General features: G+C 49.0%; 47 protein-coding genes and 3 pseudogenes (2 of these 50 cut by a window edge). 26 read left to right on the plus strand and 24 right to left on the minus strand.

Features of this window, described 5'->3' with window-relative positions:
* Both AC566Q_RS08960 and AC566Q_RS08965 read right to left on the minus strand, forming a co-directional pair.
* A protein-coding gene (locus AC566Q_RS08960; RefSeq protein ID WP_499615932.1) for an EAL domain-containing protein crosses the window boundary here: on the minus strand, window positions 1-2,048 show its 5' portion. It extends 2,422 nt beyond the left edge of the window; only the first 2,048 of its 4,470 coding nucleotides appear in the window; the start codon lies at window positions 2,046-2,048; its stop codon lies off the left edge, out of view.
* Between the two features lie 227 nt (window positions 2,049-2,275).
* On the minus strand, window positions 2,276-5,023 hold the full coding sequence (locus tag AC566Q_RS08965; protein ID WP_499615934.1) for an insulinase family protein: 2,748 nt from the start codon (window positions 5,021-5,023) through the stop codon (window positions 2,276-2,278).
* 156 nt (window positions 5,024-5,179) lie between these two features.
* On the opposite strand from AC566Q_RS08965, the gene sixA reads away from it, so the two are divergent.
* Both sixA and AC566Q_RS08975 read left to right on the plus strand, forming a co-directional pair.
* Window positions 5,180-5,692 (plus strand): phosphohistidine phosphatase SixA, encoded by a 513-nt coding sequence (sixA, locus tag AC566Q_RS08970; protein WP_105936099.1) that lies wholly within the window; start codon window positions 5,180-5,182, stop codon window positions 5,690-5,692.
* A gap of 137 nt (window positions 5,693-5,829) precedes the next feature.
* A complete protein-coding gene (locus AC566Q_RS08975) occupies window positions 5,830-6,006 on the plus strand; it encodes a hypothetical protein (protein ID WP_164464666.1) in 177 nt (58 codons plus the stop codon).
* Here AC566Q_RS08975 and AC566Q_RS08980 read toward each other — a convergent pair.
* Entirely contained in the window at window positions 5,996-7,288 is a 1,293-nt protein-coding gene (locus AC566Q_RS08980) for an HlyC/CorC family transporter (protein WP_105936098.1), read from the minus strand. The two genes, AC566Q_RS08975 and AC566Q_RS08980, sit on opposite strands and share 11 nt — an antisense overlap.
* 82 nt (window positions 7,289-7,370) lie before the next feature.
* Entirely contained in the window at window positions 7,371-8,165 is a 795-nt protein-coding gene (locus AC566Q_RS08985) for a cytochrome C assembly family protein (protein WP_105936097.1), read from the minus strand.
* Between the two features lie 170 nt (window positions 8,166-8,335).
* Here AC566Q_RS08985 and ffh point away from each other — a divergent pair, with 170 nt between their 5' ends.
* The 9 genes from ffh to AC566Q_RS09030 all read left to right on the plus strand — a co-directional run bounded on the left by ffh (window position 8,336) and on the right by AC566Q_RS09030 (window position 19,673).
* Entirely contained in the window at window positions 8,336-9,727 is a 1,392-nt protein-coding gene (ffh, locus tag AC566Q_RS08990; RefSeq protein WP_499615939.1) for a signal recognition particle protein, read from the plus strand.
* Between the two features lie 152 nt (window positions 9,728-9,879).
* Window positions 9,880-10,749, plus strand: a complete 870-nt coding sequence (locus tag AC566Q_RS08995) for a hypothetical protein (RefSeq protein ID WP_499615942.1) — start codon at window positions 9,880-9,882, stop codon at window positions 10,747-10,749.
* 222 nt (window positions 10,750-10,971) lie between these two features.
* Complete coding sequence (locus tag AC566Q_RS09000; RefSeq protein WP_499615944.1) at window positions 10,972-14,658, plus strand: ATP-binding protein; 3,687 nt, start codon at window positions 10,972-10,974, stop codon at window positions 14,656-14,658.
* Window positions 14,655-15,290: a condensin complex protein MksE gene (locus tag AC566Q_RS09005; RefSeq protein ID WP_105936093.1), complete on the plus strand. Its 636-nt coding sequence runs from the start codon at window positions 14,655-14,657 to the stop codon at window positions 15,288-15,290. Before AC566Q_RS09000 ends, AC566Q_RS09005 begins: the two co-directional genes overlap by 4 nt.
* Window positions 15,287-16,507 carry a phosphoenolpyruvate carboxylase gene (locus tag AC566Q_RS09010; RefSeq protein WP_499615947.1) on the plus strand — a complete coding sequence of 407 codons (1,221 nt, stop codon included), beginning with the start codon at window positions 15,287-15,289 and terminating at the stop codon, window positions 16,505-16,507. The genes AC566Q_RS09005 and AC566Q_RS09010 overlap by 4 nt, the downstream gene beginning before the upstream one ends.
* A 208-nt stretch (window positions 16,508-16,715) precedes the next feature.
* Window positions 16,716-17,117, plus strand: a complete 402-nt coding sequence (locus AC566Q_RS09015; protein WP_499615950.1) for a TerB family tellurite resistance protein — start codon at window positions 16,716-16,718, stop codon at window positions 17,115-17,117.
* 187 nt (window positions 17,118-17,304) lie between these two features.
* Window positions 17,305-18,411 carry an alpha/beta hydrolase gene (locus AC566Q_RS09020; protein WP_499615952.1) on the plus strand — a complete coding sequence of 369 codons (1,107 nt, stop codon included), beginning with the start codon at window positions 17,305-17,307 and terminating at the stop codon, window positions 18,409-18,411.
* Window positions 18,412-18,887: 476 nt separating this feature from the next.
* Entirely contained in the window at window positions 18,888-19,145 is a 258-nt protein-coding gene (locus AC566Q_RS09025; RefSeq protein WP_105936089.1) for a hypothetical protein, read from the plus strand.
* Window positions 19,146-19,148: 3 nt separating this feature from the next.
* Window positions 19,149-19,673: a DNA-binding protein gene (locus AC566Q_RS09030; protein WP_105936088.1), complete on the plus strand. Its 525-nt coding sequence runs from the start codon at window positions 19,149-19,151 to the stop codon at window positions 19,671-19,673.
* A 278-nt stretch (window positions 19,674-19,951) separates the two neighbouring features.
* On the opposite strand, the gene AC566Q_RS09035 is transcribed toward AC566Q_RS09030, so the two are convergent.
* From AC566Q_RS09035 to AC566Q_RS09050, 4 genes are all read right to left on the minus strand, one after another.
* Entirely contained in the window at window positions 19,952-20,560 is a 609-nt protein-coding gene (locus AC566Q_RS09035) for a LysR substrate-binding domain-containing protein (protein WP_499615956.1), read from the minus strand.
* A gap of 54 nt (window positions 20,561-20,614) precedes the next feature.
* Complete coding sequence (gene istB / locus AC566Q_RS09040; protein WP_499615959.1) at window positions 20,615-21,355, minus strand: IS21-like element helper ATPase IstB; 741 nt, start codon at window positions 21,353-21,355, stop codon at window positions 20,615-20,617.
* Window positions 21,356-21,364: 9 nt separating this feature from the next.
* Window positions 21,365-22,897, minus strand: a complete 1,533-nt coding sequence (istA, locus tag AC566Q_RS09045) for an IS21 family transposase (RefSeq protein ID WP_499615962.1) — start codon at window positions 22,895-22,897, stop codon at window positions 21,365-21,367.
* A 143-nt stretch (window positions 22,898-23,040) separates the two neighbouring features.
* Window positions 23,041-23,445 (minus strand): LysR family transcriptional regulator, encoded by a 405-nt coding sequence (locus AC566Q_RS09050; RefSeq protein ID WP_499615964.1) that lies wholly within the window; start codon window positions 23,443-23,445, stop codon window positions 23,041-23,043.
* A gap of 105 nt (window positions 23,446-23,550) precedes the next feature.
* Here AC566Q_RS09050 and AC566Q_RS09055 point away from each other — a divergent pair, with 105 nt between their 5' ends.
* Complete coding sequence (locus tag AC566Q_RS09055) at window positions 23,551-24,147, plus strand: LysE/ArgO family amino acid transporter (protein WP_105936086.1); 597 nt, start codon at window positions 23,551-23,553, stop codon at window positions 24,145-24,147.
* A gap of 494 nt (window positions 24,148-24,641) precedes the next feature.
* Here AC566Q_RS09055 and AC566Q_RS09060 read toward each other — a convergent pair whose 3' ends face one another.
* Both AC566Q_RS09060 and AC566Q_RS09065 read right to left on the minus strand, forming a co-directional pair.
* On the minus strand, window positions 24,642-25,823 hold the full coding sequence (locus AC566Q_RS09060) for an IS91 family transposase (RefSeq protein ID WP_487125383.1): 1,182 nt from the start codon (window positions 25,821-25,823) through the stop codon (window positions 24,642-24,644).
* Between the two features lie 10 nt (window positions 25,824-25,833).
* Window positions 25,834-26,703, minus strand: a complete 870-nt coding sequence (locus AC566Q_RS09065) for a tyrosine-type recombinase/integrase (RefSeq protein WP_499615968.1) — start codon at window positions 26,701-26,703, stop codon at window positions 25,834-25,836.
* A 260-nt stretch (window positions 26,704-26,963) separates the two neighbouring features.
* On the opposite strand from AC566Q_RS09065, the gene AC566Q_RS09070 reads away from it, so the two are divergent.
* The 6 genes from AC566Q_RS09070 (at window position 26,964) to cueR (ending at window position 34,431) form a co-directional block, all read left to right on the plus strand.
* Window positions 26,964-28,478 (plus strand): transposase, encoded by a 1,515-nt coding sequence (locus tag AC566Q_RS09070; RefSeq protein WP_069945706.1) that lies wholly within the window; start codon window positions 26,964-26,966, stop codon window positions 28,476-28,478.
* 256 nt (window positions 28,479-28,734) lie between these two features.
* Window positions 28,735-29,016, plus strand: coding sequence for a copper-binding protein (locus AC566Q_RS09075; RefSeq protein WP_499615971.1), 282 nt, complete (start codon window positions 28,735-28,737; stop codon window positions 29,014-29,016).
* 57 nt (window positions 29,017-29,073) lie between these two features.
* The gene (locus tag AC566Q_RS09080) at window positions 29,074-29,433 is read left to right on the plus strand and encodes a hypothetical protein (protein WP_487125391.1); all 360 of its coding nucleotides are present in this window, start codon (window positions 29,074-29,076) and stop codon (window positions 29,431-29,433) included.
* 177 nt (window positions 29,434-29,610) lie between these two features.
* Window positions 29,611-31,299 (plus strand): tetratricopeptide repeat protein, encoded by a 1,689-nt coding sequence (locus AC566Q_RS09085; protein WP_487125389.1) that lies wholly within the window; start codon window positions 29,611-29,613, stop codon window positions 31,297-31,299.
* A 180-nt stretch (window positions 31,300-31,479) separates the two neighbouring features.
* A complete protein-coding gene (locus AC566Q_RS09090; RefSeq protein ID WP_487125387.1) occupies window positions 31,480-33,966 on the plus strand; it encodes a heavy metal translocating P-type ATPase in 2,487 nt (828 codons plus the stop codon).
* Between the two features lie 12 nt (window positions 33,967-33,978).
* Window positions 33,979-34,431, plus strand: a complete 453-nt coding sequence (cueR, locus tag AC566Q_RS09095; protein ID WP_487125386.1) for a Cu(I)-responsive transcriptional regulator — start codon at window positions 33,979-33,981, stop codon at window positions 34,429-34,431.
* On the opposite strand, the gene AC566Q_RS09100 is transcribed toward cueR, so the two are convergent.
* The 7 genes and pseudogenes from AC566Q_RS09100 to AC566Q_RS09130 all read right to left on the minus strand — a co-directional run bounded on the left by AC566Q_RS09100 (window position 34,428) and on the right by AC566Q_RS09130 (window position 43,708).
* The gene (locus tag AC566Q_RS09100; RefSeq protein WP_487125385.1) at window positions 34,428-34,622 is read right to left on the minus strand and encodes a heavy-metal-associated domain-containing protein; all 195 of its coding nucleotides are present in this window, start codon (window positions 34,620-34,622) and stop codon (window positions 34,428-34,430) included. The two genes, cueR and AC566Q_RS09100, sit on opposite strands and share 4 nt — an antisense overlap.
* Before the next feature lie 69 nt (window positions 34,623-34,691).
* Window positions 34,692-35,159: an MFS transporter gene (locus AC566Q_RS09105; RefSeq protein ID WP_499617428.1), complete on the minus strand. Its 468-nt coding sequence runs from the start codon at window positions 35,157-35,159 to the stop codon at window positions 34,692-34,694.
* Between the two features lie 264 nt (window positions 35,160-35,423).
* Window positions 35,424-36,605 carry an IS91 family transposase gene (locus AC566Q_RS09110; RefSeq protein WP_342632605.1) on the minus strand — a complete coding sequence of 394 codons (1,182 nt, stop codon included), beginning with the start codon at window positions 36,603-36,605 and terminating at the stop codon, window positions 35,424-35,426.
* 10 nt (window positions 36,606-36,615) lie between these two features.
* Window positions 36,616-37,485: pseudogene (locus tag AC566Q_RS09115) on the minus strand (tyrosine-type recombinase/integrase).
* Between the two features lie 219 nt (window positions 37,486-37,704).
* A complete protein-coding gene (locus AC566Q_RS09120) occupies window positions 37,705-40,812 on the minus strand; it encodes an efflux RND transporter permease subunit (protein WP_499615978.1) in 3,108 nt (1,035 codons plus the stop codon).
* Window positions 40,805-41,863, minus strand: a complete 1,059-nt coding sequence (locus AC566Q_RS09125; RefSeq protein ID WP_499615980.1) for an efflux RND transporter periplasmic adaptor subunit — start codon at window positions 41,861-41,863, stop codon at window positions 40,805-40,807. Before AC566Q_RS09125 ends, AC566Q_RS09120 begins: the two co-directional genes overlap by 8 nt.
* 111 nt (window positions 41,864-41,974) lie before the next feature.
* Window positions 41,975-43,708: pseudogene (locus tag AC566Q_RS09130) on the minus strand (ABC transporter transmembrane domain-containing protein).
* Between the two features lie 270 nt (window positions 43,709-43,978).
* Here AC566Q_RS09130 and rpsP point away from each other — a divergent pair.
* The 5 genes from rpsP to AC566Q_RS09155 all read left to right on the plus strand — a co-directional run bounded on the left by rpsP (window position 43,979) and on the right by AC566Q_RS09155 (window position 46,527).
* Entirely contained in the window at window positions 43,979-44,230 is a 252-nt protein-coding gene (rpsP, locus tag AC566Q_RS09135) for a 30S ribosomal protein S16 (protein WP_105936082.1), read from the plus strand.
* 27 nt (window positions 44,231-44,257) lie between these two features.
* Window positions 44,258-44,779, plus strand: a complete 522-nt coding sequence (gene rimM, locus AC566Q_RS09140) for a ribosome maturation factor RimM (RefSeq protein ID WP_499615984.1) — start codon at window positions 44,258-44,260, stop codon at window positions 44,777-44,779.
* Window positions 44,780-45,541: a tRNA (guanosine(37)-N1)-methyltransferase TrmD gene (gene trmD, locus AC566Q_RS09145; protein WP_499615986.1), complete on the plus strand. Its 762-nt coding sequence runs from the start codon at window positions 44,780-44,782 to the stop codon at window positions 45,539-45,541.
* An 18-nt stretch (window positions 45,542-45,559) separates the two neighbouring features.
* Window positions 45,560-45,919, plus strand: a complete 360-nt coding sequence (gene rplS, locus AC566Q_RS09150; protein WP_070174949.1) for a 50S ribosomal protein L19 — start codon at window positions 45,560-45,562, stop codon at window positions 45,917-45,919.
* Between the two features lie 101 nt (window positions 45,920-46,020).
* Window positions 46,021-46,527, plus strand: coding sequence for a maltose acetyltransferase domain-containing protein (locus tag AC566Q_RS09155; RefSeq protein WP_499615988.1), 507 nt, complete (start codon window positions 46,021-46,023; stop codon window positions 46,525-46,527).
* A gap of 16 nt (window positions 46,528-46,543) precedes the next feature.
* Here the strand turns inward: AC566Q_RS09155 and AC566Q_RS09160 are convergent, their stop codons facing one another.
* Complete coding sequence (locus tag AC566Q_RS09160; RefSeq protein WP_499615991.1) at window positions 46,544-47,272, minus strand: glucosaminidase domain-containing protein; 729 nt, start codon at window positions 47,270-47,272, stop codon at window positions 46,544-46,546.
* Between the two features lie 72 nt (window positions 47,273-47,344).
* The gene (locus tag AC566Q_RS09165) at window positions 47,345-48,406 is read right to left on the minus strand and encodes a serine hydrolase domain-containing protein (protein WP_499615994.1); all 1,062 of its coding nucleotides are present in this window, start codon (window positions 48,404-48,406) and stop codon (window positions 47,345-47,347) included.
* Between the two features lie 275 nt (window positions 48,407-48,681).
* Here AC566Q_RS09165 and AC566Q_RS09170 point away from each other — a divergent pair, with 275 nt between their 5' ends.
* Window positions 48,682-49,623, plus strand: a complete 942-nt coding sequence (locus AC566Q_RS09170) for an RDD family protein (RefSeq protein ID WP_499615997.1) — start codon at window positions 48,682-48,684, stop codon at window positions 49,621-49,623.
* Window positions 49,624-50,032: 409 nt separating this feature from the next.
* On the opposite strand, the gene AC566Q_RS09175 is transcribed toward AC566Q_RS09170, so the two are convergent.
* The 5 genes and pseudogenes from AC566Q_RS09175 to AC566Q_RS09195 form a co-directional block, all read right to left on the minus strand.
* Window positions 50,033-51,289 (minus strand): ABC transporter permease, encoded by a 1,257-nt coding sequence (locus tag AC566Q_RS09175; protein ID WP_105936076.1) that lies wholly within the window; start codon window positions 51,287-51,289, stop codon window positions 50,033-50,035.
* Complete coding sequence (locus AC566Q_RS09180; protein WP_240622027.1) at window positions 51,289-52,473, minus strand: efflux RND transporter periplasmic adaptor subunit; 1,185 nt, start codon at window positions 52,471-52,473, stop codon at window positions 51,289-51,291. Before AC566Q_RS09180 ends, AC566Q_RS09175 begins: the two co-directional genes overlap by 1 nt.
* Window positions 52,470-53,468: an HlyD family secretion protein gene (locus AC566Q_RS09185; protein ID WP_499616001.1), complete on the minus strand. Its 999-nt coding sequence runs from the start codon at window positions 53,466-53,468 to the stop codon at window positions 52,470-52,472. The genes AC566Q_RS09180 and AC566Q_RS09185 overlap by 4 nt, the downstream gene beginning before the upstream one ends.
* A complete protein-coding gene (locus tag AC566Q_RS09190; RefSeq protein ID WP_105936074.1) occupies window positions 53,458-54,447 on the minus strand; it encodes an HlyD family secretion protein in 990 nt (329 codons plus the stop codon). The genes AC566Q_RS09185 and AC566Q_RS09190 overlap by 11 nt, the downstream gene beginning before the upstream one ends.
* Window positions 54,444-55,122 (minus strand): annotated as a pseudogene (locus AC566Q_RS09195) (ABC transporter ATP-binding protein). Before AC566Q_RS09195 ends, AC566Q_RS09190 begins: the two are co-directional and overlap by 4 nt.
* A 331-nt stretch (window positions 55,123-55,453) precedes the next feature.
* Here AC566Q_RS09195 and AC566Q_RS09200 point away from each other — a divergent pair.
* Together AC566Q_RS09200 and tyrA are read left to right on the plus strand one after the other, a co-directional pair.
* On the plus strand, window positions 55,454-56,545 hold the full coding sequence (locus AC566Q_RS09200; RefSeq protein WP_105936072.1) for a 3-deoxy-7-phosphoheptulonate synthase: 1,092 nt from the start codon (window positions 55,454-55,456) through the stop codon (window positions 56,543-56,545).
* Window positions 56,546-56,548: 3 nt separating this feature from the next.
* Window positions 56,549-57,671, plus strand: the 5' portion of a protein-coding gene (gene tyrA / locus AC566Q_RS09205) for a bifunctional chorismate mutase/prephenate dehydrogenase (protein WP_105936071.1). It continues 29 nt past the right edge of the window; only the first 1,123 of its 1,152 coding nucleotides appear in the window; its start codon is at window positions 56,549-56,551; its stop codon lies beyond the right edge, outside the window.

Below are 57,671 nucleotides of genomic sequence, written 5' to 3' on the forward strand. Positions count from 1 at the left end.
TTTAAGTACAAAGGTTTGTCTAACGATTCACTATTGGGGTCAATTTTTTGTTCTTTACCAAAGACTTTTAATGAGAAGAGTTGAGGTTTTTCGGAAAGAATTTCATTCACTTCCCTAAATGTTAAGAATTCAGGATAAAAAAAGTGAAACCCTTTACCACCACCAAAAACAAGCGCATTGTCTCTTGTTTTTAAAATAGCCCCTTCGGAGTATCCATTATATTCAAGTTGTGTTTCGCTAAGGGTCAAATCAATTTGTACGTTAGGCAATGCTACTTGATATATTTCGGTCTCAGTTGCGATCCATATAGAGTCCTTGAACCCGACCGCCGATAAGACTTCTGAGTAAAATTCCGGAATATTGTGGTGGCGGACTAAATTAAGAGTATTTTTGTCAAGTTGAAATATTCCTGAAGAGTGCGTAGTAAGCCAGTAGTGGTTGCCCCAATCGTAAACTGATTTTACTTGAGTCGCATCTTTACCGTCTCTGAGCTTTAAATCTATTGTTGTCACTATTTCATCAGTTGAAGGATCAACTATCTTTATCTTACCCAGTGCTGTAAGCCAGATATTCCCATCATTATCGGAGTACACCGGAACATTGATCGTATTTTTGAATATATCTGCGTGATAGTTTTCAGAATAATTCAAGCGAGAGTTTGGGTTACGACCACCAGTTGAATTATCAGGTTCGATAGAAACCAGTCCTTTGTCTTGTGTCCAAGTCCAAATACGCTGGCCATCAAAATAAATGGAATCAACTATCTCGCCTGAGAGAAAAGAACCAACTAAATTGAGGTCATTATTAACTGGTACATATAACTCCAGACCACTGTGAGTTCCTATCCAAATATTATTTTTTAAGTCTATTTCCATATCCCAGATCTGAGACGGATAGTCTGAAATAAAATATTTGAGAGTTTTATTTGTGAGATTAAATTTGACTAAGCCTTTACCTTGAGTCGCAATCCATAGGTTATCGTTTGAGTCTTCTTTTATTGCCCAAATGCGCTTTGAACCGCTACCTGAGTCGTCAATATGAGTATAAAGTGCCAGTGAATTAGTAGAAGGATTGTGTCTGTAGAGTCCTTCGTACATAGCAAGCCAAACAGAACCTGTAGAGTCTGGGTAAATTTGTCTGACAAAATGGTTATTAAGTTTGGTGAGATTTCTGTTTTTTTCAGATAGCAGCGTAAGTTTGTCTTTGGTTGGATTGTAAATACCCAGACCGTTTTCAGTCCCTATCCAAATAGTGCCGTCTTCTACTTGCTTAATGGACCTAATAATATTATTGACCATAGATGGGTAGGTAGTGGAGTTAATCGCTTTAACCTGTTCACCCTGATTGTTAAAAACTAACACTCCCTCACTCGTTCCGAGCCAGTATTCTCCATTTATGACTTGAATATCTAGAATAGAAGTGGCGGTAAGATTTATTCCCCATTGGTTGACCTGTTTAAGTGAATATAGTCTTCTAGACTTTTTATCGTATATATATGCACCGGATGCATAAGTACCAATCCAAATTCTGGTCGGTTCATTACGAATAACCTCAATGTCATCGGGAAAGTCGATACGGGGATCTAGAACCTCTAATTGATTAGAAGCTGCGTCAAGGATATATAAATTCGAAGTGTCAGCTACAATGATATTACCTTGTTGGTCTTCAGTAATTGACCAAATATCATCACTTTTAAGTTGCGAATTATCACTGTTAAAAACCGTAAAACTATCGGTTTCCGGGTGATACTTAGCGAGGCCATTATAGGTACCTATCCACAGTTCCTCAGCATCAGATAAATACATATGTCTGGCAAAGCCAGGTGGAATAGAGTTTGGATTTTGTGGGTTGTGTCGGAAATGTTTGAAATTGTAGCCGTCGTAACGATAAAGTCCATCAGACGCCCCGATCCAGATATAGCCGTACTGGTCTTCTACAATGGACATCATTGTGCCTGTAGAAATGCCATCCTCTCTGCTGTACTCGTTAAAGCGGATATCACCAGCAGCCGCGGCAGCAAAAACTGCACGGGTAAATAGGAATAGCACTGAAATTATCAGTACAAAAGTCGTTCTTTGGGTTGAGCGCACCATACACCTTTGGCATTGAATGCCTTATCTTTTTTACTTCTTATCGTGTCTAGCTTCCCTACTATCCGCTACCCAATATGCCCAATAAACAGCGTCTCTACAAGGTTTTTTTTGATTGCCATCACTGCCTGTGTATTTCTTGGGCAACCCGTGGTGACAGTAGGAGGAAAGAGGGGATTAAATGCTCAAAGGTAAAATTCAACTTTAGATTTAAAATCCGCGATATTCGGAATAAAGACGTCATTTGCGACGTTCATGGTTTTAAATTTACCCGGGGCAAACAATACCAGTTGTCCGAAAGTCTGGTTGAGATTCATGTCGGTGGCGTAGTGTTCGATATCGCTGAATCGCATCGACTCGATAGCCTGTGCAAGGCGTTGGTTGTTATTAAGTTGCGGGTCTTTGGCGCCCAGGCTTTGCCAGATATTTTGAGAACGCATGGATTGATTAATATCAACATCCTGCAACTGCTTTAACAGGTTGCGCCGAATGTGTGGCCAGTAACCTTCATAAAAGGCTTTTTCACTGGTTTGCTGCTGCAAAAACGTGGAGATGTGGTCGAGCAAAACCTGCGGGGCATTGTTGGGGCTTTGAATGTAAAAAGCGATGCCCGGATGCTGATTATGCGGAACATAACCGGTACCCACAATATAGCCTAGTTGCTTCTCTGTACGCAGGGTAGTGAAGAAGGAGCCCGCCAACATTTGTTCCAGTACCATGCACATGGCGACATCCTGGATGTCATTGCTGGGCGCCTGTAGATACAAAACAACCGCGGCGTCATCGTGCTCACAGGCTACTTCATGATATAAGGTTTTACCCACCGGTAACTTGGCAACCGGGCGTGGCAGCGGCGGCGCTTTGGCAGAGACGGTTTGTGTCAGTACGCTGTCAACAATGCGCTGGGCAGCGCTGGACGACCAGTTACCGTGAATCAGCCCGTCTACATGGTAGTAATCAAAGGCTCTGTCTCGTAGTCGCTGAATATCATCAAACTGACAATGCTGCACGGCATCCAGCATTTCTACCGGCGCGTGTGTGTTCTTTTGAATTAATACACTCAGGCGCGAGAATAAGCGGTTAATCGGCTTATTTAGCAGTGTGTTATGTAAGCTCTGACACTGCATTAACTGCACTTGTTTAAAGGTCTGTGGATCTGGTGTGAATCCCTTGATGGCATCTATCAGATGATTCAGTAATTGTCCCTGCTGGGCACTGAACCCTCTGGTGTGAATACTAAACCCACCCTGGTGGCCGTATATCCGGTAATGTAGTCCGGCTATTTCCGCCCGATAGAAGCGACCCTGCAGAAAATCATTAAGCGCGGCCAGCCATAGCCTTTTCGCCGCTACCTGGTGAATATTTTGGGCCAAAGACGGGATATCAAAAGACACGAAAATATCACCTTTGGGTACATTGAATATGTGATCCTGACAAAACCAGAAATCAAACCCTTTATCACTTACTATTTGTTGCGGCAGTGCAAATTGTGCTTCATTTTTACAAAGGCTGTAGCTGTCGCCGATAAAAGGGTTTGGAGGCGACATAAATATAGCCTGCACCGGGCTGGGAGTCTGCCACGCTGCCAGTTGCTGCTCTGTATAAGACTCAATCGCATAGGCTGCATCGTAATAAGCACACCTTTTAGTGGTGTGCACGCCCTGAGCTATGACTTTCACCCGCATATTCGCCGGCGTAAAATAAGCCAGAGCATCACACAAGCTTTGCTGAGTTAAGGTTTCAGAAACACAGGCGTTGGCGATCTCATCCCAACTAAAATATTGATGTAGTTCAGCCAGTTCACTGATTGCCTGCAGAGGCTTATGGGAATCATCGTATTGCCGGGCCAATTGATTCAATTTGGCTTTTTCCTGCAAGCGCCATTCTTCCGTAGCGGCTTGCTTAAGTTGCTCAATCACATAAAACACCGCGTTGATGATATCGTTTTGCTGTTTGAGTCCGCTTTCGGTTAGTTGCAGGTTAATATTAAAATCTTTGAAATTCTGCCCTTCGATACCAGAGCCGGCAATCAGATTGCTGATCCAGCCTTTTGCTTTGAGATAGGCAAACAAGCTGCCTGAGGCCTCATCGCCCAGTACATGGCTGATAAAATCCAGCGGCTTGCTACTGATATCCAGATGCAAGGCTGGCAAAGCAAAAGTAATGATCAGGCGCTTTGCGGCCTGCAACGGCTCAATATTAATTTGCGTGCCTAATTGCCCCGCCGTATACAGGGGCGGTAATTCAAGTTCAGCAGCGGATCCCGCAGCGAGCAGGCCAAAGGAACCTTCCAACCAGGGCGTTAACTGACTAACGCTAAAAGGCGAATATACACACAAAGTAAGGTTTTTCGCGCAATAGTACTGCTCATGAAAATTGCTGAGCATTTCTTTTAGCGTAGATACCGGAAACTGGTTAAATATGAGTTCATTGCCAACTGAAAACTTGGCGAAAGGGTGCGCCGGGTTGGCCGTTTCCTTATGGATTTGATAGAGCCGTCGTAAGTCGTCCTTGCGTTTGTACTGATACTCCGCATCGATGGACTGAATTTCAGCCGCTATGCGCTCTTGCTTAAAGTGCGGTGCTCCCAGCATTGCAGCTAAAGCGGGCAGTAAGCGTGGCAACGCCTGGGCATGAGCCTGAAAATGGTAATTGGCAAAATCAGTGCCTGTCCAGGCATTAATTGAACCGCCAGCCTGCTCAACAGCATCGTTTATGCCATTTGCTTCGGGCAGGAAATCGTTACCCATAAACAACATGTGTTCCAGCAGATGCGCCAGCCCCGGACAATCAGTGGGGTCAAAGAAGTGGCCAGCCTTACCGCTAACCGACACGCAGCAGGTGTCTACTTCAGGTTTATGAATAACGAGTACCCGGAGTCCATTTTCGAGAACAAGTGATTCAGTACTGTTTAAGTCCTGGGAAATATTCAATGTATTTGTCTTCGCTTATTCGCTTATTATTATACTTCCGGCCCGGCTCACGGACTGAGTCATCCCACCTTAGTCTAAGTCAATGCGATAGTACTAGGCGAGGGGCGCGACCTTTGTTATCGTACACTTGTCATTTCTCATCATATTAGCAATGTTATGTCAGGTCAAAGCAGCAAAGACGACATTTTAATTTTTATCATGCGCCATGGTGAGGCCGAGGGACTCCTTACCGATGACAAGAGCCGGCGGCTTACTGCCGTGGGTAACGCGGAAGTTGGGGCCTCCAGCCATTGGCTGGCAGAGAGCTATTGCCTCGACAATCAGATCGCTACCGCACTGGTCAGTCCATACACCCGTACCCGGCAATCTTATCAACAGGTTGCCAGTACGTTGCATGCCAGTCAGTTTGAAATCTGCGCCGACATCACGCCTGATGGCAATGTAAAACTGGTTCACGATTACGTCGACGTCCTGGCCCGGCAGAGCATCAAGAACAATGCCGGTCAGCCGCTATTGCTGGTGAGTCATATGCCATTTGTATCGTTTTTTCTCGACGAAATCTGCGATGTGCCAAAGATGTCGTTGTTCGCCACTGGCTCAGTGGCGGTGGTGCGCTATTCATTAAGCCGCAGTAAAGGCGTGTTACTCAAGCACTATCAGGGGCTGTAACTGGCATACCAGTATGAGCTGGCGTTATCTGCAATCTTTCCTGCTTTGAATTTCTGTTTATTCTGATACATTTTTGCTTTAGAAATCCGGCCGCTTTCCGATATAGAACCTGTAGTGAATCTATTATTTGAGAGAGTATGTCCGGCCAGTCGATCCCTGAACAGTTGCGTAAATCGCTTCAGCGTCATGTTGAGGAAGCAGACCTGCACGAAGACGAAGAGCTGACGCAACTGATGGGCAAATTAAGTGATTTGTCGGCCAAGGTGGCAGCGGCCAAAGCAAAGGCTCTGGCCAAGCGGAAGATTACTCGTTAGGGGTAGGCGCGCTTTCCCGGAAATACTCAGGCATCACCCGCACGGTTTTAATCATATTTTCGTTAATATCAATAATCTCAATTGGATATCCTGCTAAACGCAGGCTGACATTGTTCTCCGGAATTTCTTCCAGGTATTCCAGAATCAAACCGTTAAGGGTTTTAGGACCTTCGGTAGGAAAACTCCAGTCCATCTCTTTATTTAATTCACGAATGTTGGCACTGCCATCTACCAATACGCTGCCATCCTGTTGAATGGAGACTTCCTTACTGTGGTCGGGCAGGTTAGTGGTGGTGAAGTCACCAATAATTTCTTCCAGAATATCTTCCAGTGTTACCAGGCCCTGAATATCACCGTATTCATCAACGACCAGGGCAATCCGCTCTTTCTCAGCCTGAAACTGATACATCAGGGTATGCAGGGGAATAGACTCGGGCGCAAAATAGATTTCCCTTACTGCGCGTAGCAGTGAGGCCTTGGTAAATTGATCTTTAGATAACAAGCGCAGGGCGTCGCGCACGTGCACAAAGCCAACCGCATCATCAATACTATCGCGGTATAACAACACGCGGGTATGTTGCGCCGTAGTGAGTTGCTTCTGAATGATTTTCCAGTCGTCATTAATATCAATGGCAACAATATCACTGCGCGGCACCATAATGTCTTCTGCAGTAACATTTTCTAAATCCAGAATGCTAACCAGCATGTCCTGGTGCTTTTTAGGGATCATGGTACCGGCCTCATACACCACGGTTCGCAGCTCTTCGCGGCTGAGGGAGTCGCCCGCACCGTCATGTGGCCTGATACGCATTATCGCCAGAATGCCGTTGGTAATGCCGTTAATAAAGGCAACGAAAGGGTAAAGGACTTTCAGTAACGGCGACAGGATCAGCGAGCTGGGAAAAGCAATTTTTTCCGGGTACAGCGCCGCCAGTGTTTTAGGCGTCACTTCAGCAAAAATAAGCAGGATGATGGTCAGGCCAATGGTGGTAGCAAACACCGCCCAGTATTCGCCAAACCAGCGGGTACAAATAATGGTCGCTATGGCTGAGGCGGCAATGTTAACCAGGTTATTACCGATAAGGATCAAACCGATCAAACGGTCTGGGCGGTCGAGGAGTTTCTGGACCCGGTTAGCCCCGCGGTGCCCTTCGCCCTGAAGGTGCTTTAAGCGGTAGCGGTTGATAGACATCATTCCAGTTTCCGAACTGGAAAAATAGGCTGAAAGTGCAATCAAAATGCCCAGTGCAATCAGCAGTGCACTGGTAGATATGTCGTCCAACTAAGGAATCCCTTGTACTAATTAGAACCACCAATGTAGACAGTCAGCTACGTGGTTTCAAGTGTTTATTCGGTGAATGCGACTATAAGAGTACTTCGCTGACAAACCGGCTGCCAAAATAAGCCAGAGAGAGCAGAATTACGCCAACTACAGTTAGTGATATGACTTGTTTTCCGCGCCAGCCCCAGAGTTTCTGGCCAACCAGCAGCACAATAAAAACAATCAGACCGGCAATGGATAATACCGTTTTATGGATATAACCGCGACTAAACATGTTGTCGAGGAAGATAAAGCCACTTAACTGAGCAATAACCAGCAAGATGGTGCCCAGTAAAATCAGCTTGAAAAGTATCGACTCAACCAGCATAAGCGGCGGCAGCGAAGAGTGTAATAAGCCAGCGCCTTTATGTTTAAGCTGGTGGGTTATATAAGACATCTGCAGCGCATATAAAAAGCCAATCACCAGCGCCCCGTAGGCAAACAGTGATAACGTAATATGAATCACCAGTCCCGGACGCATGTCGATATGCATAATATGGCTGACCGGTACAAACATGGATGCCAGCACCGTAAACGCGGAAAAGCTGAATACCACGGGTAATAAGATGGTATTGGGTAACAGGCTGCTGCTAACCAGCATTGATAACGTTATCAGCCAGGCAACCAGTGAGAGTACGTTGGTAATACTCATATTCTGTCCGGCCTGAGCGGCCAGAATCGCATCGCCCAGATAAAATGAGTGAAATACCACTGCCAGTGCCGCAATACTCAGCGACAGCATGCGGTTAGGCCCCTGATTATGAAAAAATCGCCCCGTCACCGAAACCGCTGAAAACAAATAGGCAGCAACTGCCAACAGCGCAAACAAGGTAGCCATTCGTTGTAGATAACCCGTTGATGATAAATAAGTCCGTATAGATACGTCAGAATAACAAAGAATTCAACCAGATGTCTGCCTGATTGCGATAAATCGTTAATCCCCCCTACGTAAACAGCGTAAATTTCGGTATACTTCAGCGATTACTTTTTGTTTCAGGTTATTGATTTATGTTTGAGAATCTCTCCGAACGCCTCGGCCAGACACTTCGCAATGTAAGCGGGCGCGGCCGTCTGACCGAAGACAACATCAAAGATACGCTGCGAGAAGTGCGTATGGCACTGCTTGAGGCAGACGTAGCCTTACCGGTTGTTAAGGAATTTGTTAGTCAGGTGAAAGCCCGTGCCGTGGGTACCGAGGTCACCAAAAGCCTTAAGCCGGGTCAGGTTTTCATTAAAATAGTTCAGTCCGAACTGGAATCGGTGATGGGGGAGGCGAACGAAAAGCTGAACCTGGCAACACAGCCGCCGGCAGTAGTACTGATGGCCGGTTTGCAAGGGGCGGGTAAAACCACCTCAGTAGGCAAACTGGCAAAGTATCTCACCGAACGTGAGAAGAAAAAGGTCATGGTGGTCAGTGCCGACGTTTACCGTCCGGCAGCTATCAAGCAGTTGGAGACCCTGGCCGAAGAAGTAGGCGTAACATTTTTCCCGTCCACTATTTTGCAAAAGCCTATCGATATTGTTAACGACGCTATCGATGATGCGCGTAAGCAATTCTTTGATGTGCTGTTAGTCGATACCGCCGGTCGTTTGCATGTCGATAACGACATGATGGACGAAATTAAAGGCCTGCATGCAGCGGTTAAGCCGGTAGAAACTCTGTTTGTGGTAGATGCCATGACCGGTCAGGATGCAGCGAATACCGCCAAAGCTTTTAACGAAGCCTTGCCACTTACCGGGGTTATTCTTACCAAAGCCGATGGTGACGCCCGTGGCGGTGCGGCTCTCTCGGTACGAAAAATTACTGGTAAGCCCATTAAATTCCTTGGTATGGGTGAAAAACTCGATGCCCTGGAGCCGTTCCACCCGGAACGAATCGCTTCTCGTATTCTGGGCATGGGTGATGTGCTTAGCCTTATTGAAGAGGTGGAGCGCAAAGTCGACAAAGATAAGGCCCAAAAACTTGCCAGGAAAGTGCAAAAAGGTAAGGGATTTGATCTGCAGGACTTTAAAGAGCAGCTCGAGCAAATGCGCAACATGGGCGGCATGATGGGCATGCTCGATAAAATGCCGGGCATGGGCAATATGACCGCCAAGATCAAGGATCAGGCTAACGACAAGCAATTTCTGCAAATGGAAGCCATCATCAATTCCATGACGCCGGCTGAGCGTGAAAAGCCTGAAGTCATTAAAGGATCACGTAAACGGCGAATTGCAGCCGGTTCCGGCACCCAGATTCAGGACGTAAACCGGTTGCTTAAGCAGTTTACGCAAATGCAAAAAATGATGAAGAAAATGTCTGGCGGCGGTATGAAGAAAATGATGCGCCAGATGAAAGGCATGATGCCACCAGGTGGCGGCGGCCCGGGTGGTATGGGGGGGATGTTCCCACCACGGTAATGTAACCAACGCCGAACAGTCTGATTATTCTGTTCGGCGTTTTAGTATCGTTACATCATAAAATAAAAAGTTGTAACCGCTGTCTGCGAAAAGCTCATCGCAACGGCTATACTTACTCAACCCGTTATTGAAATCATGCTACTTGCTGTTAAATGGAAAGAACTATTCACCCTGCTTTGCATACTGCTATCTTGCTGCTTACGTTGCTCACAGCGGACTTGTGGTTTGGTCAGGGCTCACTGGCTGCTGAGGAAACGCGCGCCAACCCCCAGGTGGATATTCGGTGGATAAAAAACCCGTCACCGCCTTTTCATATTCTGGATGGGCATCATGCCGGCTACGGTATTTGTGATGTGCTGGTGGATAAAATAAATGCCAGGCTGTCACCGCTTGATACCACTATTGACGTGTACCCGCAGTCAAGAATAAACCGGTTAATCGAAGGTACGGAAAATCTGTGTTTTCCTTGCATGATTAAGCGTCAGGATACCGACCGTTTTGTCTATAGTAAAAAGACTACCGTCTACCCACCACTGGGTATTATTCTGCGCAAAGAGCTATTGACAGAATTATATCCAACTCCTCCGGAAACACTGTCACTAAGAGATTTGCTCAACAACGATTCGCTAATATTCGGCTTTGCCGGTGCGCGACGTTTTCCTGAAGAGTTGCAAAGTGCCATTGACGCTCACAAAGATGACGATAATGTCCTCGCGCTCCCCGGCGTGTTGGGCCCGCTGCGACTGCTGCAGCAAATTGACTTTGAACGGATCCATTACACGCTCGATTATCCCGGCGTCCTGCGCTATTTCGCAATCAAAGAAAATAACCAGTCGCTAACCTATATGCTCACCACGGAATACGGTGAACAGCCCGTTTATGGTGCTATCGGTTGTACCAACAATGCCTGGGGCAAACGCGCGATAAGAGCCATCGACTCGGTGCTGGATGAGGTCATAGCGGATCCGGAGTACCGGGAAAACCAGACGTTGTGGTTAAATACGCTGCCCGATAACCCGTAGAGTCACAAAGCTTGGTTAAATAATGCGCGATCGTGGCGATTTTTCTGCATGAGCCCAAAACTGGCCCCTTCAAACCTGTGCAACAGCACAATTTCATAATAGACTGACGCGTTAATTTCGCCGTGCCGTAAAGCCAGCCATCAGCCGCGCTGGCAATCGCTCTTCAGTTAATAAACCAAACAATCACGGTGAAGAATATTCTAATAAAGAAACAGGAATCCTATGGCCGGTCTTAAACGAATTATACTTATCGACACTCATTTACCGGGCGTCGTTGAACTTAAGCTTGACGGGCACACTAACATTTGCGGAACCAATGCCTCGGGTAAAACCACACTACAACGTTTGATCCCGGTTTTTTACGGCGAATATCCGAGTCGGGTAGTGCCGGCAACCCGTGATAGTTTCGAACGCTGGTATCTGCCGCGTCAGTCATCTTTTATCATCTATGAATATACTCGCGCCGACGGCGAACTGTGCCAGGCGGTGTTAAGCTCAAACGGCACCGGTGTTAATTACCGCTTCATCGCCAAAGCATTCGATTTGGATGACTACCTGTATCAGCAAAAAAGCGGTAAGCATGCGTCGCTGTCCTCCACCGAAATCGCCCGCGCCATGAAGCGCAATAATATTGTGGTATCGAGCCTGTTAACCACCAAAGACTTTCGTGCGGTATTGCAAAACGATCAGGGTGTACTGAATCAAAGCAGCAGTGCCCGTGAATTACTCGGATACGCCAAGGTTTTCAGCTTAAGTCAGTCCAGTGAACACCTGCGCCATATCGAAAAACTGGCCAAAGCGGTGCATTCAAAAGAAGGCAAAATGGAAACCATTAAGGCCATGATTGCCGCCATTCTGGAAGAAGACGGCGTGCAGCCGCCTACCTCCAGTTTGTCGCGCAACCGGGTAGACGACTGGATCCGCGAATGCCACCTAATCCGCGCCTTCGACAAGGTACGCCCCGAGTTTACCCGCCTGGAGCAGGCCAATATGGCCCTGCAGGAAGCCGAAAGTGGCCTGGCAGAGATCAGTCAGGCCTTTGCACTGGATAAGACCAAACTTACTGCGCGCAGCGAAGAGGCCCGTCAGCAACTTGATGACGTATTGCATCAGAAAAAACTCAGCGACAGCACCTGGAACGAACGCCGCGACGAACTTAACCAGCAGGTCTCCGCCTCGCGGGCCGATGTGGAAAAGTACACCGCAGAACTTGATGCCGTGGAGCGCGAGTTCGATAACTGGCAGGATCAGAATATCGAACAGCTGAAAGAAGACGTAGCCAAACTGCCCCAGTGGCAGCGTGATTTAGAGCTGGTCTCAAGCCGCTATACACTGCTTACTGAACAGCATCAGGATATTGAATCAGCCTATAACCGCCGCGTGGCTGAAATTGGCGAAAGGTTGAGTGCCCAGGTAGAAGAACTGTCGGCAGCCCGCCAGGAAGCTGCAGAAAAACGCAGCGAGCAGCAACAGCAGGAGCGCGAAGCGTTACAGGATATTAAAGCCGACTACGAAGCACAAATTCACACGCTGAGCGACAGCTACCACGCCAAGCTTAACGAGCTGAAAGTCAGTGAAGCAGAGGCCAAAGTGGCGCTGGCTAATGCCGGTTATAACGAATTTGAGCAGTCTCAGCTTGAACTGCTCGATGCTGCCATTAAAGAGGCAAGCATCAGCGAAGACAGCGTACGCAGCGAATACCGGCAGACACAAAGCAGCTATCAGAAGGCGGTTCAACAGCGCGATGCTGCCAACCAGGCGCTGGAAAAAGCCCGGACTGCGCACCGCAAAGCCGAACAACAAGTAGAAGACGTTAACGCACTGCTGTATCCCGGTGAAGGCTCACTGCTGGAATATTTGCGCGCCAATGTGGATGATTGGGAAGGCTCTATCGGCCGCCTGATCCGCCCGGAATTACTCGACCGCAAGGATCTGACCCCCAAGCCAGCCGATAGTGCAGTCGGCTTTTATGGTGTAACACTGGCGCTGGAGCATCTGGACGCGCCGGCTTACGCGCAAACCGAACAGGATCTAAAAAAGGCGCTGGGTGAAGCCGAGGCGGCGCTCTCTGATGCGCTGGATAAACAAAACGAATGCGAAGCCGAGCTGGGTAAGTGTAATGAAGCGGTGCGGGTAGCTGAGCTGGCAATGACCCGCCAGGACAACGCAGTACGCAGCGCAGAAGCGGCCCGTAAACGTGCCACACAAGATAAAGAGTCGGTACTTAGCGAATATCAGCATTCGCTTAAAGAGCGTAAGCAGCGTGCGAAATCCCAGCTGGAAACAAACCAGCAAGCGCAAAAGAAACTGCAAAGCCAGTTTGAAATGGATCGTGATGATATTAAGGATCAGCAGCGCGAAGCGGTTACCGAACACAGCTTCCACTGGCAGCAACTGATTGCCGATAGCGACGCCCGTCTGGCGCAACTGGATGGAGAAATTAAGCAAGCTAAAGCGTCGGCGGCTCAAGACCGGGAAGAAATGGCCAAATGGCTGGAAAACGAGCTTAACCAGCGCGGTCTGGATGTAGATGAAATTGGCCAGCTTAAAAAGCAAGTGAAGAGTCTGAAAGACGCCATATATAAAACCGAGACGCAGCGCCACAAAGTAGCCGACTACGACCGCTGGTATCAAACGGTATTTACCGGCCAGAAGGTCACCTGGCAGCAGGGCTTAACCAAAGCCCGCAAAACTTTAGGCGAAGCAGAACGCGAGCTCAACGAGCTGCAGGTGCAGTATCGGGAAACCCGTGAAAGTTTGAAAAATAAACAGTCAGAGCTGGAAAAACTGCTGAGCGTGGCTACCGAACAGCTTGGTCAGGTAGGTACACTGGCGAAGAATCTGGCCAAACAAACGCTGCCCAAAGTTGATACTGTGGCAGAATGGCAACATGACGAGCTCAGTATCACCCAGCGGTTATCCCGTGCTCAGGCGTTACTTAAAGAGCGGGAAGAGCTACTCAGCGATATCCGCAATTATGTTGAACGTTTCGACCAGCTGATTGCCGCTCAGGCCGGTACCGGCCTGTCAGACACCTGGGAACGCGCGCGTGAAGAATGCGCAGTGATCAACGCTCACGGCGTGAAAGGCATTGATCATCGCCGCATGGTGGGGCACTTATCCCAGTTGTTGAACGTGATTGTACCGCAGAAAATTCAGGGGCTGCGCGAACAGGGCCGGATCTTTGGTGCCGACCTGAGTCAGTACTATTTTGTGCTGGCAGACATTGATAAGCGTATCGTTAGTCAGAGCCGTCGTATCAGTAAGGAAGTGGATGGCGAGTTATTCCTCGACGGCGTATCGGATTCCGCGGTGAAAATTCGTTCCCGCATCAGTGAGCTGGAATTCTGGCCTGAGCTGGAGCATTTCCGCACCCTGTACGACAGCTGGATGGAAGAGGGCGCCCACGAACTGCCGGACGATGAATACGGTCAGAGCATGCGCCGGGTGCTGGATATTCTGGGCCGTGCCGCGCTTTCTGGTGGTATAAGTAAACTGCTGGATATCGAACTGCACCTGCGCGAGGGCAACAGTGATTTGGTGATCCGCACCGACAGACAGTTAAATGAGTCTTCGAGCCATGGTATGGCTTACCTGATTCTCTGTAAGTTCCTGCTGGCCTTTACCCGCTTACTGCGTGGTGAAGCGGATGCGGTTATACACTGGCCAATCGATGAGCTGGGTACCTTGCACCAAAGTAATGTGAAAAAGATTTTCGATGCTTGTCAGGCCAACAACATCAGTGTGGTCGGCGCCTTCCCGAATCCGGAGTCTGATGTATTAAAACTGTTTGAGAACCGTTATCTCATCGACAAAGTGTCTAAGCAATTACAGGTGGTTCAGCCGAAGAGCTCTAACCTGTCATCATTGATTCAGGCCCGTAAAGCCAAGCAGGAGGTGTCAGCATGATGACCGAACAGGGCAAAGTATTAAGCGCATTACTCAATGGCCAGTTTATTTGTCAGGTGAGTGATGAAGACAGCTGGCGCTTTTTAAAAAGCCGCGATAATGCCAGCAAGCTTGAGCCGCATTTAAACCTGCTGAATCGCACCCTGGCCACCACCGGTGAAGGCGAAGTGTTTTTTGCCGGCTACCTCACTCTGGGCGATGAAGAGCGTAAGGTATTATTGCAGCAGTTTCAGGAAACCACATCCAGTCTGGTGCCATTGGTGGAGTGGTTGTTACTGGTACAACAGGCCAGTGAATCGGATATGCCGCTCACCATGGGCAACGCTATCCGCTTAAATGAGCTGCAAACCGTTATCGAGGATACCCCGGCGTACAGCGAACAACTGGAAAAAATTTCCCGCTACCGCTTGTTTGGCTCCACCAGTGTGAATCTGGACGGCCAGCTTAAACAAGTGTTTAAAAAGCTCACGGACTTAGGGTACTTAATGAAGCCCAATCCGGAAAAGCAGATTTATCTGGCTACCGGCAAAGTAGAGCACTTATTCGAAGTGATCCGCTTTATTGACGAGACCGAGTCGCTGTCGTTATCAGAGCAGGCAGAAGCGGCTATTCAGCAGGGCAGTCTGCTATGAGTCAGGTGCTTATTCAGGCAGGGAGCCGGTTTTTAAATGCACTGGGTCGCCACAGCGATCTCATTATGCACGCCTACGTGAACGGCTCGGTGGATGAGTCAAACTTTAGCCGCAAGGTCCTCGAGCAGCTCATTCAACTGGGAATTTTATGGCGACCGGATCCACAAAGTGCACTGCGGCTTAAAAGTGCAGTCAGAAACTTGTTGGAAAGCGGTCTGCAGGATGAACGCAACCGCAACATTAACGCCAATATCGGTACCGCGCTGGCGAGTCTGAAAACCATTGCCGAGCACTATAAAGAATCACTGCACTACAACCGGTTTAACGAAGCTCACGCTTACATGACCGACCTGACTGAGCACGTGTATCAGCTCACCGAATCGCTGGCTAACAGCGTGCGGGTGATGTTTAGCCGCATTAATAACGAGTTTGGTTACGTATCCTCAGTGGAAGCCAAAATCCGCGAGAATGAGCTGGCCCAAGGGCAGGTATCGGAGCTATTGAATCAACTGGAATGCTTCCGTTTTGATGAGCTCAGTGAAATCGCTGGCAGTAATCGTGAATTGCGCCATTTGCTGGTGGTTGCCCTACAGCAAAGCTTCTCTAAAGCAACCCAGGAGCTGTCGGTTGCACAAGCACGACTGCTCGATTTACTTGGGCGTTTTCGTGAGTTCCAGGGCCGTACACGGCTGCTTAAAGGCTTTTTACTGCACATGGAGCATCACCCTGACTTTGCGCCCGGTAATTACCCGAATCTTACTCAGGTTCCGGTATTGTTTAATCAGTCGGCGGCCATGCTTAAACCGGCCAGCATCGATGTTAATCAGGTTGCTCACGAACAGGAATTACAGCAGATTGTTGCCTCGTTGAGCTCGGTGTATCGCCGTAAACCCACTGTGAGCGAACCGGAAAAAGCATCGACTATAGATGTCAGTGAACAGCAGTCAGTAGATTTAGAGAGCGATCCGCTACAGGAAGAGGTGGATGCCTATTTCTGTGAAGTGATTGATAACGGTCAGTCCTTATCGGCGCTGGATTATTTCAGCCAGCGCGAGCTTGAGTTCGATCCGGAAGTGTGGATTTATCAGGTGATTGGTGGTTATCAGGCACTGGATGATGAAGACAAGCAGTTCTTCGCTATCGATCCGGTAGGGCGCGTCGATGAAAAATATACCGGTAACTTTGTGATCCATGATGTCACTTTGGGACTAAGATAACTGTACGCCAATCAGCGTAATGCAAAAACGGCTCGCTGTCGGGAAGACAGGAGCCGTTTTTTATTGCCTATTAAACCCCGTTTTTAGATGAAATTGGTCTTGGCAAATCACAATTTAAACTTATAATTAACATGCGTGTAACATGATAGGGTACTATCTGTTAAAGAAGTTACCAGCCGGATGCTGGTTGTAGTGAACAGGAGCTGTTATGCATTTGTCAGAAGAACAAAAATTTAATCAGGCATTGATAAAACTGGCGGTATTGTTTTATCAGGTCGACAGAAAAATTCTGCTCAGCGAGCAGGACTACCTTGAAGAGCTGGTTGAATCCCTTGAATGGGACAGTCCCATCTGCCGCGAAGCGTACGTTACCGAAGTTATCTACCAAACCCGAACGGCCCTGGACACCGGCGATGCCGCGGATATATTACGCAGTTTGCAGTCTGACTTGGCGTTTAATGCCAGCCAGGCGCTGGAAGTCGCGATGGCAATGTCGGGGGTAGACGGCGAGCGCAGCGAAGAAGAAACCGAACTACTGAGCTTATTAACCCACAAAGTATTGGCCCGGGAACTAACTGCCAGTCGTGTAGAGTTACCAGCTGCCTCCTGAAGCATTTATTGAAATACAGCCGGAACGAAGGTAGGGTCTGGGATATTTAACGCAATCAAACTATCCCTGCCTGATGAAACTATTTCGGCTGTTTTGCCTGGTGATATTGGTGATAACTGGCTCAGCCATGCTGTTGAGCAGTTGTCAGCAAACACGTGATCTACGATTTTCTCCGTCGGACACCCTCGTGCCGACCACAATTACTCCCTTTTCGGATTACCAGCTAGCCGTTGCCTACTGGCTTAACGAACACCGTCAACTCACCGGCTCAGATAAGCCGCGGGAGATCAAGATCAACACTCCTTTCGAATGTGGTGTCGGCAATAAAAAAGGCGTGTTGTTTATCCACGGTCTGGGGGACTCGCCGTACTTTTTTCAGGATGTTGCCCAACGCCTGTGTGACCAGGATGTATGGGTGAGAACGATACTTCTACCCGGCCATGGCTCCAAACCCGGCGATATGCTGAACGCCAGCTATGAATTATGGCAACAAGCCACGAATTTCCATGTCGAGCAGTTCTCACTACAGGTTGATGAGTTATACCTGGCCGGATTTTCCACTGGCACTAATCTGGCCGTTGTGGCCGCAGGTCAGCGTGATGATATTGCCGGGTTATTGCTGTTTTCGCCAGCATTTGAATCCCGGTTCGCGGTCACCTGGCTGGCGCCGTATTTAACCGGCGTGTTCAGCTGGCCTAATGTTGAACGTGAAGATAACCCGACACGGTATAATTCCATGGCCATGCAGGGGTTTGCCGCCTACCAGAAAAGCGTTGATGCGGTTCAGGCGTCATTACATCGGCAACCGGTTTCTGTACCTGCGTTGCTGGTGGTGCCAGAGGGCGATAGCGTGGTTGATGTGAATACGGTAGCTAAGCTTTACACGGCGTATTTTCGTCACCCTGCGAGTGAGCTGTTATGGTTGGGGGAAGATGAGGAAGCGCCTGCTGACAGTCAGGTGCTTAGCATGCAAATACCGGCGCAGCGGATTTATGGGAAAGTTTCAAATAGTTTAGCGATTGTCACGAACTATTCGGCCCTTAAGAAAAGCTTTGGTGCAGATAAAAACTTCAAGTTGCATGCTGGTGTTGTCAATTATATTGATTATGAAAATGAAGGTTTTAAACTTCCTATAACCTCAGCACGATTTGGACGTGTATTGACCAAAGAAAGAGCTTACGGTGATGAAAGAGAGTTACGTATTTTCTTTGAAGACCATGGAATGGTTAATGATTTAATTGATACAACAGTTGCGTTTGATTATTTTCCTTCTGAAGAACTAATCAAGGACTAGAAACAGGGAGTTAAACCTGAAGTAGATTTGAATATCTTAATCGAGAGAATAATAATTAATCCAGATGCTGACCTTGAATTTGTTAATAAAGTTAAAAATACTGTAGGTGACTTACTTCCAAAGCTTGATCCCACAAAGATAGTACAATCGTCTTTAAAAGACTATAAACCTCAAAAGCCCAGACCATTCGATTACCCATAATAAGTAGAAGTTTGCTTTTGACCAAATGAAGAAATCCAGTGGTAAAAGCCTGACCGTCCGCTGTTTGTCTGTTGATGCCCTTGGAAGCTCGATGTAGAGCAACTCCGTGCGTATATAAGACGCTTAATATCCCTTTCCCTGAAAACCCAGATATAGTTTTTCTGAGGAAACGGGTATTAGTATGGACTCTTAGTAATAACTTGTTACTAGCAAGGTTGTCAGTTGACAACCTTCTTTTATTCACCTACACTCTACCAAAAGATTTTTGATTAAGCATGCCTAGAAAAAAACATTCGAAAAAGGAAATTGAGGAAGCATTGAATTACGCTGAAGAGCTTGGTTGGAGAGTGGAAGTAGGTGGTGGTCATGCTTGGGGTAAAATATATTGCCCTTACAATGATAAAGAGTGTCGCTGTGGTGAATTTTGTATTTCAAGTGTCTGGAGTACACCTAAAAATGCTAGTAATCACGCCAAGCAAATTAAGAGAGTTGTTGATAACTGCACTGCTCGGGATACTGACCCGGAGGAGTAAATTATGAAAGAATTTGAATTTACGTTAAAATTTTCACTTCCAGATTCTTCCCAAGATCCGCAAGACTACATTGATGCTCTTGGAGCAGCTGGTTGCGACGATGCTATTATTGGAATAGCTCAAAAAGGCCGTGTTGCGCTTCAGTTTACACGAGAAGCTAGTGATGCATTTTCTGCTGTGACATCAGCGATAGGGGATGTTAAATCAGCTATTCCAGATGCCAAATTAATTGAATCCACACCAGATTTAGTTGGGCTTACTGATATAGCCAAATTAATGGGAGTTACTCGGCAATATTTGCGTAAGTTGGAAACTACTAAGATAAATTTTCCACAACCTGTTCATACTGGAAAAGTTGCAATTTGGCATCTTTCTAACTTTCTGCAATGGTATGAAGTGTCTCAGCGTAAGCAAGTAAACATAGCCATAAAAGAGATTGCGTCTGCAAATATGCAAATAAATATTGCTAAAGAATGGGCTCAATTAGATTCCAGCACTAGATCAAAAATATCTTCGTTAGCACTTTAAGCATAACAATCAAATTAGGCCGTGCGCCAGAGGCGCACTGGGACAACAACATGCAGGCTCAGCTCAATTCACTTCGTTCGCAGTTTTGCCTACGTTTTATAGCTCCTGCTTGGGCCGTTTGACCGTCCGCTCCTTGTCTTTTGGAGCCAGTCATTCTGTAGGGCTGAAGTGTACGTATTGCAGACATTGACATCAAGAATTTTCAATTGCAGTTGAGAGCAAATAAAGAATATAGGTTTCTTGAAATATATATGACTGCCTCACTCAAGAAATAGCCTTCAAGGAATTTTTATTAAACGTTTAGCAGCAACTTTAACTGCATGGGTTCTTAACGCTTTTAAAGGAGGGCTTTCCGCTTCCCAGCAATGCCAGTATAAAGGCGTATCCAAATGGTAGTCTGGCATAAGGTTAACCAGTTCCCCTTTCTCAACTGAATCTCCCAGCTGCAAGATAGGAATAAGCCCATATCCCAACCCTGCAAGCATTGCCTGCTTAAATCCTTCTGGTGAGGGGCAAATGTGTGTATAGCGAGGGACTGAATCACTCAGTTGTGCGAGAAATTCATGTTGTAATTTGTCATGCTCATCAAATACCAAACATGGAAGGTCTGCAAGCTGGTGTGGAGATGTAATGTCGTAACGCTTTATGAAAGAGGGGCTACATATAGCTTGATATCGTAAAGCTCCCAGTTCATATGCCAGACTGCCGTTAACTGGCGAAGCATTCGAACATATACAAACCATGACCTCCCCAGCCTTCATTCTCTTCAAGCCGACCGATTGGTCTTCCGTTAAAATTTCAAATCTGTAATTATATTCAAAACTCTCCTGAGGAGCTGTCAAAGCCTCAGGCAGCCATGTTGTGCATATTCCGGCTAATCCGGACACCGGCACCGGTTTAATCCGGACGCCTGTTTTCCTCGCTTTTCTCTAACCCTATTTTTATCCTATCTGTCCGGATTGCGCCAGTTTTCTCATTGATTCTCCTCCCAACTCAATCCGATGACTGTTGTGGATCAGCCTGTCCAGCAAGGCATCTGCCACCGTGGCGTTGCCTATCATGTTGTACCATTCTTTAACCGGGAGCTGGCTTACCATGATTGTACTGGCTGTTTGATAACGATCCTCCAGTAACTCCAGTAGATGACCGGCTTGCTCCTGGCTCATCTTTTCCATTCCCCAGTCATCGATTACCAGCAGCTGTTTCTTTGATAAGGCGAGTAGCTGTTTTTGATAACTGCCATCCAGCCGCCCTGAACTCAGATCATCCAGTAAACGGCTAAGACGATAGTAACGAACGCTGTACGTCTGCTCACAGGCCTGGGTTGCCAATGCGCAGGCCACGTAAGTTTTACCGGCACCTGTTGGTCCGGTGATCAGGATATTCTGGTGCTTTAGCAGGTAGCTCCCGGTTAATAGTTCACTTATCTGAATGCGTTTTAGGCCCCGATCCTCTTTGTAGATAAGCTGATTAGGTGAGGCATCAATACGTAGCTTGGCTTGTCGTTTAAAGCGTTCGATCCTGGCCCGGCTTCGCCCCAGCACCTCGCTTTCAAGGAGCAGACTAAGCCGCTCCTCGAACGTTAACTCGGCGTAGGTGGAGAGTTGCTCCCGCTGCTGTTCAAGGCCCTTGGCGGCGTGACCAAGACGCAGGGTTCTTAGTTGTTCATTAAGCTGATTCATGTCGTTCTCCTAGTGGTAACTATTTGGGCCACGCACATTGCTGTGCTGGATATCCGGGGTGGTATGAGACTCGGAAGATAACTGGCCTTCCCGGTGGTTTTTAAGCAGGTTTCTGATAAAGCGCAGATAGGGCTTATCTACCATCAGCGCATCTTTGCAGGCTTGTTCCAGGCGCACATCGCCGTATTTTTTGGTGAGATTAAGCAGGCCAAGGCAACTGCGGTACGCTTGCGCGGGATGATCTTTGGCGCTGAGCTGAGCACTGACAACCTGTCGGGTCGCAGCCCCAACATTGCCACCCCAGCTCAGCAGGCGCTCCGGTGACCACTTCTGGTACTGATGGTTGCTGGGCATATGCTCCGTGTGTGTACTGAGGCCGTGCGCTTTCTTGCTGGTCGGATGTTGAGACACCAGGTTTCCCTGGTGGTAGATCTGGATTAACCGCGCGTTCGCCTCCAGTTCAACATGCTGGCCTACCAGTTGATGAGGGACTGAGTAATAGTGCTGTCGGTATTCGATGTGATAGTCCGGTCCTACCTTGGCGCGTTTGCTTTCTGTATAGAGGTAGCGCTGGACCGGGAGAGGTTTCAGCGCGGGTTTATCCAGGCTGTCGAATAAAGCTTTGCGGCTGGCACCCAGTTGTTTCATCTCTCTTTGATTCAGCTCATCCATCAGCTCCCGGATCGCCAGATTTAATGCATGGAAAGTGTGGAATATGCGGTGGCGAAGACGCATCATGATCCAGCGTTCAACAATCAGTACCGCGTTTTCTGCTTTGGCTTTATCCTTCGGTTTATAAGGCCGTGCGGGCATCACCGCTGTACCGTAATGATTCGCGAGTTTACGATAACTGTCGTTGAGTTTCGGCTCGTAACGATCCGTTTTGGTGACCGCGGCTTTAAGGTTATCCGGGATCAGAAGCGCTGGCACGCCTGTGAAGTGCTCAAAGGCGTTTGCGTGCGCTTCCAGCCAGTGCTCCAGCTTTTGACTGGGGCAGGCTTCAACGTAGGTGTAATTGGATGCTCCCAACGTTGCCACAAAGATCTGCGCATACCGAACCTCTCCGGTATCAGGGTTCACGACCGGGATTGTCGGGCCACAGTAGTCGATAAACAACTTATCGCCGGCAGTGTGGATCTGACGCATACTTCGCTTTTGCATCTTATGCCATCGAAGGTAATGCTCACAGAACTGACTGTAACGGTAGGCTCTGTGTTGATGCTCGGCGACATATTCTTCCCACAGAAGCTGCTTTGTCATGCCCTTACGCTTAAGCTCGATAAAGCACTGAGCGAAATCAGGCATGATCTTATTTTGAGCTGCCGTTTTATCCCGATACAGGGCCTGCGTTAACTCGGTATCGGAGCAGTTGTCGGTAAGTGGCCAACGCAAAGCGCTTTGTTCAAAGCGCGTCAGGATATCAGAGATGGTTGAGCGTCCAGCTTTGGTACAGGCGGCGATCTTTCTGACAGACAAACCACATTCGAATTTAAGGCGCAAAATCTCTTTGATATTTGCCATAGATGTCCTCTTTTTTGTCATGCTCACGTCCTCGCTATAATTCAATCGATAACGAGGATTGTGACTAATTGATTTAAAAGAGAAAAGAGAGGGATTCCGGCATTCCGGACAGGGTTTCCGCCTAATCGGACAGTGATTCCGGAGTTAGCAGAAAACTGGCTGGCTTATCCCGGAATCGGTGTCCGGATTAAAACGGAAAGGGTGTCCGGATAATGCCGGAATCGATGTCCGGATTGCTCCGGTGTATGCAATGTTGCCAAGGAGTCAGCATTCGCTGCGAGCTTAACGGTGATAGGTTGGCGGTTATCGTAATGGAAGTCACTGCCTTTCAGGTTCAACGATAATTCGAGTTGTTGAACCTGTTGCAGGTGAACCAACAATTTGGTTCCTAGCTCTGTGGGTTTGGGCGGCTTTGTTCGAATTAGGACAGGCTCGCCCAGCAACGACTCTAGGTGATGTATACGCCTGCTAACAGCAGACTGTGTCAAAAACAATCTCTTAGCGGCCTTTTCAAATCCCTTCTCCGCGACTACTGCAAACAACGCTTCAAGCAGCTGATAATCTATCATGATGAAAATTCATGTATGGGAAATATTATTCATTAGACGCATGATATTACAGTGAATAAAATTCCACCACTCATTTGAATGTATCCGATAACTAGGTGGTAATAGGTGTCTTTTGTATCAGGTCTAATTTTAGGATTGAGTTTAATAATTGCGATTGGCGCTCAGAATATATGGGTGTTAAGTCAAAGTATGGCAGGCGCAAATAGGCTGGTAATCGCTTCGGTTTGCATTTTATGCGATGCATCACTGATAGTTATCGGCGTTTACTCAGCAAGTGAATTACAAGAGTGGATACCAGAGTTTGTGCCATGGCTCACGTGGGCTGGGATTGGGTTATTACTTTATCTGGCTTTTGGTTCAGCGACGCGAGCATACAAAGGCTCCTCAGCACTGCATATTAGCCAAACAGTTGCCACTGATTGGCGGAAAACTGCTTTTACCGCTCTGGCAATCAGTTTACTCAATCCTCATGTTTATTTAGACACGGTACTTTTGCTTGGAGGTGTTGGGGCGTTGCAACCAAATCCGACATTATTTGCTTTTGGCGCATGTGTCGGCTCAATAGTTTGGTTCGTAAGTTTGGTATCATTTTCTCCAAAACTTAAGCGATTACTTAGCTCTACATTCCGGTGGCGTGTTTTTGATACCGTTATTTCTATACTTCTTTGCACTGTTGCCTTTCAGCTCTTCACTTATACCTGACTATCATATTTTTTTGGAACTGCCACCATAGACCCTCTAAAAAAATATCGGTGATACCCATCTAAGCTATTTAATGCAGCGACGACTATCTTCGTTAAACCGAACGTCCGCTCATTGTCTTGAGCAGACTAATCTACCTGAATTTCTGATGTGCTCCTTTTGTTTAGATTATCAGTTATCTGCCCTCCATTCAGATCCACCTTGATGTCCTACGCTCGGGCAGATATCAGATAATCTTCGGTGGACGAAACCGCGGGATGTTACCCCTGTGGTTTGGCTATGGGGATTTCGATGGTGGATATGAGTCTGCTGTAGAGGATGATCGCCAAGATCACGTGTTTCCAGTGGCGCTTTGTTTCTATTTGCATCTGATTTTCACGTTTTTATTCAGCTCGGTTGTCTCATTCTATTCATTGTCATGGGGTTTATAGCGTTTCAGGTAAAGCATCATCCTCACCAGTAAAGGCGCTTTTTTATCTCCTTAAGCACTCTGCCTATTTAGGGGGCGCTCTTGGTAAGTATGCAGGTAGCCTGAGCGCCGACACCTTCATCGGTGATTGACATTGCCTGCACACGAAGGGTGCTGAGTCTGTCTCCGATTCATTGGCCGTCTTTTTGATGTCTGGCGGCGGAGCTACGTGCAGGGCTTGTCTGGCCATATTGAGTTTGGCTTTACTGGCCAGTAACCCATAATGCCGGATACGATGAAACCCGGTTGGTAAGACATGCAATAAGAATCGACGCATGAACTCGTCACACGTCAGTTGCATCGTCCGGTGCATGTTGTTTCCTTTGCGCCGGTAATCCTTATAGGTGAACGAGACATGTGTTTCATCAACGGATTGTAGTCGGCGATTCGCAATCGCTACACGATGCGTATAACGCGACAGGTACTTCAGCACCGCTTGTGGTCCTGCAAACGGCGGTTTGGCATACACCACCCATTCCATGGATTGTTGCTGTTTGCACCATGCCATAAAGTGCCCGGCGTGTTCAAAGCCACTGGTCTGCGTCAACTCCCCGAAGCACAGTAACTGCGTCGATTCGTATAACTCACGTACGCCTTGCATATACAAACGGCGGAACAAGCGTGATAACACTCTGACCGGCAAGAAGAAGCCCTTTTTACACGCTTTCCATTGCTTAGCGTTATCCAGCCCGCCACCGGGCACAATGCAATGCACATGAGGATGATGCATCATCGCGGAGCCCCACGTATGCAACACCATAGTGGTGCCAACCTCAGCGCCTAAGTGTCGCGTATCACCGGCAATGGTCAGCAACGTTTGTGATGCGGCTTTAAACAACAACTGATACATCTGTGCTTTATTGTAAAAGGCCAGTTGTGCTACCTCACCAGGTAAGGTAAACACCACATGGTAGTACTCTACAGGTAACAACTGCTGCTCTCTGGCTGCAAACCAGCGTTTGGCGCTTGAACCCTGGCACTTCGGACAGTGACGATTACGGCAGGAGTTATATGCGATGGCATCGGTATGACAGTGTTCGCAGTGCAGGTGATGAGCACCTAATTGGGCACTTCGACAACGCGCAATGGCTGACATCACTTTCAGTTGAGCTAAGCTTAAACGCCCATGCTGAGCGCTTTTATACTGCGTACCAGACAGACGAAACACATCCGCCACCTCAAGCGGTGGCCGTGAACAACTCGACATAACGTCACGCTCACAATGCCAGTGTATCTAACGGACTCACCACCTCTCGCAAGAGTTTACTGGCGACTTGTGCATACAGCGCAGTGGTTTCCAGTTTACTATGCCCCAACAGCGTTTGGATGATGCGAATATCGACTTTATCTTCCAGTAAGTGCGTGGCGAAACTGTGCCGTAAGGTGTGCATGGAGACTTTTTTATTCAGTCCTGCATCCAGACACGCAGATTGACAGGCACGACTGAGTTGACGGGTGCCAATAGGGTTTAACGGATTCTGCCCTGGGAACAACCACCCACCCGGTAGCATTAAGTGATGCGCTTTGGCATGTTTATACCATTGGCGAAGTGTACTCAACAGCATTGGCGATAACATTGCCATTCTGTCTTTCTTCCCTTTACCTTGCTCAACGCGCAATAGCATGCGAGAACTGTCGATATCCGTCACTTTCAACATCGCCACTTCGCCAATCCGCAACCCCGCCCCATAAGCGACCGAGAAGGCAGCTTTGTATTTGATGCTATGTGTGGCATCAATCAGTTGCTTGACTTCCTCTTTACTCAAGACCGTCGGCAACTTCCTTGGCACCGGCACGGTGCTGACTTTGAGCATCACATCAGGTCGATTCAAGGACTTACGCAATAAGAACGTTAAACCCGATAACGTGGCATTGATGGTGATGTTAGATGTACCTTGCTCGGCCAATGCGAGTTGGAATTGGCGCAATTCTTCAGCCGTAGCATCCTCTGGCGAGCGTTTCAAAAAGGTAGCGAGTTTCTTCACGCCTCTGATGTAGCCTATTTGTGTTTTAGGACTGAGCCTACGCATGGTCATATCTTCAATCATGCGTTGGCGTATGGGGTTGGATCCTTCAAAGTAACTCATAGTTTCACTCCTGAGTGAATTCAGGGCGACATTGCCCTTCCTTCAGCTTAGAAGCGGGGAACGAGATCAGAATATAATTAATGAGGTGGGGGCGGCACAACTACCGCGGAGCGGTTTAGTCCTCTTGTCTATTTGTGCCAGTCAAGAAAGCTGGAGGGGCGGCAAAGTACGTTTTTCGGACCTTGAGACTATAAATTTCCCACCCTATTGATCAGTAGATTTACATTAAAATCATATACACACTGTGATGCCAATTCAAGATAAAGGCGCCATTGCTAGTAACTCACTCTCATACCTATAAACGACATCGTCCAGAGCAGACGTTACTGTATCAATTGGTCGAACGCCACTACCCAGAATTTCAGAAGCAGCTTTCACAAAAAGGGAAGTCGTTACCACTTCATGTGGTAAAAGAGTTTGAAGAGTTTCTTAGGTGTGGTCGGCTTGAGCATGGTTTTTTGCGTGTAGTTTGTGACGACTGCAAGCATGAGAAACTGCTGGCGTTCAGCTGCAAACGCAGGGGATTTTGCCCAAGTTGCGGTGCAAGAAGGATGGCAGAAAGTGCCAAGTTGTTAGTTGAAGATGTTCTTCACGGTTACCCTGTACGCCAATGGGTATTGAGTTTACCCATCCCGCTTCGTCTACTTCTAGCTAGGTATCCCAAACACTTAAGTAAAATCATGCAAATCATTCATCGTGCTATTTCTTGCGATATTGTGCATCGGGCTGGGTATCTTAAGAAGCAAGCAAACACAGGAGCGGTGACTTACATTCAGCGATTTGGTAGTGCACTGAATCTCAATATTCACTTTCACATGCTCTTTTTGGAAGGCGTTATCACTCAGGAGTGTGGACAGTCCAAATTCAAGTGCGTTAAAGCACCAAACCACAATGATATGGAAACCCTCGTGAATGTCATTAGCCATCGCATCGCGACCTACTTGGAGAAGGCCGGGCTCGTTCAACGGGATATGGACAACACATTTCTCGATTTACCCATGGATGACGAAGATAGTTTACTGCCCTTGCAAGCAGCCTCTGTCAATTACCGCATTGCTGTAGGACCAGATACAGGCAAAAAAGTCTTTGCCTTGCAAACCTTACCTGCCAAAGACGAACAACATTACGGTCAATTAGCTCAAATAAACGGTTTTAGCTTACACGCTGGGGTGTTTGCAGACAGCCATCAAACTGACAAACTGGAAAGGCTATGCAGATATATCTCAAGGCCAGCGTTAAGCGAGCAACGATTGAGTCTAACCGATTCAGGAAAAGTAAGATATCAACTGAAAACTCCCTATCAAGACGGTACCACACATGTCTTTTTTACTCCCTTGGATTTCATAGGCAAGCTCGCGGCACTGGTGCCAGTGCCGAGGCTAAACCTTACGAGGTTTTATGGCGTGTTTGCTCCCAATGCTAAGGTGCGTGCCGAGGTAACGGCTTCACAACGCGGTAAGAATAGCCCTCGCTTAGCAGAGCATCTGAAAGATTCAGATAAACCATACCATGCGCGAAGCATGTCGTGGGCACAAAGGTTAAAAAGAGTATTCAATATTGACATCACAGTCTGTGAGGCTTGTGAAAAAACCAACGTCAAAATTATTACTTGTATTACGGATCCGGCTGTTATCCATAAGATTTTGGCGCACCTTGACAAGCAGACTCTTCTTGAAGCAAAAAACGATTCTCTAATGCCGCCACTTCGAGCTCCACCAGCCACAGCCTCATTCAGTGACTACATCATTCAACGCGACTTCGATTTTGGCGCATGAAGCACAAAAAACAGACCATCACTTGAACATGCAACATGTTGAGGTAAGGGCTTTCACATATCTCATTGCGGATTTCAGTACCAAAGACCAGTTATATTGCGTCTATCTTGATGACAACTACTTCACTGATTCCTGAAAAGTACCCATTTGACACACGTGCAACTGGCCTTAAATACAGCTGACACAGTGGGTAGTACATAGCGTTAATATTTCTTATACTCTCGGACAAGCTTCGAAGCCGGGTGAAACTGTCAAAATGGATCACCACAATATGGGTAAGAAAACCGATACTGCTAAAACGGCCCCGGTTAAAGGCATCCCAGCAACGGGGATAGTCAATAGCATTGATGTGGCTGGCGGCACGCTCAATATCACACATGACCCAATCAAGGTGCTAAACTGGCCAAAAATGAAAATGGTTTTCACGGCAGAAAAAGGTGTCGACCTGTCTGCTATTAAAGCAGGTGACAGTGTTACTTTTACACTGAAAGATGTGGGTGGTGACGACTATACCGTTTCAAGCATTCAGAAAAAATAAGGCAACCCAGCGCCGCGCGTGAAAATCGTGCGGCGCTTTTTTCTCTAGGAGATCAATATGAAACAGTTCATGAAGTTATTGGCAGTGCTGGCCATCATCGTGCTGCCTTTTGGCGCAGCTCATGCTGAAAGCCCCGCGCTCAAGAAAGTCGAACCGCAATTTGTCTGCATGGTCAACAACGCCGTGTTCGACAAACCGCAAATCCCCGTCGAAGTCAGCGGCAAAACCTATTATGGCTGCTGCTCGATGTGCAAGGAGCGCCTTGCTAAAGACACCAGTGCCAGAATGGCGACAGACCCTGTCAGCGGAAAAAGCGTAGACAAGGCCAGTGCGGTGATCGGTGAAGACGCGGCTGGTGCTGTTTATTATTTTGAAAGCGAAGCCAACCTTAAAGCCTATACCCCAGCTCAGAAATAAATCTCCTGAGCAAGAAACTCCTGCGTCTACCCCGGCGCAGGAGTTTTTCTACACTCGAATTTATAATCAATGTTTCCTTGACATTTATGTCGATAATTATATATAAAAATGTATTCATATGTTGTTTTTAATAGCATTAATTGCGTAAACGTAGCTTCCAAGAAGGAGTAAGCCCCCATGTCAGATAATTATTATAACCTCGGTGATTTTCGCAGGGATGTCACCACGTCATCACCAGAGGCGCAACTCTGGTTTGATCGCGGCTTGGCTTGGGCATACTGCTTCAACCCCGAAGAGGCCGTCCGCTGTTTTGAAAAAGCGGCCAAGATTGATCCGGACTGCGCCATGGCGCATTGGGGTATCGCCTTCGGGTCAGGCCCGAATTACAACAAAGCATGGCGATTGTTCGACATAGCCGATATGGAGCAATCTATCGCCGTTGCAACTGCGGCACTTGATCGTGCGCGTGTTGCCGCAAACCGCAATGCTACGCCCTTTGAACGCGCATTGATTGGTGCGCTTGGCGCTCGCTTTCCCAAAGCCGTAACCCAAGACCCAATAGAATTCGATAGGCTTAACCGCGCTTATGCCGACGCGATGCGGATATTCTACAAACAGTTCTCAGACGACATCGATGCGGCGGCGCTATTTGCAGACTCCCTCATGTGCCTTAGCCCACGCGCATTGTGGGATTTGGATACGGGTGAGCCGATTGGCCCAGGTACAGTCGAGGCTCGGAGTGTTTTGGAAGATGCGCTGCCGCGCGAGGGCGGTGATAAACATCCGGTGCTTAATCACCTTTATATCCACCTCATGGAAATGTCGCCTTATCCGGAGATTGCCTTGCCAGCGGCTGACCGTTTACGCCGCCTCTCGGTTGATGGTGCGCATCTGGCGCATATGTCGACGCATATCGACAATGCCTGTGGCGACTGGAGGCGTGTGATTGACTCTAATCTCGATGCTGTTGCTGCAGATGAACGCTATTTCGGGCGAGAGAAGGACATTGGGGCTTGGTATAATGTCTACCGCGTACACAATCTCATGGTCGGTTCATACGGCGCGATGATGGCTGGGCGGTCACGCGAAGCACTGTTTATGGCCGGACGCCTCAAAGAAGTGCTAACCCCTGAGCTTCTCCAAATCCCAAGCCCGCCAATGGCAGATTTACTTGAAGCACATGGCACTACGCTTGCCCATGTCCTGATCCGCTTTGGTCGCTGGCACGACATCCTTAACCTCGAATTCCCAGAGGATCGTAAACTCTACTGTTCGACCACCGCGATGATCCATTATGCGCGCGGCATTGCGTTTGCCGCTTTACGTCGCATTCCAGAAGCAGAGCAAGAGCGAAAGGAATTCGCCATCGCCGTTGCGGCTGTGCCGGAATCGCGCTTCAACTCCATCCCGGTACCGGAAATTCAGGCTCTTAAAATTGCTGAAAAAATGCTGGATGGAGAAATCGAATATCGCAAGGGTAATTTCGATGTCGCCTTTACCCATCTGCGCGAAGCCATCGCGCTTGAAGATAAGCTTCCCTACAGCGATCCACCAGCATGGCTTCAACCTGTTCGCCACGCCTATTGCGCACTCATGACGGAGCAAGGTCAACTTGAAGAAGCCATCAAGCAATATCGCATCGAACTGGGGCTGGAAGGTAATCTAGGTCGCCGCCGAATTCGCCCCAACAACGTCTGGAGCTTGCACGGCCTGTATGAATGCCTGACCAAACTGGGCCGTCATGATGAGGCAAGGGAAATCAAATTGCAGCGTGATATCGCTGTTGCATCCGCTGATATCAAGATCGCTGCATCGTGTTTCTGTCGCCTAAGTGCCTTTGAAAGCACTTGTTCATCAAAGAAATAGAGTCTGAAGAAGCATTAATAGCCCCTGCGCTAGGGATGGCACAGGGGCTTTTCTCTGTATGAAGTGTTAAAAAGCCAGCCACTTAACTCATTATTTCCGTGATAAATCTATTTCTTGACCTTCCAATGATGGGAAGGTGTACTATATGAAGGATATGGAATTTAATTGAAGGAGTCGGCCATGACAGCCCATAACCCAAAAAATGCATCCAGCGCCTCGAATATCTCTCTGCCAATCGAAGGCATGACGTGCGCATCCTGCGTTTTCCACGTTGAGAAAGCACTTTCCAAGGTCGAAGGCGTGGGCAGCGTTGCTGTCAATCTTGCCACCGAAAAAGCGGAGATCAAACCATCCGGCCCAGTTGACCGTGCTGCGCTCGTCCAAGCGGTCAAAGATGCAGGCTATGATGTGCCGGAGCGCACCAGCGCGACCGAACTTGCTATTGGCGGCATGACTTGCGCCTCTTGCGTGGGCCGTGTTGAAAAAGCCCTTAAAGCTGTACCGGGCGTTACCGATGCGGTTGTAAACCTCGCCACCGAACGCGCCACCGTGCGCGGATCGGCCAGCAGCGATGCCTTGATTGCCGCCGTAGTCGGTGCAGGCTATGAAGCCCGCCTAATCGAAGCCACAGGTGAGATTGAAGATAATTCCGAACAAAAGGATGCGGAACGCAAAGCACTAAAAAGAGATTTGATCTTGGCTGCCGTTTTTGCCGCACCTGTGTTTGCATTGGAAATGGGATCGCACATGATCCCCGCCGTGCATGATTTCGTAATGAACGTCATCGGCATGAAACTCAGCTGGTATATTCAATTCGCGCTGACGAGCTTTGTGCTGACCGTACCGGGCTGGCGTTTTTATAAAAAGGGTTTCCCCGCGCTGATGCGCCTTGCGCCGGACATGAATTCTCTCGTGTCGGTCGGGACATTGGCCGCTTACGGCTACTCGCTGGTGGCGACCTTCCTGCCGCACTTGTTGCCGGAAAACACGGTCAATGTCTATTATGAAGCCGCTGCCGTAATCGTGGCCTTGGTGCTGCTTGGTAAATTCATGGAAGCCCGCGCCAAAGGCCGCACATCCGAAGCGATCAAACGCCTGATCGGCATGCAAGCCAAAGTCGCACACGTCCAGCGCAATGGGCAATTCATCGATATTCCGATCAGCGAGGTTGTGCTTGGCGATATTATCGAGGTACGCCCCGGTGAGCGCGTCCCGGTCGATGGTGAAGTGCTGGATGGCAAAAGCTTTGTCGATGAATCCATGATCACGGGCGAACCGATCCCTGTCGAGAAAACCATCGGCAGCACAGTCGTGGGCGGCACGGTCAACCAGAAAGGCGCATTTACGTTGAAAGCCACGGCTGTCGGCGGGCAAACCATGCTGGCGCAGATCATCCGCCTTGTCGAACAGGCGCAAGGTTCAAAACTGCCGATTCAAGCTGTGGTCGACCGTGTGACCATGTGGTTCGTTCCAGCCGTTCTGGCAGCGGCCACCGTGACGTTTCTTGTTTGGCTGGCTTACGGCCCGTCACCAGCGCTAACCTTTGCGCTTGTGAACGCCGTTGCTGTCCTGATTATCGCATGCCCTTGCGCCATGGGTCTGGCCACACCAACCTCGATCATGGTTGGCACGGGACGCGGCGCGGAACTCGGTGTTCTTTTCCGTAAGGGCGAAGCTCTGCAGCTTTTGAAAGATGCCAAGGTCGTGGCCGTCGATAAAACCGGAACGCTGACCGAGGGCCACCCGGCGCTGACTGATTTGGAAGTGGCGGACGGTTTCGAGCGCAGCCAGGTCTTGGGCCAGATCGCAGCGGTTGAATCCCGCTCCGAACACCCGATTGCCCGCGCCATTGTCGATGCCGCAAAAGAAGAAGGCATTGCCATTCCGTCTTTGAGTGATTTTGATTCTGTAACAGGCATGGGCGTGAAGGCTGTGGTTAATGGCGTGAATATCGAGGTAGGTGCGGATCGCTATATGCGGGAGCTGGGCCTTGATACAGGCGTATTCGCCGCCACGGCGGAGCGTCTGGCCAGCGAAGGTAAATCCCCGCTCTATGCCGCCATCGGAGGCAAACTGGCCGCCATTGTGGCCGTGGCCGACCCGATCAAGGCATCCACACCTGCGGCGATCAAGGCCCTGCACGATCTGGGTCTGAAAGTAGCCATGATCACGGGCGACAACGCCCGCACGGCGCAGGCCATTGCCGCCAAGCTCGGCATTGACGAAGTGGTGGCCGAAGTGCTGCCGGAGGGCAAGGTTGAGGCTGTGAAGCGCCTCAAAGCCCAATACGGCCAGATCGCCTTTGTCGGTGACGGCATCAATGACGCGCCTGCCTTGGCGGAAGCCGATGTCGGGCTTGCCATCGGCACAGGCACGGATGTCGCGATGGAGTCCGCCGATGTCGTGTTGATGTCAGGCAATCTGCAGGGCGTGCCGAATGCCATCGCCCTATCCAAGGCGACCATCGGCAATATCCGCCAGAACCTGTTCTGGGCCTTTGCCTACAACACGGCCTTAATTCCGGTCGCGGCAGGTGTGCTTTATCCCACCTATGGCATCCTGCTTTCGCCGATCTTTGCGGCGGGTGCAATGGCCATGTCGAGCGTCTTTGTGCTGGGGAACGCGCTGCGTTTGCGGCGCTTTCAACCGCCTATGGGGCAAGAATAAAGGAGAGAAACTATGAATATCGGTGAAGCTGCCAAGGCATCCGGCGTATCGGCCAAGATGATCCGCTATTATGAAGAAATAAAACTGATCCCGCCGAGTGACCGCACGGCATCGGGTTATCGTTCCTATTCGCAAAGCGATATTCACCGTTTGCAGTTTGTAAGAAGGGCGCGTGATCTGGGCTTCCAGGTGGCGGAGATCAGCGAATTGCTGGCATTGTGGGGAGATCGTTCACGCAAAAGCTCGGACGTGAAGAAGGTGGCGCAAAAGCATATCGTCGATCTGCAGCAGCGCATTCAGGATATGCAGGAAATGGCGGATACATTGCAGACGCTCGTCAGCTGCTGCGCGGGCGACGGAAGGCCGGAATGTCCGATCCTGGAAGGCCTCGAAAAGTCTGCCAAGACCACCAGCCGTCCTGCCGCCCGTAAAGGTGCAGTTACTTCTATCAAAAAGAAGCGTTAGTCTTTCGTTGGCGGGAAGCCAACTTCGCAGAGCGCAGCTTCCACTTGTTCTTTGCTGGCCGAGGTAACGACTTCAACGCTGCGGCTTGGCGGATCGGCTTTGACATCCGCTTGCGGATCGAGCGATTTGATCGCTGCCGTCACGCCACGGGCGCAGCCGCCACAGGTCATGTTTTCAATATGCAGTTTCATGATAAAGCCTCCTTTTGTTGCTTATAGTTTAAGTATGGGGCTTCCCATCGTTGGAAGGTCAAGGGGTTTTTATCCGCGCGGCCATTGCTGGTGCAGATCATCGATCACAAAAGCATGTCCGTCCTTGGACGCATGCGCTTCTTTTAAATGCGGGTGATCCGGCGCAAGGTTTTCATGTCCGTGCGGCACAATGTCGGGATCATTGGCGGGCCATATCATGAAGCCTGTCAGTGTTCCGGCAAACGCAATGACGGCCATTGCGCCGAATGCAAACTCCTGTCCCATCTTCGCGCCCAGCCATCCGACCAGCGGATAGCAGATCAGCCAGCAGGCATGGCTTAGCGAGAATTGCGCGGCAAAAATCGCCGGACGATCATCGGCATTGGCCGAGCGTTTAAGCAAACGCCCCGATGGCGTAATGCTCATCGAATAGGCAAACCCCATCACAAACCATCCCGCCATGATCATGTACCAGAAAGACGGCAGGTCGCTGAAAGCGGCGGTCAGTCCGGTAAGAACAGCTCGGGCAGATATCAGATAATCTTCGGTGGACGAAACCGCGGGATGTTACCCCTGTGGTTTGGCTATGGGGATTTCGATGGTGGATATGAGTCTGCTGTAGAGGATGATCGCCAAGATCACGTGTTTCCAGTGGCGCTTTGTTTCTATTTGCATCTGATTTTCACGTTTTTATTCAGCTCGGTTGTCTCATTCTATTCATTGTCATGGGGTTTATAGCGTTTCAGGTAAAGCATCATCCTCACCAGTAAAGGCGCTTTTTTATCTCCTTAAGCACTCTGCCTATTTAGGGGGCGCTCTTGGTAAGTATGCAGGTAGCCTGAGCGCCGACACCTTCATCGGTGATTGACATTGCCTGCACACGAAGGGTGCTGAGTCTGTCTCCGATTCATTGGCCGTCTTTTTGATGTCTGGCGGCGGAGCTACGTGCAGGGCTTGTCTGGCCATATTGAGTTTGGCTTTACTGGCCAGTAACCCATAATGCCGGATACGATGAAACCCGGTTGGTAAGACATGCAATAAGAATCGACGCATGAACTCGTCACACGTCAGTTGCATCGTCCGGTGCATGTTGTTTCCTTTGCGCCGGTAATCCTTATAGGTGAACGAGACATGTGTTTCATCAACGGATTGTAGTCGGCGATTCGCAATCGCTACACGATGCGTATAACGCGACAGGTACTTCAGCACCGCTTGTGGTCCTGCAAACGGCGGTTTGGCATACACCACCCATTCCATGGATTGTTGCTGTTTGCACCATGCCATAAAGTGCCCGGCGTGTTCAAAGCCACTGGTCTGCGTCAACTCCCCGAAGCACAGTAACTGCGTCGATTCGTATAACTCACGTACGCCTTGCATATACAAACGGCGGAACAAGCGTGATAACACTCTGACCGGCAAGAAGAAGCCCTTTTTACACGCTTTCCATTGCTTAGCGTTATCCAGCCCGCCACCGGGCACAATGCAATGCACATGAGGATGATGCATCATCGCGGAGCCCCACGTATGCAACACCATAGTGGTGCCAACCTCAGCGCCTAAGTGTCGCGTATCACCGGCAATGGTCAGCAACGTTTGTGATGCGGCTTTAAACAACAACTGATACATCTGTGCTTTATTGTAAAAGGCCAGTTGTGCTACCTCACCAGGTAAGGTAAACACCACATGGTAGTACTCTACAGGTAACAACTGCTGCTCTCTGGCTGCAAACCAGCGTTTGGCGCTTGAACCCTGGCACTTCGGACAGTGACGATTACGGCAGGAGTTATATGCGATGGCATCGGTATGACAGTGTTCGCAGTGCAGGTGATGAGCACCTAATTGGGCACTTCGACAACGCTCAATGGCTGACATCACTTTCAGTTGAGCTAAGCTTAAACGCCCATGCTGAGCGCTTTTATACTGCGTACCAGACAGACGAAACACATCCGCCACCTCAAGCGGTGGCCGTGAACAACTCGACATAACATCACGCTCACAATGCCAGTGTATCTAACGGACTCACCACCTCTCGCAAGAGTTTACTGGCGACTTGTGCATACAGCGCAGTGGTTTCCAGTTTACTATGCCACAACAGCGTTTGGATGATGCGAATATCGACTTTATCTTCCAGTAAGTGCGTGGCGAAACTGTGCCGTAAGGTGTGCATGGAGACTTTTTTATTCAGTCCTGCATCCAGACACGCAGACTGACAGGCACGACTGAGTTGACGGGTGCCAAGTGGGTTTAACGGATTTTGCCCTGGGAACAACCACCCACCCGGTAGCATTAAGTGATGCGCTTTGGCATGTTTGTACCATTGGCGAAGTGTACTCAACAGCATCGGCGATAACATTGCCATTCTGTCTTTCTTCCCTTTACCTTACTCAACGCGCAATAGCATGCGAGAACTGTCGATATCCGTCACCTTCAACATCACCACTTCACCAATCCGTAACCCAGCCCCATAAGCGACCGAGAAGGCAGCTTTGTATTTGATGCTATGTGTGGCATCAATCAGTTGCTTGACTTCCTCTTTACTCAATACCGTCGGCAACTTCCTTGGCACCGGCACGGTGCTGACTTTGAGCATCACATCGGGTCGATTCAAGGACTTATGAAATAAGAACGTTAAACCCGATAACGTGGCATTGATGGTGATGTTAGATGTACCTTGCTCGGCCAATGCGAGTTGGAATTGGCGCAATTCTTCAGCCGTGGCATCCTCTGGCGAGCGTTTCAAAAAGGTAGCGAGTTTCTTCACGCCTCTGATGTAGCCTATTTGCGTTTTAGGACTGAGCCTACGCATGGTCATATCTTCAATCATGCGTTGGCGTATGGGGTTGGATCCTTCAAAGTAACTCATGGTTTCACTCCTGAGTGAATTCAGGGCGACATTGCCCTTCCTTCAGCTTAGAAGCGGGGAACGAGATCAGAATATAATTAATGAGGTGGGGGCGGCACTACTACCGCGGAGCGGTTTAGTCCATCGCTCATAGCCGCCCTGGAAAGTTCGCTACAAATTTGTCCGCCGCAATAAAAACAGCCCGCATTAAGCGGGCTGGTTAATCGTTAAATAACGGTTTTATACCTCGGCAGCTGCCAATTCATCTTCAAGCTGTCTTGTTTCATCTGCCCGTGGTTTGGTAAAACGCGCAAGTCCAAGGTAGATAACCGGCGTGAGGTAAAGGGTAAAGATTACCGCAATACCAAGCCCACCAAACACCACCCAGCCAATGGCGTTACGGGCTTCGGCACCGGCGCCGCTGGATAAGATGAGCGGTAATCCACCTAAAATCGTGGAAACCAGCGTCATCATTATCGGGCGTAGGCGAACCTTACCGGCTTCAACTATTGCGTCGTATACACCATAACCACGATCACGTAATTGGTCAGCAAATTCAACCAGCAGGATGGCATTCTTGGCCAGCAGACCTATCAGCATCACCAGCCCAATTTGTGAATACACATTGATTGAGGTGTTCGTAAGGTAAAGGGCATAAATTGCAGCAGCGATACCGAATGGCACGGTGAGCATAACAACCACTGCGCTGTTCACACTTTCGAACTGCGCGGCCAGTACTAAAAACACAATCACAAACGCCAAGATGTAAGTCATGGCGACTTGTTGTGAGGTTTCCTCGTATGCTTGTGCCTCGCCGAGGAAAATCGTACCAATGCCTTCCGGCAGCACTTCGTCACCAATGTTTCTAAGCTTCGTTACGGCATCATTGATAGTGATATCTTCCGGCATGCTCATGTCGAGTTTGATGGCGCGGCGCTGGGCCTGACGCTCTAGCTCGGCAGCTACACCTTCTTCAGTGATGTAGGCCACGCTGGATAACGGGATAAGACTGCCGTTATCTGACTTCACATACAGGTTGGTGAGGTCAGACGGATCGCTGGTATTTCTGTCATTGGTTTGCAGAATGATAGGGATAGCCTGATCGCCAATATTCAAATCAATGATGTCATTACCGCCGATAGCGGCACGCAGGGTTGAGGATATATCACTAAGCGGTACACCTAACTCATCAGCCCGGCGGCGGTCGATGTTAACTCGCAATTGCGGCTGAGTGGGTTTATAGCTAATTCGGGGCGCACCTAGCTCCGGCATTTGCTCTTCAATGGCCGCAGCATAGACCAGGGCAGCGTCATAAATACGCTCGTAGGTGTCACCGGTAAGCGCCAGCTCAAGGCCACCACTCTGACCTCGCAGATTGAGACTGTTGCCACCAAAGGCATTACCCGGTGCTCCCGGCACTGATTGCAGTTTAGGGCGTATTTCACCAATGATTTCCTGTACCGATTTGTCACGCTCATCCCAGTGTTTCAAATCGGCGGTAATGAATACGATGTTCGGATCCCAACTGCCTACTACAGTGTAAATCGACGCGATTTCCTCACTTTCCACGTATGGCATCAACAGGCTTTCCATACTCATGGCCTGGCGGTCCATAAAGTTGCGTCCTACGCCGTCTGGCCCGCGGGCAAATATCCGAATGGTGCCGCGGTCTTCGCTGGGCAGTAACTCGTTTTCAATGCTCTGTGACGTAAAGTAAGCGCCGCCAGCAGCCAGTAAACACAATGCCAGCACTAACCAGGCGTATCTTAACGACCATACCAGGGTGGTTTTGTAAAACTGCAGGCAGTAGTGACCGAGTCGGCCCAGCGTGGCATCAAACAAACTGCGTTTATTGGCTTTTGGTGATTTTACCGGCAGTCGGGCGGTTAGTGCGGGTACCAGTGACAAGGCCACAAAAGAGGAAATAATCACTGAGCCGGCCAGTACACCGCCAAATTCTCGGAATAATCGCCCGGCCGTTGAAGGCAGAAAAGCAATGGGGATGAATACCGACGCTAATACCGCCGTGGTAGCGATAACCGCGAAAAATACTTCCCGGGTGCCAATTACGGCTGCTGCTCTGGCACCTAAGCCCATGGCACGGCGTCGCTGAATGTTTTCTGATACCACGATGGCGTCATCTACAATCATGCCGGTGGCGAGAACCAGTGCCAGCAGGGTTAGAATATTTACTGAAAAGCCGAGCAGCCAGATGATTGCCAGGGCACCCGTCAGAGATACCGGAATGGATAACGCTGGCACAATGGTCGCCCGCCAGGAACCGATAAAAAACAGCGGGGTAAACACCACCAGAATAATGGTTAAGCCCAGGGAAAAGGCGACCTCTTCCACCGAGTCGCGAATAAATTCGGCGTCATCGGAGGTAACCTGAATTTGCATTTCAGGAAAGCGCTCATCGAAGGTGTCGACCATGGCCAGAATTTCATCCGAAATCTCAATGGTGTTTGAGCTGGCCTGACGGATAACACCAATACCAATTACCGGTTTGCCGTCGAGGCGCACGGCGCTGGTGGAATCGGCCGGACCGAAATACACACTGGCCACATCTCCAATGCGGGTATCGCCGGTAATCACAATGTCTTTGATATCTTCGGCGGTGAGGGAAGTGGCGTCGGCCCGCACGATGAGCATCTGATCGCTGGACTGGATGCTGCCTGCCGGTACGTCAAACGGGGCGGTGCGCAGCACATTGGCTACGTCAGTCATCGACAACCCAAAGCTGGTAAGGCGCAGAGGATCTACCGAGACTCGCAGTACCCGTTCGCGATCGCCGTTAAGGGTAACATCTGCCACGCCGGGAATACTTAAAAATAGCGGCGCTAAATCGGTATCAACTCTCTCTGTGAGTGTTTCCGCATCGAGGGTTTCGCTGGAAATAGCCAGACTAACAACGGCCTGAGCATCGTTATCTGCCTTGATAATAGACACCTGTTCTACTTCATCGGGCAATTGCCGTTGTACGCGGCTGACTGATTCACGAGTTTCGTTGGCGGCATCGTCAAGGTTAATGCCGGGGCGAAATTCCACCCGCACCCGGGCCGAGTTTTCTTCGCTCTGGGCGTAGATGTTTTTCACGCCACTCACCCGGGCTACCGCACCTTCGAGGTGAGCGGTGACTTCTGCATCTACCGTTTCCGGTGACGCATTAGGATATTGCGCACTTACCGTAATGGTTGGCGTGTCTACATCGGGCAGTTCACGTACTTCAAGCCCGTTTAAGGCGGCATAGCCGGCAATCGCAATTAGCAGGTTTAATACAATAATAAGTACCGGACGGCGAATCGATAACGAGGGCAGGTCGTTATGATTGTCAGCAAGGTTACTCATTGGTGTCTCTCCGCGCCAATGAGGTGGTAATAGACTGGCCTTCACGCAGCGACTGAATACCTTCTGCAACCAGCAGATCGCCGTCAGTTAAATCGCCACTCACCAGAATTGTACCGCGCAGACGTTGATGCACACTCACATCCACACGCTTGGCTTTGTTATCTACCGCGGTGTAAATATATGCACCGGTAGCGCCCCACAATAAAGCAGCTTCAGGGATAGCGGCGTATCGTTCACCCTGCAGATTGAGTTTTACCCGAAAACTCATGCCCGGACGGTAGCGGTCGCGTTCGTTGGGCAGTAAAGCTCGCGCCGCCATAGTACGGTCAGTATTATTTATACGCGAGTCCAGCTGCGCAATATCCGCGGTTAGCGATACATCCCGCGAAGCCCAGGGCTGTAATGTCACCGAGGTTTCAGACATTAACAGCGATACCGCAGACTCCGGTGCACGAAAATTCACATATAAACTGGAACGGTCATCGAGGGTCGTAATGACGGTAGTGGTGGTTATCCGGTCGCCAACTTCTACGTCGGTTAAACCCACATAGCCAGAAAAAGGCGCCGCAATGTGGCGGTCTTCCAAATCGGCTTTGGCTTCATCAAGGGTCACTTTTGCCAGGTCGCGGGCGGTGCGGGCGATATCGATTTCACTTTCTGCCACTGCACCCCGGTCGCGGCTGTCGACCAGGCGCTTCAAAGCTCGCTCAGTATCTTCAAGTTGTAATTCAGCACGGCGTACTGCAACCACCTGGCGGCGATCATCCAGGGTCAGCAGAATATCGCCCTTATTGACTTTTTGTCCCGGCACGAAATTTACCGCGGTCACTTCATCAGCTACGGCGGGGTGGAGGGTGACAGACTTAACCGCTTCGGCAGTGCCAACCGCTTCTACATTTTTCTGTTCATGCATAAACTCAATTTTATTGAGGACAACGAGCTTGGCACTGTTGCCCCTGCCGCCCCAGCTCTGCGCTGAGACCGGAGTTGTCATTATTACCAGGTGAGCCAGAGCACCTATACAGAGCATTCTTTTCAAATTTTTTATCATGTCGCTTCCTGAATACCTCCATCATCAACTGCTACGTAGTTAACACAAAGGAGGGAGCATTTTTATTTTATTGTTAATAATTCGTATTATCGCCAAAGGTGTGTTAGCGGGCTAGGGAATGAGTTGCAACTCGGCGTACTCCTTATACAGGGTGTCGCTTTTCATCAATTCCTCGTGTTTTCCGGAGCCTCTGACCGTACCGTTATCCATTACAACGATACGATCGCACATTTGCACCGTGGCCAGACGGTGAGCAATCACCAGTGTGGTGCGTCCTTTTATCAGGTACTTAAGTGCCTGCTGGACTTTATGTTCACTTACCGCGTCGAGTGCGCTGGTGGCTTCATCAAGCAACAGCACCGGGCGATCCGCCAGAAACGCGCGGGCAATAGCGATACGCTGACGCTGACCACCTGAGAGCTTTACGCCGCGTTCACCGAGTTGAGTGTGATAACCGTCGCTGAGCTCATTAATAAAGTCATCGGCAAACGCCTGTTTTGCCGCTTCAACCACCTCGGCTTCGCTGGCGGTGGGCCGGCCATAGCGAATGTTTTCAATCACGGTACTGGCAAAAATAACCGGTTCCTGAGGTACCAGAGCAATTTGTTGACGCAGGCTGTCGAGGGTAAGTTCGGTAACCGGGCTGTCATTGAGTTTGATGGCGCCGCCTTGAATAGAGTAGAAGTGCTGGAGCAATTGAAATAAAGACGATTTCCCTGCGCCGCTTGGACCTACCAGCGCCACGCACTCGCCTGGTTGCACCTGTAAAGAGAAGTCTTTAAATAAGGTAGCGTGTTCGGTATACCCAAAGTTCACCTGCTCAAAACTGATTTGCGGCGGCGAATCGAGTGTTGGTAGCACCACCTGACCAGAATTGTTATTAGCTTTTGTGGCCAACAGTTCCAGCAGCCGTTCACTGGCCCCCACACCGCGCTGAATATCACCGAGGACTTCGCTGATGGTGGCAATACTACTGCCGGCCAGCACCGCATAAAATAAGAAAGCAGAGAGTTAGCCCGCGCTGATTTCGCCGCTCATGACCTGACGGATCCCCAGCCAGCTAATGCCAATAACCGATAACATACTCACCAGCATGATAACGCCGATTAACATTGAGCGGTAATGAATGCGCGTGGCAGCGGCCTGCAGGGCAGAGCTAACTTTCTGGGTGAATTTTTGTTGTTCGCCGGATACTGCATTAAATGCCTGCACCACCATGATTTCGTGTAGGGTTTCATCTATTTGAGAGCCCATGTCGGCAATGCGGTCCTGACTGAGGCGTGAATAATGGCGCACTTTTGGCGCAATAAGTTTGAGCGGTAACAATATAAAGGGCACGGCCACCAGTACACACAAGGTCAGCATGGGGCTGGTAAAGGTCATTAAAATGAGAGCGCCCACAAATCCCACCAGCGAACGCAGGGCCATGGATAAACTCATACCCACAACGGTTTGAATGACACTGGTATCGTTGGTAAAGCGGGAGATCACCTCGCCGGTGCGGGTTTCGGCAAAAAAGCCCGGTGTTAGCGTGAGCAGATGATGATAAACCTGAATACGAATATCGGCGCTGATACGCTCGCCCAGCCAGGTCATCAGATAGAAGCGAAAGTAAGTGGCCAGGCAACCAACTACGGCAAACAAAATAACCCAGCCGATGGCTGCATCCAGCCGGTTAATGTTGCCGGCGCTGAGTCCTTCATCAACAGTGAGCTTTATGCCCTGGCCGAGCAGCAGCCAGGCGGCAGCCGCAACAGTAAGTGCGATAACTGCACAAACTACTTTAAGCTTGTAGGGCTTGAGCAACTGTGCCAGCCATATCAGTACGTCTTTGGTTAATATCAATGCATGACCATGGGAGTGATTGTTCTGTTGTGAGTATTATGAGTGAGAGTCCTTGCGATGCCCAGTTAAGATGAGTTAAAAAGTGTAAAGGAGGAGCCAGGTTACTTTCTGGCTCGTTTTATTGTGCCTGTTCAGGGCAATTAATCGCTGATAAGCCTTGCAATTTCATTGCGTATACGTATAATTCCGCGGCCTTTCGCCTTGTATGTATTTCATTCAGGGTTTGAAAAGGTAAGTTAACGGTAACGCTACAACGAGTTTGAGGCATTTATGGTTACTATTCGTTTACAGCGTGGTGGCGCCAAAAAGCGTCCATTTTATCAAGTAGTGGTTGCAGAAAGCAGCCGTGCAAGAAACGGTCGTTTCATCGAAAACGTCGGTTTCTTTAACCCAACTGCACAAGGTCAGGCTGAGCGTCTGCGTTTAGATCTTGAGCGTGTAGAGTACTGGGTTGGTGTTGGCGCAAGCTTATCTGAGCGCGTTAACAGCTTGGTAAAAGAAGCTAAAAAAGCGGCAGCGTAAGCTGTCCTTAATTTCTGGTAGGTTTAGATGAGTCAAGCGTCTGACAAAGTGGTTATTGGCAAAATCGGTGCGCCATATGGTGTTAAAGGTTGGGTCAAAATCAACAGCTTTACCGAGGTACCAGAAGGTATTTTTGACTACAGCCCGTGGTTACTGGCTGATGACAGAGAATACCAGATTGATCAATGGCGACCGCATGGCAAAGCCATCGTAGCGAAGCTGATTGATATCGATAGCCGGGATGATGCCGAGCGCATTAAAAACCTGGATATCAGTATCGACGCTGAGCAACTCCCTGAATTGGGTGACGATGAGGTTTACTGGCGTGAGCTTAACGGTATGCAGGTGGTAACTACGCAAGGTTACCAACTGGGTGTGGTTAAAGAAGTGTTTAATACCGGCGCCAACGACGTGATCCGCGTTAAGGCAAAGGCAAACGATGCTTTTGGTCAGAAAGAAAGACTAATACCGTTTGTATTCGACTCTGTTGTACAAACGGTAGATAAAACCGAGCGGGTGATTACGGTTGAATGGGATCCGGGGTTTTAAGTGACCGCGGAAAAATGGTTCGGCATTATCAGTTTGTTTCCTGAAATGTTCGCACCTTTTACTCAACAAGGAGTAATAGGGCGGGCAGTGAAGAACGGCATACTGGCAGTTGAACACTTTAACCCACGAGACTTTACACACGATCGTCATCGCACAGTCGATGATCGCCCTTATGGTGGTGGTCCTGGCATGCTGATGATGGTTAAACCGCTTACTGACGCAATTACCGCAGCCAAACAGGCTGGCGGTGAAAACAGTAAAGTGATTTACCTGTCTCCACAGGGTAAACCGCTAACCCAGGCTGGCGTTAAGTCGCTGGCAGCCAACAACAAGTTAATCTTGTTATGTGGCCGGTACGAAGGGGTGGATGAGCGCGTAATTGAAAGCCATGTTGACGAAGAATGGTCAATTGGTGATTACGTGTTAAGTGGCGGCGAACTGCCTGCCATGGTGATGATGGACGCAATTGCACGGTTAGTGCCGGGAGTACTCGGTCACAGCGATTCTGCAGTTGAAGACTCATTTACTCATGGTTTGCTGGATTGCCCACACTATACCCGCCCGGAAGTACTCGACGGTAAAGCGGTGCCCGATGTGTTAAGAAGCGGTGATCACGAAAAAATCAGACAGTGGCGTCTGCAACAATCTTTAGGTAGAACCTGGTTGCGTCGCCCTGAGTTATTAAACGACCTAGCTCTGACTGAGGAGCAACAACGGTTACTGGAAGCATTTCAGGCGTCGTTGCAGCAAGATGACAGTTAACTAGGATGAGAGGATATGATGAGCAAAGTCAGTCAAGATATCATCAAAAAAATTGAACAAGCACAGCTTAAAGCTGATGTTCCTGCGTTCGGCCCAGGTGACACAGTGATTGTTAAAGTTCGTGTAACTGAAGGTGACAAAGAGCGTCTTCAGGCATACGAAGGTGTTGTTATCGCTAAGCGTAACCGTGGTCTTCACTCGTCTTTTACAGTACGTAAAATTTCAAGTGGCGAAGGCGTAGAGCGTGTGTTCCAAACACACAGCCCGGCGGTATCTTCTATTGAAGTGAAACGTCGCGGTGCAGTTCGTCGCGCCAAGCTTTACTATCTGCGTGAGCGTTCAGGTAAGTCTGCACGTATCAAAGAGAAGCTTAACTAAGATTACTAATCCTTGCGTTACTGTTAACTTCGAAAGCCCGCACTTGTTGCGGGCTTTTTTGTGGCTTACCATCGGTGAACATTCATTTAACCGTTCTAATTATGACCCAGCAACAGGATGCTATCTGGCAGCAAATATATAGCGGCCAGTGGTATCAGACCCACCACCCACAATTAGTGCAGGCGCGCGAGCTGGCTAAGCGTTTATGCAGAGAGCTTAATCAATTACCGGTGAGCGAAGTGGCAAAGCGCCAGCAGCTTATCAGTCAGCTTTTACCCAACGCTAAAAATACCGCTACAGGCAGTGACTTTGCCTGTGATTACGGGATTAATATTTATGCTGATAGCCCGGTTACTATGGGCAACAGGGTAGTGATCCTGGATGCGGCGCCCGTGTCTTTTGGCGCAAACGTTAAAATTGAGGACGCCGTTGTGATTACGTCGCTCACGCACCCACTGGAAGCGGCAAAACGCAAAGCCGGCTGGCAACAAGCCAGCCCCGTTAAAATCGACGATAACGTGCTATTGCGTGAAGGTTGCACGCTACTGCCGGGCGCAGTTATCCCGGCAGGTGCGGTTGTCGAACCGGGTAAAGTGGTTACCCGGTAGTTAGCTGTTCGAGCAGCTAGTCGTACTGCGTAAGTTTATTAAAATTAATCATGGCTCTTAGCTCTTTGCCGTACTCTTCGCCGCGCTCTGAATAACTGTTTAAGCCGTGACTTAATTCAATGCCGGTAATATCGGCATCCTTTTTTCTGAGTGACTGGCGGATGTTTCTCAACGTTCGGTAAGCATCATGACTGTTGAGGTTCATCATATAGCTGGCCACAGAGTCGCGGGGGGAGCGGAAATCCGCTACTTCATGCACCTGGTCCTGACCGCGATCGTTAGGCACAATGCCGCAGCCCTTTACAAAACACCACTGGCCAAAAAAGTTATTGCCCATCTGAGCAAACCTTGAGGTGCCCCAGGCACTTTCGTTAGCGGCCTGAGCCAGCGCCAGCGAAGCGGGTATAATATCCACTCTACGCAGTAAGACTGTGCACAATGACTCCTTCTCGACATCCGTTTTATCTACCCGGTATTTAACTGCCAGATCAGAAAGGGCCGCGTTGTTCTCGACATCCGCTGTACAGACTTCTTTCACTTCAGCCCTGTCGGCCAGTATTTCTTTGTTCACATCGGCCACCAGGGGGGAAAAGTAGCCAAAAAAAGCCGTTTTACGCTCAGGGCCAGCCTGATACTGCGAGAAGTCCGGCGGCGTAACTCTGCTGAAGAATGCAAACCACAAAGCAATGGCGACCAGGATTGCGACTAACGTCAGCAGGATTTTATTGTTTTTCAGGTTAATCATAGGCTCCCCGTTTTTAACCACAACGGTATTATCTGTTTCCAATTGATAGCAGTCAGCGGCAAAAACAGATCATTATTGTTGTTTTCTTGCTTTAAGCACAGCAAGAATTCGTGTGTGCACAATATCACAAATCAGCCAGGGTTCATCGCCACTGGTGCTGGCAAATATCACTACCACGGTATCGCTGGGTTCATCGTAACGGGCAAAACTTAAATAGCCCGGTAACCAGCCATCATGACTATTAAAATACAGGCTGTCGTATAGCGCTTGTTCTTCTTGAGTAAGTAATGAGCCATCATTGAGTGCTCTGAGAAAAATTGCTACGTCTTTGGCTGTAGCCACCATTGCGCCTGCCGGGCTCACAAAGGCGAGTTCTTTCATGTCATCATCGTACCCTGACACATAGCCACTCATTAACGAGGGGAGTAAGGGTTCGCTTAAAATTCCAAAGGTATGGACTAATCCCAGCGGCTGAATAAGTTCTTTCTGGATATAATCACGGTAACTGTAACCCAGCGTTTTATCTATTATCCGGCCAAGCAACAGATAGTTAGTGTTGGAGTAGGCGTATTCTGCTCCCGGCTCAAATAAGGCTGGCTTATCATAAATCAAAGCCAGGCTTTGTGCGGTAACGCTGGCTTCATCAAACGGTGCAAACCAGTTAAATGCAGGGTCATCGGTGTAATTGGCAATACCACTTCGATGTTGTACCAGCATGCGCAGGGTAATTTTATCAGCATTGGTTATTTGACTTGCTTGTTGGGGTAAAAACTCAAGCAAGGGGGTATCGAGATCTAACTGACCATCTGCGGCCAGGCGCGAAACCGCCGCTGCCACATAGAGTTTGCTGATACTGGCAATTTTAAACAGTGCATCAGTATGTGCTACCTGTCCGCTTTGCTGGTTATGCAGGCCTGCTGCATAGCTTTCTGCCGGTATACCATTGCCTTCATCCACATAAACAATCATGCCCGCAATACCATTGTTTACGGCCCGGTTGACTTCAGTCTGTATATCTTTTGACTGGGACGCCAGATAAATAAAAAGGGCATTAACTGGTGCAAATACCATGATGCTGGATATTACGATAACCAGTGCCAGTATCCGTAGGGCATTAACGGTTTTACGTTGCATTACCGCGAGTCTGTGTAGTGAGTTGAATAAGCATAGCCTAAGGCCAGTTGTGATGGATTACCAGTACCCTTTGTAACAAGGTGTTTTACCGATGGTTTTTTGCTTAACATTCTGATTATGCTTGCTATATTGGTATGGTAAAACGATAAATAATATAACCGGTAGAAGCTTCTCGGGCATCAGTTCATGATGAACTGATTTTCTTTCTCGTCTCTCACCGACGGCTCGCATCAATCACACTTAACAAGTCAGTTAAAGCACATAAGGAATGGAAAATGACTCAGCAACCTGATTTACCCTGGATATCCGGATTCTGGCGGCGAATAGTCGCACTGATTGTCGACTCAATATTATTGGCGCTGGGGGGATTTGCGCTGGGGTTGGTGCTGGAGCCTGTGTTTATACAAATGGGTGGTTGGTCGGTATTCATAGGCTTCTTTATCTCACTTGGTTATTTCGGCGTGATGAACAGCCGCTACGCTGATGGCCAGACGTTGGGTAAAAAGCTTTTGGGAATTCGGGTTGTCGACGGTAATAACCAGGTTATCTCGTTAGGTCGTTCACTGCTGAGATATTGTGTGTACGGTATCCCTTTTGCTTTACAGATTGATTTTCTGCCAGTAGATGAGGGATTTTTCTGGCTTATGTATCCCATAGGGGCTTTGCTTGTTGGCGGTTCCTTCTCGATACTTTATTTGTATCTGTTTAACCGCCGAACCCGGCAATCCCTGCACGATCTGGTCGTTGGTACTTATGTGGTTTATGCCGGTGCACAACAGGAGGAAGTCAGAGAGGTGTGGAAGCCACACCTGGTAATCGTTGCACTGTTGTTCATAGTTGGTTTTATTAGCCCTAGATTTATCTTCATAATTTTCTCCTCCGGCGAGTTTGAACAAATGTTCGCAACGCGGGCCGCATTAATGCAGGAGCCAGGTGTAAATGCCGTAGGGATAATGGCCAGCTCAACCAGCTATTACGCCGAACCCACGGACCAGGGAAATACTTCGCAGAACAGCGTAGATCTGGCGGTATATATCGATTCCAATCATGTGGATGATATGGAATATGCAAGGGAATTAGCTGAAAAAGTGTTAGTGCATTATCCCGATGCCATGGACAAAGATGTTATCTCTGTCGACCTCTATTACGGTTACGACATTGGTATCTGGTCGAGTTGGGATGTAGGTAGTTATGAGTTTAATCCTACCGGTTTATGAGTTGGGATTGCCCTCAGGGATTGCCCTCAGGGATAGCCCTCAGGGATTGCCTCAATACGTAATACCGGCTGAATTATACAGTCATCCCGGCCGCCGAGCCGGGATCTTCTAAAAAGGCTGGCTCGTCTCAAACAGCTTTTTTCCTCAAGGATATAATAAACCCACAATAGCATGTCAGGAGATCCCCGCTTAAAGCATGCGGGGATGACGATTTATAGTTATGTCATCCCGGCCGCTGACCCGGGATCTGCTAAAAAGTCAGTAGTCTTATTGTGTGAGCAAAACTTTTCATGAGATACTGGGTAGCGGCTAAAGCCGCTTAAGGTATGCGGTATTAAAGTGAGCCCTAAGAGCAATCCCGGATAACCCCTTGCGGAGTTTCCGGGATAAAACCGGACTGTGTCCGGTTTTAGTCTGAATGGAGGGCGTCTATTGGGTTTAGTTTTGAGGCTTTTATGGCGGGGAATACGCCAAAGCCAACACCTACCAACAGGCAAATCGATACTGATAGTACAATCGCTGTAAGCGACCAGCTTACTGCCCAGTCTGAGTAGAAACCGATAATCTCGGATAGCACCAGGCCAAAGAAAATCCCCAACAGGCCGCCAATCACTGAAATTACAAAACTCTCGGCGATAAATTGCAATTTAATATCCTGCTGAGTGGCACCTACTGCACGTAGTAACCCAATTTCTTTGGTACGCTCCAGCACGTTTGCCAGCATAATGTTCATAATGCCGATGCCACCAACCAGTAATGAGATACCGGCCACACACGCCATTACGATGTTGAAGATGCGCTGGGTATTTTCCTGTTGTGCCAGCAGTTCCACCGGAATGATCAGGCTGTAGTCGTCAATGCCGCCGTGGCGTTGAGCAAGCAACTGGGTAACGGCTTTCGCCGCCAGTACGGTAGAGTAATCATCTTCGACTTCAAACTTCACCACATCCAGTTCGCTGGCGAGGGGTTCCATGTTGAGCTTTTTCTGGCTGGTGGATAACGGGATAAACACGCGGTTTCTGTCACCGTTAATTTTCACGCCCTGAAAGGCTTCCTTATTAAATTCTGGTGCCGCAATCACGCCAACGACCTCAAACCACACATGGTTGATTTTAAGAAACTGGCCTAGCGGATCTTTATCAGGGAACAGGGTGTTGGCGACATCGGCGCCGAGCACTGCAACCTGCGATACGTGCAACTCATCATCATCGCTGAGTAAGCGGCCCTTAGCAGCGGTCATGCTGGCAAGGTCAAAGTAGCTGCTGGTAACGCCCACGGCTGATGCATCAGCTTTGGCAAAATCGCTGTAGAGGGCAAATAGCTTAATCTGTTTTTCACCGCTGTAGTGAGTAATAAAGGGCAGGGTCGCCATGGCGGCTTCCACATCAGCAAGGTTGAGGCCGAGCGACTCTTCGCGGATATCTTTCAGCTCTTCGGCGGTGTAGCTTTTGGATTCTACAATCAGGTTTTGTAACCCCATTGAACCAATCATTTTTAGCGCTTCCTGCTCCGCACCTTTACCAATGTTGAGCATAGCGATTACCGCGCCAACGCCAAAAATCATGCCCAGCAGGGTTAAGAAAGTGCGAAGTTTTTGTGCCAGTAATTCATGTAAAGCGTCGCTTACCAGCAACCGGGTTTTGGTTATCGTAAGTTGGTTTAACATTAAATAAGCTCCCGGTACGACAGGGCAATACTATCGCCTTCGCTGAGGCCGTTGGTGACTTCCACAAAGTGCAGGTTTTTCTGGCCAATTTGAATTTGCTGGCGGCTGAAGCCAGCGCCATCTTTACGGAACACGTAGTTGACTCCCTGTTCGTTGTAGATGGCCTGAATCGGCACCATCAGCTTGCTTTCGCCTTTGGATACCTCAATCCGGGCATTTAGTTTGCGCCCCGGAGAGAGAATAGGTGAGTCCTGATCGTCAATATCTATCGTCACCTCAAAGTACTTAGTGGGATCGTTTCGGGCAATGGTTCTGGAGAAGCCCGAAACCTGTTTTAAGGTGCCGGTGAATACCTTGTTAGGGTAAGCTTCCAGGGAGATGGTAACCGGCTGGCCGGGAGCCAGGCCGATGGCCTGTTTATCCAGCACGTAGCCCTTGGCCTGCATTTTCGACAAGTCCGGAAGTTTAGCGATAGGCCGCCCCGGAAATACGGTTTCGCCTACCGATGGCTTCTCGCCACGCCAGTTAGATTCGTATACCAGCAGGCCGTCGTATGGCGCATGAATCTCAAGCGTCTCAATGGCTGACTTAATCTGGTTATACTTCTGCTCACTGCCTTTTTTGCGAATACTTAAGACGTCTATGGCGCTGGAGTTTTGCTCCACCACGCTTTCTTTTTTCCAGTCCAGGTAGTTGTCTTTGGCACCGAGGTATTCTTTGTTTTGCATGTTTTCGATAATTTCGATACGCGAATAGACCCGCAAATCATCGATGGTAAATTCGTCTGCAAAGGCAAACTCTTTAACCACCAGCGCCTTGTCCATTTCTACGTCGAGCTCTTCTTGTGTCAGGGTAGAGCGGTTCAGCTTCATGTCTTCCTCAAGGAGCATCATGGCGAGCATTTCCCTGCGCATGTCGAGGTTAAGCTGTTCAGCATCAAAACGGGCGATTAACTGGCCTTTTTTAACATTGGTGTACTCTTTTTCCAGCCACGCGATGGTCATCGGGCGGCGGCTCGATGCGCCAATGGCCGTTGCACTGGCGGCTTCCAGCTCACCCTTTACCGGCACCATAAGCTCAAAGGGCTGGCGTTCAACCTGGTAGGTGGGGGTTGTTTGTTCTGTTTCGCTGCAACCGCTCAATAGTAAGGCTGCCATAAGGCAGGTAAACCACTTAGGCGTCATGATAAGTTATCCTCCTGAACTTCGATATTGGCTTTCATGCCTGGGCGCATCCGCGACGGGTCGATTTTTTCCAGTTCAATTTGCACATCAAACACAATACTAAGATTGGTGGAGGACTTTTCTTTATAGGCTTCACCAAGGGAGACAATTTTGCCGGCGTAAGGCACTTCAGGGTAGGCGTCCAGCGTCACTTTCACTTTTGATCCGATGCTTAGCTTAGCTGTGTCTGCCTCATCAAACTGGGCTTTAACCGCCAGCTTATCCAGTGAAGGAATGGTCAGAATGGTGCGGCCCATAAAGACTGAATCGCCTACCGCAACTTTTTCGCCATCCGGCGCGGCTTTGTACATTATCAAGCCTGGCTTGGGTGACTTAACCGTGAGCTTGGCAATGTAGCGCTGAGTTTGCCCGAGCTTGGATTGCAAACGGTTAATTTTGCTTTGCGCCAGTTGCTCATTGAGCTTGCGGGTTTCGGCAAACTGTTTGGCCTGTTGCGTAGCCTGATTCAGTCTAGCTCTGGCTATTTCAAACTCTTTTTGCTGCTTTTCTTTTTCGACCCGCTTAGTAGAAATATCAACGATTTCCGCCAGACGTTTTTCTTTTTCATAGTTCATTTGGGCCTCAGCCAGTGCCAGCTTTAACTCTTCGGCCCGGGCTTCGTTTTCGAGCAGCTCTTTCTCAAAGTTCTTTTTCTCAGCATCCAGCTCGCTTTGTTGCTCAATCAGCTTGGTTTGTAATTGCTGACCATCAAACTTGAGCAGCATATCGCCTTCTTTTACGTTGGTGTTTTCCGGCACCAGAAACTGCACTTTCATCTGCCACATGCCACGAATCGAAGGCGGTGACACACTGGCACTGTCCAGCGACACAATTTCACCAGAAGCGGTGAGCGGGGCGCTCAGCGTTTTCTCCGACGCTATTTCAATCGCCTTATCGTTGCTGCAGGCGCCGAGCGTTAATGCGGCACACAGCAAAACAGAAAACTTAACGTGCATGACTTAACTCCTGTGCCGCAGGGATAACCACCCGGACACTCATTCCCGGCAGTAATTTTTTGTCGGGCATATCGGTAAACGACAGCTCAATCTGGTAGTAAGCGCTGTCGCCCCAGCCGGCTTTCTTCTCTGGTTGAGAGACCTCGCTGGTGACCGTTGCGGTATAGCTCTGGCCAGGATAGGCATCGAGAGAAACCAGCGCCTGCTGACCTACATCCACGCGGTCGGCATCTATTTCGTGCACCCAGGCATCCACTTTAAAGCCTTTGATATCCTGTACTTCCATTACCTTCATGGCGGCCTGTAAGGTGGTGCCGGCGGTAATTTTTTCGTTGGTCCAGGGATGGTACATATGGCTGACAACACCAGCTATAGTCGACTCTACTTTTAAGCGGGTTAACTGATAGCGCTGGTAATTGATATTCTCTTCCAGCTTGGTAATTTCAATTTGTTGCTTTTGCAGCGTGTTTTCCTGCTCAATCAGCTTTTGTTCCAGTGCCTGTTGGGCTTTAAACTGTTCTACCAGCGCGCGCTCCAGTGCAAGTTTGTACTGGCCCTTGTCATACTCACTAACGTCGGTACTTTCAATTTCGGCCTCAATGCGGGCTTTTTCGACTTCCAGATCGGCAATTTTCAACGCACTGCGCGCATCGGCCACGGCCTGAGCCAGCTCCACCCGCTTACTTTCCATTTCCAGGGTCTGGGTATTCAGTGAATCTTCATTTTGTTCCAGCTGAGCATCCACACTGCCGGAGTCGAAAAGCGCAATGGTATCGCCCGGCTCAACAATGCTGCCTTCATCAACCATCCACTGGATTTGAATATTCCAGCGGTCGGTGCGCGGTGCCGAAACAACCTGTACATTGGAAGAGGTGACTTTGCCGGTCACGATTAGCTGACTGGCAGTATCCTCTGCTTTGGCACTCAATACCGACATGCTGAGGCCGCACATCAATAAGTAAACAATTGATTGTCTCATGAGTTGGTTTTCTCGCTGATGATTTGGCCGTCTTTCATGGTGATCACTTTTTGTGCGAAATCAGCAATGTTTTCTTCGTGGGTGACCATTACGATGGTTTGCCCTTGCTGGTGTAATTCGGTGAGCAGGGCCATGATATCGTCAGAGGTTTTACTATCGAGGTTACCGGTAGGCTCATCCGCCAGGATCATGGTGGGACGGTTAATCAAGGCCCGGGCAATAGCAACCCGCTGGCGTTGTCCGCCAGACATTTCAAAAGGGCGATGGTGCATGCGGTGACCAAGGCCTACTTTTTCCAGCAGGGCCTGGGCACGTTGGGTCGCTTCTTCCTCCGACACGTCGCTGTAGCGCAGGGGGAGCTTGACGTTGCCAATAGCATCCAGTTTGGGCAGCAGATGGAAAGTCTGAAAAATAAAACCGATATGCTCATTGCGAATTTTTGACAAAGCTTCATCGGTTAACTCATTCACGGCATTGCCGTTTAACAAATATTCGCCGCTATCGGGCGTATCGAGGCAACCAAGAATATTCATCATGGTTGATTTGCCGGAACCTGAACTGCCCATAAAGGCGACAAATTCATTTTCCTGAATGGATAAAGAAACATCGTTGAGTTTTACCAATGGTTTCTTCACCATTGGTAAAACTCTTACGAATATCCTTGAGTGTAATCATCTGTCTTCGCTCGTTTTTATTTTGTCGTTGATAAGATTCTCAGACATTGGAATGCTACTTTAGTGGTGTCTGCGTTATCATACAACCCAATAAATACGCCACATGGGCTCTGGTAACAGTTCGTTACAAATAAGTATAAATTTGGAACTTTCACTTGCTTCGCTTATAGATTCTTGGTAAAAAGTCAACGCCTTAAAGCAATGTAGTAATATTTCACTGTAAATATAATTGTACATCTGTATTTTTTGCCCGGCTCTGCTTTAATTATTAAAAAGGTTGAGGCCTTGTTGAAGCGGCATTGAAATGACTTTCACCCAATAAGAGCGACCCTATGATTAAGGACACTATTAACAATATTCACGTTAGCGCAGAGAAGGTACTGGTAACGCCAGACGCGCTGGCGGCAGAACTTCCCGCCTCAGAAAGAGGCCTGGAGGTTATCCGACAATCCCGTCAGATCATTTCTGACATTATCCACCGTCGTGATCATCGCTTACTGGTGGTGTGCGGCCCATGTTCGATTCACGATATTGAAGCGGCTAAAGATTATGCACTGCGACTGAAAGAGCTGCACGAATGCTATAAAGACACCCTGTATATCGTAATGCGCGTGTATTTCGAAAAGCCCAGAACCACCACCGGCTGGAAAGGGTTAATTAACGACCCGCATATCAACGATACCTTTGATATTGAAACCGGTTTACGCAAAGCGCGTGAATTACTGATCTGGCTTGCCGAGCTTGAACTGCCGGTTGCAACAGAGGCACTGGATCCTATCAGTCCACAGTACCTGGCGGAGCTGTTCAGCTGGAGCGCTATTGGTGCGCGTACCTCAGAGTCACAGACTCACCGCGAAATGGCCAGTGGTCTGTCAATGCCGGTAGGCTTTAAAAACGGTACTGACGGTAGCCTTGATATTGCGGTAAACGCTTTACGCTCAGCAGCGTCATCTCACCGCTTTATGGGGATCAACAAACAAGGGCAGGTGAGTATTATCGAAACTGCCGGTAACCCCGATGGTCATATTATTTTGCGTGGTGGTAAGCAACCTAACTATGATTCGGTATGTGTTTCTGAATGCGAAGAATGGATGGACAAAGCCGGCCTTACTGCTGGTCTGGTAGTGGATTGTTCACACGCTAACTCCAACAAGGATTATCGTCGTCAACCGCTGGTGGCTAAGAATGTGGTTAATCAGATCCTTGAGGGCAACCAGTCGATCATCGGTATCATGCTGGAAAGTCACCTTAAAGAAGGTAACCAGAAGTCTGACGGTGTCGATTTTAAAGATCTCGAATATGGAGTGTCGATTACCGATGGCTGTATTGACTGGGAAACCACCGAAAGCCTGCTGGATCAAATGCGTGACAAACTGATTACTGTGCTACCATTGCGTCAAAACAAGCGTACGGAATTAGCCTAATCTATGTCACAGAACGACCACGAACAGTTTGCTCAGCAACTGAGTGAATTACGTCATGGCATTGATGAGCTGGATAACCAGCTCATCGACATTCTCGCAAAACGCGCCGAACTCACCAGTAAAGTGGGTGAAGTCAAAGCCAAAACCGGCATGCCCATTTATGTGCCGGAACGGGAAGCGCAAATGCTCGAAAAACGCCGGGAACAGGCTGCAGAACGCGGTGTTTCCGGGTCGTTAATCGAAGATCTCATGCGCCGTATTATGCGTGAATCCTACCATACTCAGAACAATCGCTACCGGTGTATTAACCCGGGCATAAAACGGGTTGTGGTTATCGGTGGAGCCGGCGCACTGGGTAAAGTGTTTGTCGGTCTGTTCGAGCGTAGTGGTTACAATGTAGAAATTCTCGAAAAAGACGACTGGAGCCGGGCCGACAGCCTGTTTGCTGAAGCCAGTCTGGTGCTCGTCTCAGTGCCTATTAACCTTACTGTCGACGTGGTGGCCAAACTCAATAGTTTGCCTGAAGACTGTATTCTGGCTGACATCACCAGTATCAAACATAAGCCGCTGGATGCCATGATGCAGGCTCACAAAGGGCCGGTTGTCGGGTTACATCCAATGTTCGGACCGGATGCGCCGGGTATGATCAAGCAGGTTGTGGTGGTATGTCACGGACGCGGAGCGTCGCACTACAGCTGGCTACTGGGGCAAATGAAAACCTGGGGCGCCACGCTGTTTGAGGTCACTGCTCAGGAACACGACAAAGCCATGGCGTTTATTCAGGTTATGCGTCATTTTAACACCTTTGTTTACGGTGCCCATTTGGCCGGTGAAAACCCTAACCTTAATCTGCTTACTCAGCTCAGTTCACCTATCTACAGGCTGGAACTGGCGATGGTTGGACGCCTTTTTGCTCAATCCGGCCAACTTTATGCCGATATAATCTTTAATAACCCTGAAAACTTTTTATTATTAAAACGCTTCCACCAACGTTTTGGTGAAGCATTGTCTATTCTGGACAAAGGAGACAAAGCCGAATTTATTCGCCAGTTCAACGGCATTGGTGAGTGGTTTGGTGATTACGCAAAAACCTGCCTGGTAGATAGTAAACGCCTGTTGCTAAAAG

It is taken from the genome of Alteromonas sp. H02 (assembly GCF_059682525.1).

Excerpts from the sequence above, each read along its gene's own strand:
- ffh (WP_499615939.1), top strand. The coding sequence starts at position 8,336 with ATGTTTGAGAATCTCTCCGAACGCCTCGGCCAGACACTTCGCAATGTA.
- AC566Q_RS09030 (WP_105936088.1), top strand. The coding sequence starts at position 19,149 with ATGAAAGAATTTGAATTTACGTTAAAATTTTCACTTCCAGATTCTTCC.
- AC566Q_RS09170 (WP_499615997.1), top strand. The coding sequence starts at position 48,682 with ATGACTCAGCAACCTGATTTACCCTGGATATCCGGATTCTGGCGGCGA.
- AC566Q_RS09120 (WP_499615978.1), bottom strand. The coding sequence starts at position 40,812 with ATGAGTAACCTTGCTGACAATCATAACGACCTGCCCTCGTTATCGATT.
- AC566Q_RS09050 (WP_499615964.1), bottom strand. The coding sequence starts at position 23,445 with ATGATAGATTATCAGCTGCTTGAAGCGTTGTTTGCAGTAGTCGCGGAG.
- AC566Q_RS08995 (WP_499615942.1), top strand. The coding sequence starts at position 9,880 with ATGGAAAGAACTATTCACCCTGCTTTGCATACTGCTATCTTGCTGCTT.
- AC566Q_RS08985 (WP_105936097.1), bottom strand. The coding sequence starts at position 8,165 with ATGGCTACCTTGTTTGCGCTGTTGGCAGTTGCTGCCTATTTGTTTTCA.
- AC566Q_RS08975 (WP_164464666.1), top strand. The coding sequence starts at position 5,830 with ATGTCCGGCCAGTCGATCCCTGAACAGTTGCGTAAATCGCTTCAGCGT.
- AC566Q_RS09075 (WP_499615971.1), top strand. The coding sequence starts at position 28,735 with ATGGATCACCACAATATGGGTAAGAAAACCGATACTGCTAAAACGGCC.
- AC566Q_RS09100 (WP_487125385.1), bottom strand. The coding sequence starts at position 34,622 with ATGAAACTGCATATTGAAAACATGACCTGTGGCGGCTGCGCCCGTGGC.
- AC566Q_RS09155 (WP_499615988.1), top strand. The coding sequence starts at position 46,021 with ATGACCCAGCAACAGGATGCTATCTGGCAGCAAATATATAGCGGCCAG.
- AC566Q_RS09160 (WP_499615991.1), bottom strand. The coding sequence starts at position 47,272 with ATGATTAACCTGAAAAACAATAAAATCCTGCTGACGTTAGTCGCAATC.
- AC566Q_RS09190 (WP_105936074.1), bottom strand. The coding sequence starts at position 54,447 with ATGAGACAATCAATTGTTTACTTATTGATGTGCGGCCTCAGCATGTCG.
- AC566Q_RS09000 (WP_499615944.1), top strand. The coding sequence starts at position 10,972 with ATGGCCGGTCTTAAACGAATTATACTTATCGACACTCATTTACCGGGC.
- AC566Q_RS09185 (WP_499616001.1), bottom strand. The coding sequence starts at position 53,468 with ATGCACGTTAAGTTTTCTGTTTTGCTGTGTGCCGCATTAACGCTCGGC.
- AC566Q_RS09065 (WP_499615968.1), bottom strand. The coding sequence starts at position 26,703 with ATGAGTTACTTTGAAGGATCCAACCCCATACGCCAACGCATGATTGAA.
- AC566Q_RS09165 (WP_499615994.1), bottom strand. The coding sequence starts at position 48,406 with ATGCAACGTAAAACCGTTAATGCCCTACGGATACTGGCACTGGTTATC.
- rpsP (WP_105936082.1), top strand. The coding sequence starts at position 43,979 with ATGGTTACTATTCGTTTACAGCGTGGTGGCGCCAAAAAGCGTCCATTT.
- AC566Q_RS09125 (WP_499615980.1), bottom strand. The coding sequence starts at position 41,863 with ATGATAAAAAATTTGAAAAGAATGCTCTGTATAGGTGCTCTGGCTCAC.
- AC566Q_RS09180 (WP_240622027.1), bottom strand. The coding sequence starts at position 52,473 with ATGACGCCTAAGTGGTTTACCTGCCTTATGGCAGCCTTACTATTGAGC.
- AC566Q_RS09015 (WP_499615950.1), top strand. The coding sequence starts at position 16,716 with ATGCATTTGTCAGAAGAACAAAAATTTAATCAGGCATTGATAAAACTG.
- istA (WP_499615962.1), bottom strand. The coding sequence starts at position 22,897 with ATGACAAAAAAGAGGACATCTATGGCAAATATCAAAGAGATTTTGCGC.
- rimM (WP_499615984.1), top strand. The coding sequence starts at position 44,258 with ATGAGTCAAGCGTCTGACAAAGTGGTTATTGGCAAAATCGGTGCGCCA.
- AC566Q_RS09175 (WP_105936076.1), bottom strand. The coding sequence starts at position 51,289 with ATGTTAAACCAACTTACGATAACCAAAACCCGGTTGCTGGTAAGCGAC.
- sixA (WP_105936099.1), top strand. The coding sequence starts at position 5,180 with ATGTCAGGTCAAAGCAGCAAAGACGACATTTTAATTTTTATCATGCGC.
- AC566Q_RS09060 (WP_487125383.1), bottom strand. The coding sequence starts at position 25,823 with ATGTCGAGTTGTTCACGGCCACCGCTTGAGGTGGCGGATGTGTTTCGT.
- AC566Q_RS09010 (WP_499615947.1), top strand. The coding sequence starts at position 15,287 with ATGAGTCAGGTGCTTATTCAGGCAGGGAGCCGGTTTTTAAATGCACTG.
- AC566Q_RS09200 (WP_105936072.1), top strand. The coding sequence starts at position 55,454 with ATGATTAAGGACACTATTAACAATATTCACGTTAGCGCAGAGAAGGTA.
- cueR (WP_487125386.1), top strand. The coding sequence starts at position 33,979 with ATGAATATCGGTGAAGCTGCCAAGGCATCCGGCGTATCGGCCAAGATG.
- rplS (WP_070174949.1), top strand. The coding sequence starts at position 45,560 with ATGAGCAAAGTCAGTCAAGATATCATCAAAAAAATTGAACAAGCACAG.
- AC566Q_RS09090 (WP_487125387.1), top strand. The coding sequence starts at position 31,480 with ATGACAGCCCATAACCCAAAAAATGCATCCAGCGCCTCGAATATCTCT.
- AC566Q_RS09085 (WP_487125389.1), top strand. The coding sequence starts at position 29,611 with ATGTCAGATAATTATTATAACCTCGGTGATTTTCGCAGGGATGTCACC.
- AC566Q_RS09110 (WP_342632605.1), bottom strand. The coding sequence starts at position 36,605 with ATGTCGAGTTGTTCACGGCCACCGCTTGAGGTGGCGGATGTGTTTCGT.
- istB (WP_499615959.1), bottom strand. The coding sequence starts at position 21,355 with ATGAATCAGCTTAATGAACAACTAAGAACCCTGCGTCTTGGTCACGCC.
- AC566Q_RS09080 (WP_487125391.1), top strand. The coding sequence starts at position 29,074 with ATGAAACAGTTCATGAAGTTATTGGCAGTGCTGGCCATCATCGTGCTG.
- AC566Q_RS09005 (WP_105936093.1), top strand. The coding sequence starts at position 14,655 with ATGATGACCGAACAGGGCAAAGTATTAAGCGCATTACTCAATGGCCAG.
- AC566Q_RS09025 (WP_105936089.1), top strand. The coding sequence starts at position 18,888 with ATGCCTAGAAAAAAACATTCGAAAAAGGAAATTGAGGAAGCATTGAAT.